The organism is Streptomyces longisporoflavus, assembly GCF_014649775.1.
Lineage (GTDB): Bacteria > Actinomycetota > Actinomycetes > Streptomycetales > Streptomycetaceae > Streptomyces > Streptomyces longisporoflavus.
Map to the genome: position 1 here is coordinate 56,244 of NZ_BMTR01000022.1, position 56,230 is coordinate 112,473.

A 56,230-nucleotide genomic window follows, 5' to 3' on the forward strand; every position below is an offset into this window, starting at 1 on the left:
CCGGGTGACCCGGCAGGTCATCGGCGAGGCGGTCGTCAACGGCCTCGTCGGCGGGGTGCTCGGCATCGCCGCAGGGCTCGGCGGCGCGTACGCGGTGACGGCGATCAGCCCCACCCTCACGGCGGAACTCGGCTCGGCGGGCGGGCAGCCGGGCGGCGGGACGGGCGGCGGGCCGGGTGGCGGCGGCCCCGGCGGCGCGCTGCGCGAGTCCGCGTCCAAGGCCCTCGACATATCGCTGACCGCGCCGGTCAGCGTCACCGCCATCGCGCTCGCCGTCGGCCTCGCCGTGACCGGTGGTCTCGTCGCGGGCGCCTTCGGCGCCCTGCGTGCCTCGCGGCTGCGGCCCGCGGACGCCCTGCGCCGCGTCGAGTAGGCGACCGCAGCGACCGCCGCCGCGCGTGAACAGACGGCTCCGGTGACCGCCGTGCGTTGAGCGGGCGGCCCCGGTGACCACCGCGCGCGAACAGGCGGCTCCGGTGACCGCCGTGCGTCGCGGGCGGTCTCGGTGACCGCCCCGCGTCGAGCAGGCCGTCTCGTCGGCCCGCCGCGCGTGAACAGGCAGCCCCGGTGACCGCCCCGCATGCACAAGCGGTCTCCCCGGCCGCCGCTTGCGCCGCCAACCCCCTTACGTATCGCAGGAGTCACACCATGTATCAGCTCAAAGGCGTCACGAAGCAGTACCGCAGGGGCAAGGAGGCCGTCGACGCGCTCGCCGGAGTCGATTTGGTCATCGGCGACGGTGACCGGCTCGTCATCCAGGGCCCGACGGGCGGCGGCAAGTCCACTCTGCTGCAAATGCTGGGCGGGCTCGACAGGCCGACGTCCGGCACCGTCGAACTCGACGGCGTCGACCTGGCCTCGCTGCCCGAGGCGCGGCTGACCAAGGTGCGCGCCGAGTCCATCGGCTTCGTCTTCCAGTCCTTCAACCTGATCCCCACGCTCAGCGCCCGGGAGAACGTCGAGACGGCGCTCGTCCCCCTCGGCATGCGCGCCGCGGACCGCCGCGAACGCGCAGCCGAAGCCCTCGCCTCCGTGGGCCTCGGCGAACGCCGCAGCCATCTGCCCGCCGAGCTCTCCGGCGGCCAGCAGCAGCGCGTGGCCATCGCCCGCGCCCTGGTCAAGCGGCCCAAGGTGCTGCTCGCCGACGAGCCGACCGGCAACCTCGACGAGTCCATGCGCGACGAGATCATGGAACTGCTCGAAGGGCTCTGGAAGGAGCACGGCCTCACGTTCGTCATGGTCACGCACGACAGCGCCATCGCGCGCAAGGCCCCGCGCCTCGCGACGATCGAGCGCGGGCAGATCAAGGTCACCGAGCGGGCCGAACGGTAACCGAAGCATCAACTCGTCACTTCTGGCTCACTATTGAGCAGATGTTCGACTCTGGGCAATACTTCCTCGTCCAGGGGCGACAGCCCCTTTGACCTCCAGGGGGAGACTTGCGCCAGAAAGTGAAGAGAGCCTACGGGGCCACGATCGCCACAGCGGCGGCCGTGGCCCTCGCCGCGGGCATGACCAGCCCGGCGTCGGCGGCGAAGCAGACGCCGGACGCCCTTGCGGCGGCCGCGCAGTCGGCGGGCCTCAAGAGCGACGGACAGACCACGCACCGCATCACCCTCGTCACCGGCGACCGCGTCACCGCCGACGCCAAGGGCCGCGTCATCGGCTTCGAGCGGGCCGAGGGGCGGGAGCGGATACCCGTACAGACCAAGCGGGTCGGCGGCCACACGCTCGCGATACCGGCCGACGCGCAGCGCCTGATAGCCGCCGGCAAGCTCGACCAGCGTCTGTTCGACATCACCGAGTTGAGCAAGAAGGACAACCGCAAGGCCCAGAAGAAGGGCCTCAAGCTGATCGTCGGCTACCGGGGCGCGGCGGCCGGAGCCAGGGCCGATGTGCGCGCCGCGGGTGACACCACGGTCCGCAGGAGCCTGAAGTCCCTGAACGCCGACGCCATCACCACCCCGCGGCAGGACGCCGCCGACCTGTGGTCCGCGCTCGTCGCCGAGAAGGGCGGCGCCACCGCGTCCGGCGTCAGCCGCGTCTGGCTGGACGGCGTCCGCAAGGCCCGCCTCGACAAGAGCGTGCCGCAGATCGGCGCCGACAAGGCGTGGGCGGCCGGCCTCGACGGCAAGGGCGTCAAGATCGCCGTCCTGGACACCGGAGTCGACGCCACGCACGCCGACCTGAAGGACCAGGTCGTCGGCGCGAAGAACTTCACTACGGCCGCCGACGCCACGGACCACTACGGGCACGGCACGCACGTCGCCTCCATCACGGCGGGCACCGGCGCGAAGTCGGGCGGCAAGCTCAAGGGGGTCGCGCCCGGCGCCAAGCTCCTGAACGGCAAGGTCCTCGACGACAGCGGCTACGGCGATGACTCCGGCATCATCGCGGGCATGGACTGGGCGGCCGAACAGGGCGCCGACATCGTCAACCTCAGCCTCGGCGGCGGCGACACCCCCGGCATCGACCCGCTCGAAGCCCAGGTCAACAAGCTCTCCGCGGACAAGGGCATCCTCTTCGCGATCGCCGCGGGCAACGACGGAATGCCCGGCAGCGTCGGTTCGCCGGGCAGCGCGGACGCGGCCCTGACCGTCGGCGCGGTCGACGACAACGACGTACTGGCCGACTTCTCCAGCCAGGGCCCGCGCGTCGGAGACGGCGCCATCAAGCCCGACGTCACCGCCCCCGGCGTCGACATCACCGCGGCCGCGGCCGACGGCAGCGTCATCGACCAGGAGGTCGGACAGGAGCCCGAGGGCTATCTGACGATCTCCGGTACGTCGATGGCGACCCCGCACGTGGCGGGCGCCGCCGCGCTGCTCAAGCAGCAGCACCCCGACTGGAAGTACGCCGAGCTCAAGGGCGCGCTGACCGCGTCCACGAAGGGCGGCAAGTACACGCCGTTCCAGCAGGGTTCGGGCCGTATCGCCGTCGACAAGGCCGTCAAGCAGTCCGTCGTCGCCGAGCCGGTGTCGCTCTCCTTCTCCCCGCAGGCGTGGCCGCACACCGACGACAAGCCGGTCACGAAGAAGGTGACGTACAAGAACCTCGGCAAGGAGGACGTCACCCTCGACCTCGCGGTCACGGGCACGAACCCCAAGGGCGCCGCGGCTCCCGCGGGCTTCTTCAAGCTCGGCGCGAAGACCGTGAAGGTCCCCGCGGGGGGCACCGCGGCGGTCGACCTGACCACCGACACGAAGCTCGGCGGCACGGTCGACGGCATGTACTCCGCGTATGTCGTGGCGACCGGTGGCGGCCAGTCCGTGCGCACCGCCGCCGCGGTCGAGCGCGAGGTCGAGTCGTACGAGCTGACGCTGAAGCACATCGGGCGCGACGGACAGGCCCCGAAGTACTACGACACCGACCTGGAGGGCATCTCGGGGCTCGCCACCGAGAAGTCCTTCAACCCGTTCGACGCCTCCGGCACCGTCAAGCTCCGCGTCCCCAAGGGCGGTTACCTGCTGAACACCGGCATGTACGCCGACCCGCGCGACTTCACCAAGGGCGCCGACTGGATCTCCCAGCCGAAGCTGAGCATCACCAAGGACACGACGGTGACGCTGGACGCCCGTACGACCAAGCCGGTCGAGATCACCGTGCCGTCGGCGGACGCCGAGCCGTACTTCGGCTCCCCGGACTGGACGGTCGACACGGACCGCGGCAGCTACTCCTTCGGCTGGTGGCTCGACGGTGGCTACACCAACTTCCGGTCCGCGCATCTGGGCCCGCAGGTCACCGACGGTTCGCTGTACCAGCAGTGGTACGGCCACTGGCTCAAGGGTGACGACGCCGAGTACGACACCGTGGCCGGCGGCAAGGTCAAGCAGCTCGCGACCGGTTACACCAAGCACTACAAGGCGTCCGACCTCGCCACGGTGAAGGTCGACATGGGGGCCGCGGCCAAGGGCAAGAAGGGCACGATCAGCGCCCTGGGCCGCCTGCCCGGCAGCTCCAGCGCGGCCTCGCTCAGCATCCCGCAGGCGATACCGAGCACCCGGACGCTGTACCTGTCCACGGCCGACAAGGTGACGTGGGGCATGAACTTCGAGCAGCAGACCGGGGTCGACGAGGAAGGCTGGCCGATCGTCGACGCGGTCTACACGCTGGGCGCCGCGCAGAAGTTCACCGGGGGCAAGAGCTACGCGAAGACGTTCAACACGGCCGTCTTCGGCCCGCGCGTCGGCGGCGACTACGGCGTCTTCCGCCAGGGCAACGAGATCACCGGGCAGCTGCCGCTGTTCGCCGACGGCAAGACGCACGCCGGCTCCTCGCTCTTCTCGTCGGTGAAGACGACCCTCCACAAGGGCGCCACCAAGATCGGCGAGAACGACGACCCGCTGCTCGGCGGCGCTTCGTTCAAGGTCCCGTCGGCCGAAGCCGAGTACAAGCTGACGACGTCGGTGAAGCGCAGCGTCAAGGTGGCGGCAGCCTCCACGCGCATCGACGCGAGCTGGACGTTCCGTTCCAAGAAGGCCGACAGCGCCAAGCTGCCGGTCTCCACGGCGCGGTTCGCCGCGGCGACCGACCTGAGCAGCAAGGCCAAGGCCGGCGAGACCCAGTCCGTGCCGGTCACGGTGCAGGGCGCGGCGGCGGGCTCGAACCTCAAGTCCCTGACCACGTACGTGTCCTACGACTACGGCCAGACCTGGAAGAAGGTCACCGTCAGCGGCGGCAAGATCAAGGTCAAGAACCCGGCCGCGGGCAAGGGCATCTCCTTCCACGCCAAGATCACGGACAAGAAGGGGAACAAGTCGACGCTGTCGATCTACAACGCGTACTACGGCAAGTAGCCCGACCGGACGCGTAGGCGAGCAGCGCCCCGAAGAGGCGCGGGGAACCGCGCGACCAGCCACGACGCGCCCGCAGGACTACGGAAGTCTCGCTTGACCGTCTCCTGCGGGCGCAGCCCCCGCGGCGCCGAAGGGACTGTCGATCACGTATCGACGGCACCCGTCGGCGCCGCGCCTCGCCATGTAGGTACGCGTACAGCGAACTGGGTTGCGCTCGCGCGGAGTTGTCGGCGAGGGTGCCGGCACCCCCACGGCAGGGAACTCGGCACCATCCGCCGCAGAGGAAGCCGACGTCACATGACCGCCCACACCGTCGAGTACATCCGCTACCGCATACCCTCCGAGCGCTCCGCGGAGTTCCTCTCCGCGTACACCCGGGCCGCCGTCCCGCTCGCCGCGGCCCCGCAGTGCGTCGACTTCGAACTCGCGCGCTGCGAAGAGGACTTCGAGCACTTCATCCTGCGCATCACCTGGACGTCCACCAAGGACCACCTGGAGGGCTTCCGGGGCTCGGAGCACTTCCGGGAGTTCTTCGCGGAGATCCGTCCGTACGTCGAGAACATCGAGGAGATGCGCCACTACACGCCCACCGCCGTCCGCGGCACGGGCGCCTCGACGCCGACCCTCTACACCTGGGCGGGCGGCGGGGAGAAGTTCGAGCGCCTGACGGAGATCTTCTACGAGAAGGCGCTCAAGGACGGCCTCCTCGCCCCGCTCTTCGCGGACCTGCCCGCGGAGCACGCCCTGCACGTCGCCCAGTGGCTCGGCGAGGTCCTCGGCGGCCCGGCCGCGTACTCGCAGGAGCACGGCGGTCACCCCCACATGGTCGGCAAGCACCTCGGCAAGGGCATCACCGAGCCGCAGCGCCGGCGCTGGGTCAACCTCATGCAGGACGCGGCGGACGACGCGGGCCTGCCCACGGACGCCGAGTTCCGCTCCGCCTTCCTCGCCTACATCGAGTGGGGCACCCGGCTCGCGGTCTACTTCTCGGGGCCGGACGCCGCCCGCCCCGCCGACCAGCCGGTGCCGCTGTGGAACTGGGGCGCGGCGCCGCCGTACCAGCCGTGACGCGTGGATACGGCGGGTGCCGTGGGTGCGGCGGGTGTCCGGAGGGCGGGCCGTTGCCGGGGGCTACTTCTCCTTGCCCGCCGCTCCGGCGCGCGCCGCGTCCGCGCCCCAGCTCGCCAGGAGCCGCAGGGCGTCGGCCGACGCCGAGTCCGGCTCCGCGTGGTACGTCACCAGTGACTGATCGTGATCGTCGGGCAGCCGCAGCGTTTCGAACGACAGGGTCATGTCGCCCACCAGGGAGTGGCGCATGCGCTTGACGCCGTGACCCTTCTCCCGCACGTCGTGCGTGGCCCACAGGTTCCGGAATTCCTCGCTCTTCACGGAGAGCTCGCCGACCAGGGCGGAGAGCCGCGGATCGTTCGGAAAACAGCCCGCCTCCATCCGCAGGAAGCTCACCATGTCCGACGCCTTCTGGTCCCAGTCCCGGAACAGGGCGCGCGACTCGGGGTGCAGGAAACAGATCCGCGCCCAGTTGCGCTCCTCGGGCGGCAGCGCGCCCCAGTCGCCGAAGAGCGCGGCGGCCATGCGGTTCCAGCCGAGGATGTCCGAACGCCGGCCGACCACATAGGCGGGCACACCGTCCATCGCGTCCATCAGCTGGAGCAGCGCCGGGCGCACGTGCTGCGGGCGGGCCGCACGCTTCTTCTTGTGCAGCTTGGGCTTGGCCAGGTGCGTCAGATGCGCGTGCTCTGCATCCGTCAGGCGCAGGGCGCGGGCGATCGCGTCGAGGACCTCGCCCGAGACGTTGCGGCCGTTGCCCTGCTCAAGACGGGTGTAGTACGCCACGGAGACCCCCGCGAGCTGCGCCAGCTCCTCGCGGCGCAGCCCCGGCACCCGCCGGTGGCGCCCGAAATTCGGCAGCCCGACGTCCTCCGGCTGCAACCGGGCCCTGCGGGTGCGCAGGAACTCGCTGAGCTCGGCGCGGCCGTCGAGGGCGGGCTCGGACCCCGGCACGGGGGCGGGGGAGTGCGCTGGCTGGTCGGCGTCCATACATTCCAGTATCCGGGGTCGTACGCACACGAGCCTGTCCCCGTCAGTAGTAGGACCACTGGACGTAGGCAGAGCTGTGACCTGGGTAGATGCCACCGAGGCTGGCACGGTTGACTGCATGACCGCACAGACCAGCACCCCCGCAAGCACCGGCACCGCAAGCACCACCACCGTTTCCGCGTACGCCGCGCCGTCCGCCAAGGCCCCCCTGGAGCGGACCACCATCCCGCGCCGCCCGGTGGGCGAGACCGACGTACTGATCGACATCAAGTACGCCGGAATCTGTCACTCGGACATCCACCAGGCGCGCGACGGCTGGGGCGAGGGCATCTTCCCGATGGTGCCGGGCCACGAGATCGCCGGTGTCGTCACCGAGGTCGGCTCCGCCGTCACCAAGTTCGCCGTCGGCGACCGCGTCGGCGTCGGCTGCATGGTCGACTCCTGCCGCGAGTGCGAGAACTGCAAGGCGGGCCTGGAGCAGTACTGCGACCAGGGCAACGTCCAGACGTACAACGCCCTCGGCAAGGACGGCGAGCCGACCTACGGCGGCTACTCCACGCACGTCGTCGTGGACGAGGCCTTCACCGTCCGCATCCCCGACGCCCTCTCCCTGGACGTCGCCGCGCCGCTCCTGTGCGCGGGCATCACCACGTACTCCCCGCTCCACCGCTGGCAGGCGGGCCCCGGCAAGAAGGTCGCCGTCGTCGGCCTCGGCGGTCTCGGCCACATGGCCGTCAAGATCGCGCACGCCATGGGCGCGGAGGTCACCGTGCTCTCCCAGTCCCTGCGCAAGAAGGACGACGGCCTGCGGCTCGGCGCCGAGCACTACTACGCGACCAGCGACGACGCCACCTTCGAGCAGCTGGCCGGCTCCTTCGACCTGATCCTCTCGACGGTCTCCGCACCGCTGCCCCTGGACAAGTACCTGGGCCTGCTGCGTCCGGAAGGCGCCTTCGTGAACGTCGGCGCCCCCGAGGAGCCCGTCTCGCTGAACCTCTTCTCCGTGATCGGCGGCGGCAAGACCCTCGCCGGCTCCATGATCGGCGGCATCCGGGAGACCCAGGAAATGCTGGACTTCTGCGCCGAGCACGGCCTGGGCTCGGAGATCGAGCTGATCAGCGCCGACCAGATCAACGAGGCGTACGAGCGCGTCCTCGCCAGCGACGTGCGCTACCGCTTCGTGATCGACGCGGCGACCATCTGAGGCACGGGTCCGCCTGCGCCCCTTCGCCGAGCCCGGCGAGGACGTCTTCACCTACATCGAGCGGTTCCAGTCGACGCTGGACCCGTTCGGCGGCCGCTTTCTGGTCCACGGCGGCCAGTTGGACGAGGTCGAAGGCTCCTGGCCGGGCTACGCGGTCGTGATCGTTTTCCCGGACCGCGCCACCGCCCACGCCTGGTACGAGTCCGACGCCTACCAGGAACTCGTGCCGCTGCGCACCCGCACCATCGAGGGCGAAGTGATCATCGTCGACGGCGTCGCGGACGACTACGACCCGGCGGGCATGACGGCCCGGATGCGCGCCGCGTGACGCGGGGGTGGCCGGAACTCGACTCGGCCCGTGGCCCTAGGCCGCATTGCGCAGCAGGTGGGGGGCCGTGTGACCGATGCGGGGCAGGCGGGCCGTGCCTAGTCTGAGGGGCGTCATTACGGGTACTACGACGCACCGGAAGAGGTCGCACGATGACCGTCGAGCTCAATCACACCATCGTCGCCGCGAAGGACCAGAAGGCCTCCGCACAGTTCCTCGCCGACATCCTGGGTCTTGAGGTGAGCCCCCAGTACGGCCCGTTCACCCCCGTCGAGATCCCCAACGGCGTCACCCTCGACTACGTGGCGGCCGGCGACGGCCCGATCACCCCCCAGCACTACGCCTTCCTGGTCTCCGAGGACGACTTCGACGACATCTTCGGCCGCATCAAGGACGCGGGGCTCACCTACTGGGCCGACCCGCACCACCGCACCGTCAACGAGATCAACACCAACGACGGCGGCCGGGGCGTGTACTGGGACGACCCGAACGGCCACAGCCTGGAAATCCTCACCAGGCCGTACGGCAGCGGCAGTTAAGCCCTCTCCTCCTTCAGGAAGCCGAGCACGAGCGGCGTCGCGACGTCCGCGAACTCCTCGAAGTACGCGTGCCGCGCACCGGGGATCAGCCGCATCCGGGCTCCCGGGACGCGCTCCGCGAGCAGGGGCGCGTTGGCGGTCGGATTGAACACGTCGTCGGTGCCGTGCACGACCAGCGTGGGCGCGGTGATGCGGGCCAGCGCGTCCCAGGCGTCGTGCCGGGCGCTCGCGCGCAGGTGGCGGCGGCGCGCGTGCGGGGGCATGGCCGGATCGCCGAGGGTGTGGAAGACGGGCCTGGCGGCGGCGCGCTCCCGCTCGGCGATCCAGCCCGGCGTGTACATCAGCTCCAGCAGGGCACGCCGCGCCGCCGCCGCGTCGGGCTGGCTGAGGGCGCCGCGCACCTCGGGCCCGCGCTCGACGCCGTGCGGCGCGCCCGGCGACGTACAACCCAGCACGAGCCGGTCGACACGCTCCGGGTGATCGGCGGCGACCCACTGGGCGACACGCCCGCCCATCGACGTGCCGTACACGTGCGCGCGGTCGATCCCCGCGTGATCGAGCACGGCGACGACGTCGCGGGCGAAACCGGGCGTGCTGTAGCTGTCCGTGTCGGGGTGCCCGCTCTCGCCGGTGCCGCGCCAGTCGAGCACGACGGTCCGATACGAGGCGGCGAAATCGTCCCGCACCGGGTCCCACCAGCGGCGACTGTTGGACTGCCCGCTGAGCAGGACGAGGGGGCGGCCGGAGCCGTGGACTTCGTAGTGCAGGGCGGTGCCGTCGGCGGCTTCAGCGAGGGGCATGGGTGAACGGTAACCACATGCCGTCATCGCTAGGGTGCCGGGATGATCGAGACCCCCGAGGACTTCGCCGCGAGCACCGTCCGGCGGGAGGGGGAGCCCGGCCGCGCATGGCTGGCCTCCCTGCCGGAACTCGCCGACGAACTGCTCGACCGCTGGGACTGCGTGCCGTCCGCGCCGGTCACGCACGGACAGGTCGGCGTCATCATTCCCGTCCTGCGCGGGTACGACCGGACGCCCGCCGTACTGAAGATCTCCTTCCCGCACCCCGGCAACGTCCACGAGCCGGACGCCTTCACCGTATGGGCCGGGCAGGGGGCGGTCCGCCTGCACGAACGGGACGATCCGCGGTTCGCGATGCTCCTGGAACAGGCCGGGCCCGGCTCGCTCGCCGATGAGCAGGACGCCGACGCGGCACTGACGGCCGCGGGCCTGCTCGCCCGGCGGCTCGCCGTACCGGCGCCCGCGGAACTGCCCCGGATCAGCGCGCGGTGCGAGGAGTGGGAGCGCGAACTCAGGGACGACGACAAGGAACTGGGCTCGCCGCTGGACTCCCGAGTGCTCGACGCCGCGATCGCCACCCTGCGGGAACTGGGGCCCGACCAACCGGACACCCTCATCCACGGCGACCTGCACGTGGGCAACGTCCTGCGGGGCGAGCGCGAACCGTGGCTCGCCATCGACCCCAAGGGCTACGCGGGCGACCCGGCGTACGACGCGATCACGCTGCTCCACCACCGCTTCGAGGAACTGCTCGCCGCCCCCGACGCGAAAGCGGCCGTCCTGCGCCGCCTCGCCGTCTTCTCGGACGCCGCCGGGGTCGACCGGGAGCGGGCCCGCAGGTGGACGCAGGCGCGTGCGGTGACGATGGCGTACTGGGGACGGCTGCACGGTGATCCGCAGTGGCGGGTCCTGGCGGCGGACGGCCTGGCGGAGGCGCTGGTGTAGGGGACCCGCTCAGGGCCGCGCTCAGGGATTTCGCCGGGGGCGGAACGCTGATCCCTTCCGGTGGGCCGGGCGGCTCATACCCTGGGAAGGTGAGCAGCCACGAGCGGAACCTTGAGGGAAATCCCGAGCCTGCGCAGCCCGGGCGGGAGGCGCGAGTCATCCCGCTGCGCCCGCGCTCGCGCCAGGCGGACACGGCCCCCGCGCACCCCGCGCTTCCTGTGCGCACAACTCCCGCTTCCCCGACGGGCAAAGAGCCCCTGTGGCGGGACGTCGTCGGTGATGTCCTGCGCCGCGAGCGCCTTGCCCAGGAGCGGACGCTGAAGGATGTCGCGGACGCGGCCCGCATCTCGATGCCGTACCTCTCCGAGGTGGAGCGCGGCCGCAAGGAGGCCTCGTCCGAGGTCCTCGCGGCCGGCGCCCGTGCGCTCGGCCTCAGCCTGGCGGACCTTCTCTCCCTGGCCCAGGGCGAGTTGACCCGCCACGCACAGGCGGCACGGCCGCGTCCGCGGCAGGGAGACATCCGCCTCGCCGCTTGAGGGTTCAGGCCGCCGCGGCGAGCATCCGCCGGCTGAGCACCTCGTCCGCGAGCCCGTACGCCACCGCGTCCTGCGCGGTGAACACCTTGTCGCGGTCCATGTCCGCGCGCAGTGTGGCGACATCGTGCCCCGAATGCCGGGAAAGGACGTCCTCCACCTGCGAGCGGATCCGCACCATCTCCTTGGCCTGCAGGGCGAGATCGGAGACCGTGCCCTGCCGTCCGCCGCTCGCGGGCTGCCCGAGCAGCACCCGGGAGTGTTCGAGCACGAAGCGCCGCCCGGGGTCGCCCCCGGCGAGCAGCACGGCGGCGGTGGAGGCGGCCTGCCCCACACAGAACGTGGAGATGGGGGCGCTGATGAAGCTCATGGTGTCGTAGATGGCCATGAGCGAAGTGAAGGAGCCGCCGGGGGAGTTGATGTAGATGGCGACTTCACGGTCGGGCTGGGACGACTCCAGGTGCAGGAGTTGCGCGATGACGACGTTGGCGACCCCGTCGTCGATCTCGGTCCCGAGGAAGATGATCCGCTCCGAGAGCAGCCGGCTGTAGACGTCGTAGGAACGCTCGCCCTGCGGGGTGCGCTCGACGACGGTGGGAATCGTGTACTGGCTCATGTCGTCAGACCCCCAGTCCCATCCGCGGCTTGGTCGCGGCGGGCCGCACGTCCGCGAGCGAATCGAGCACCCGGTCGACCATCCCGTACTCCTTGGCCTGTTCGGCGGTGAACCACCGGTCGCGGTCGCCGTCCCGCGAGATGGTCTCCTCCGACTGTCCGGTGTGCCGGGCGGTGAGCCGCTCGACGGTCTTCTTCGTGAACTCCAGGTTCTCGGCCTGGATCGCGATGTCGGCGGTGGTGCCGCCGATGCCGGCCGAGGGCTGGTGCATCATGATCCGCGCGTTGGGCAGGGCGTAGCGCTTGCCCGCGGTCCCGACGGTCAGCAGGAACTGCCCCATGCTCGCGGCGAACCCCATGGCCAGGGTCGACACGTCGTTCGGAATGAGCCGCATGGTGTCGTAGATGGCGAGCCCGGCGGTGACGGAGCCGCCGGGGCTGTTGATGTACAGACTGATGTCGGTGCGCGGGTCTTCGGCGGAGAGCAGCAGCATCTGCGCGCAGACCCGGTTCGCGGACACCTCGTCGACCTGGGTCCCCAGGAAGACGATCCGCTGGGTCAGCAGCTGCGCGGCCAGGTGATCGTCGAACCGCGTCGAGGGCGTCTCGCCCTCGGAGGCTCGTGGGGCGCTGACGATGGGTGGCATCGATCGTCCTCCAGACGGTGGGAGCGGCACGCCTGCCGGCCGCTGTCCCACCACCTTCGAACGCCCGCCCCCACCGCGTCAGCGATCTCGGCCCGCAGCAGATCTGCCGACGGCAGAGCGCCGGCGGCAGAGGGGGCTTGGCTCGGTCAGCCCTCGGAGGGCGCCGGAGCGATCCCCGTCGGGCAGGCCCGGCCCCAGTTCGTCTCCGAGGGGCTGTCCAACTGGAGGCCCGTGCCGCCGATGCCGCAGTAGCCGTCGGGGTTCTTGTCCAAGTACTGCTGGTGATATCCCTCCGCCGGCCAGAACGGGCGGGGGGCCGCCGGGAGGATCGTCGTGGTGATCGTGCCGTGGCCCGCGGCGTTCAGGACCTGCTGGTACGCGTCCAGGGAGGCCACCGCTCCCGCTTCCTGCTCGGGGGAGTGGGTGTAGATCGCCGAGCGGTACTGGGTGCCCACGTCGTTGCCCTGGCGGAAGCCCTGGGTGGGGTTGTGGGACTCCCAGAAGAGCTTCAGGAGCGCGGCGTACGAGACGCGGGTCGGGTCGAAGACCACGCGGACGACCTCCGCGTGACCGGTCAGGCCCGAGCAGACCTCCTCGTACGAGGGGTTCTCCGTGTACCCGCCCTGGTAACCGACGTACGTCGTCCAGACGCCCTCCGTCTGCCAGAACTTGCGCTCCGCGCCCCAGAAGCAGCCGAGCCCGAAGTCCGCGATCTCCAGGCCGTCGGGGTACGGGCCGAGGAGCGGGTTGCCGAGGACCGTGTGGCGGGCGGGGACCTCGAATTCGGGGGTCGCGCGGCCCTTGAGGGCCTGCTCGGGGGTGGGGAGCTCGGGCGTGCGGCCGAAGAGCATGGGGCTGTCCTCCTGGGACGCTCTGGTGGGGCGGGATTGCGGCTTCTACGTCAACGTGTGCGGGGTGAGCCGCATTCCTCGGCCGGGCGGCCCCCTCAGTGCGACAGCGTCGCCGGGCTGCCGCCGTTCGCCTCGTACCCCGCGACGGCGAGTGCGCGGTACACCGCGTAGTCCGCGGCCGGGTCGGGGGAGATCGTCCAGGGCAGGGCGCCGACGTGGCCGTCGACGTGCACCAGCTGGTGCATGGCCTCCGACCAGCGCTCGCAGCGGACCAGGAAGAAGACCAGGAGGTGCCGCACGTGCGCCAGCATCGGGTCGTCCGGGCGGGCCGAGTGCACGGCGTACAGCGCGCCCTCCACCGCCTTGGAGACGACCTCGCTCTCGTAGAAACCGCGGACCAGATTGACCTCGGGCAGGTGCTCGTACACCGCGAAGAGCGGGAGTGCGGCGAGCAGGGAGCCCTTGGGTGCGCGGGCCGCCGCGGCCTCCGCGAAGCTCTGCGCCAGATCGCGCGAGCCGTGCCACTTCTCGCACCAGTAGTGCAGGGCCGCCAGGTGGGCCCCCATGTGCGCGGGCGCGCGGTCCAGGATCTTCAGCCACAGCTGCTCGAACTCCTCGCGGGGGTACGCGAGGCCGCGGGCGATCGAGAGCTCGATGATGTACGGGACGGGGTCGCCGGGGGAGAGGAGCGCCGCCTGCGCGCAGGCCTCCTTCGCCTCCTCCAGGATGATCCGGAACTCGTCCGTCCCCGACGTCGACGACCGCCAGGCCTGCTGGACCAGGAACTCCGCGTGCACCGCCGCGCCGCCCGCGTCCTTGGGCGCCTCGGCCCGCCACACGCGCAGCCACTGCCCGCCGGGCTGGTCGCTGACCCCGCCGGGCCGCTGCCGCAACTCCAGGGAAGCCGCGCCCGCGAACGCCTGCACGCGCTGCCAGCGCACCTCCCCGTGGATCTCCGTGCCCGCGAGCAGTTGCGAGGCCGCTTTCCAGCTCTGCGACTGCTGGACCACGTCCAGGACGTCAAGGAGGTCGTGGTCAGGGCCCGGCATGCGGATGTCGAGCTCTTCCTGCCGTGCGAAGCCGTAGTCCGCGGGGTCCGCGGCGTCCGGTGAACCGGGGGCGACCTGACGGATTCCGCCGCGCCTGCGCAGCAGGACAGGGCCGAGAACCGCCCCGATCATGATCGCCGCCATCAGCACCCAGAGAATTTCCATGAGTACAAGCGAACCAGACTGCTCTGACACTTGGCGAACCAGTCTCGAACTCGTCTGCCCTCTCGCCGTCCCGGACTAGGCTCTGGCCGCATGAGTGAGACGTTCAGCAGCCAGAGTTTCGAGACCGTCGCCATCCACGCGGGCAACACCGCCGACCCGCTCACCGGCGCGGTCGTCCCGCCGATCTATCAGGTGTCGACGTACAAGCAGGACGGCGTCGGAGGGCTGCGCGGCGGCTATGAGTACAGCCGCAGCGCCAACCCCACCCGCACCGCCCTCGAAGAGAACCTGGCCGCCCTGGAGGGCGGCAGGCGCGGGCTCGCCTTCGCGTCGGGACTCGCCGCCGAGGACTGCCTGCTGCGTACGCTGCTCGGCCCCGGTGACCACGTGGTCATCCCCGATGACGCGTACGGCGGCACGTTCCGGCTCTTCGCCAAGGTCGTGTCGCGGTGGGGCGTCGAGTGGTCGGTGGCCGACACCTCCGACCCGGCGGCGGTACGGGCCGCGGTGACCGACCGTACGAAGGCGATCTGGGTGGAGACCCCGTCCAATCCGCTGCTCGGCATCACCGACATCGCCGCCGTCGCCCAGGTCGCCAAGGAGGCGGGGGTCCGCCTCGTCGTCGACAACACCTTCGCGAGTCCCTACCTCCAGCAGCCCCTCGCGCTCGGCGCGGACGTCGTCGTGCACTCGCTGACGAAGTACATGGGCGGGCACTCGGACGTGGTGGGCGGCGCGCTGGTCGTCAGTGACCCCGCTCTCGGCGAGGAGCTCGCGTTCCACCAGAACGCGATGGGCGCGGTGGCCGGGCCCTTCGACGCGTGGCTTGTCCTGCGCGGCATCAAGACGCTGGCGGTGCGGATGGACCGGCACAGCGAGAACGCGACGAAGATCGCCGAGATGCTGAGCCGGCACGCGCGCGTGACGCGTGTTCTCTACCCCGGTCTTCCGGAGCACCCCGGTCACGAGACCGCCGCCAAGCAGATGAAGGCGTTCGGCGGCATGGTGTCCTTCCAGGTCGAGGGCGGCGAGGAGGCGGCGGTCGCCGTCTGCGACCGCGCCAAGCTGTTCACCCTGGGCGAGTCGCTCGGCGGCGTGGAGTCCCTGATCGAGCACCCCGGCCGGATGACGCACGCGTCCGTGGTGGGCTCCGCCCTCGAGGTGCCCGCGGACCTGGTGCGGCTCTCGGTGGGCATCGAGAACGCGGACGACCTGCTGGCCGACCTGCAACAGGCGCTGGGCTAGAAGCGCTTCGGCGGCGCCCTACCAGTTCGTCAGCGGTGGAGTCGTCTCCGAAGGCGGCTCCACCCAGGGCTGGGCGATCGACGCCCAGACGACGAAGGCGACCGCGGCGGCGAGCAGCAGCAGCCACAGGAGCCTGCGCAGGGCCCTCCTGCGGCGCAGCATGCGGCCGCCGCGGCGGACCGCGTTCTCGTAGAGCTCGGCCGGGACCGCGGGGGGCGTGCCGTCGTCAAGGAGGCGGCGGACCGCGTCCTCCTTGCGGTCGAACTGGTTCATGACGGGGCCGCCTCCTCCACGGGCCGGGGCGGCGCGGGGCCGCGCGGTGGATGCAGGACGGTCTCCATCGCGCGGACGCAGATCGTCCCCACCCGCTCGGCGGGCAGGCCGAGCAGCGCGGCAGCCTGCTCCTCGGCGACGCCCTCGTACAGCCGCAGTACGAGAATCAGCCGCTCCTGGGGCGTGAGGCGGGCCAGGACGCCGCCGTGGCCGCGGTGCCTGCGCCAGGCGCCGCGGGCGAACCGGACGGCCAGCTGCTGGCGGGTGCGGTCGTACGGATCCTCGCCGCGCATCCGGTCCCAGGACGCGTACGAGTGCGCGAGGGAGGCGGTCAGCAGGGCACGCGCGCGTGGATTGGCGTCCGGTGGTTCGGCGGTGAGCAGCGTCGCGGCATGCAGCAGCCTGCCTGCCGCGCCCGCGACGAACGCCTCGAACTCCCGGGCCCGGCGGGCGTTCAGGAACGCCTGCCGCTCGCGCACCGCGCCTCCCGCCTGGAGGGGTCCGGCCCCCGGTCTCATATGAGGCCAGGCACCTGGCCGGGGTCAAGAGGCGGGAGGAGCCGGAGCAGGGAGCGGGAGCGAACGGCCGGAGCGGGGAGCCGGGGAGCGGGGCTCAGGAAGCGGGGGTGTCCGGGGGCGTCTGCGAGGTCTGCCGGGCGGAGAGCGCGGAATTGAAGCGCGTGAGGAGCGTGCAGAAGCTCTCGCGCTCCTGCGGGGACCAGTCGTCGGTCAGTTCGGCCATGAGGTCACGCCGTGAGGAGCGCACTTCGTTGAGACGCGCCTCACCGCGCGGCGACAGCTGCAGCACCACGGCGCGGCCGTCCTCGGGGTGCGAGGTGCGTTTGACGAGGCCCGTGTCGACCAGGGGGGCGACCTGCCGGGTGACCGTCGACGAGTCGATGCCCATGCTCGCCGCGAGCGCCTTGACGCCCATCGGCCCCTCCTTGTCGAGGCGGTTGAGCAGCAGATATGCGGCGCGGTCCATGGAGTTGCGGACCTGTCCGACGCCGCCGAGGCGTGTCTGCTCCGCACGGCGGGCGAACACGGCCACTTGGTGCTGCAGCGTGTCGAGGAGGCCGGGATCGCTGGCGGTCGTCATGTCCGGAGTTGTGGGCATGGCCGGGGGCTCACTTCATGCGAGGGCGATGGGTTGGGGGACAGGGTACGCGGCCGGGACGCGAGGCGTACCGGCGCTGCGCAAACCAGTCTCGGCACGTGGTCATCACAGGAGGACCCCGGTGTGAACTGGGAGACTGGCTGTCATGAGCTACCGCACGCCTCACTCCTTGCCGACGGTCACCCTCGACGACGTGCGCGGTGCCCAGAAGATGCTCTCGGGTGTGTCCAGGGTGACGGCGATGGAGGGCAGCAGGCACCTGTCGCAGCTGGTGGGCTCGCCGGTCCACTTCAAGTGCGAGAACCTCCAGCGGACGGGCTCCTTCAAGCTGCGCGGCGCGTACGTACGGATCGCGGGCCTGTACCCCGAGGAGCGCGCGGCCGGGGTGGTGGCCGCCAGTGCCGGAAATCACGCGCAGGGTGTGGCCCTCGCGTCCTCGCTGCTCGGTGTGCGCTCCACGGTCTTCATGCCGGTGGGCGCGCCGCTGCCCAAGGTCGCGGCGACCAGGGAGTACGGCGCCGAGGTGCGGATGCACGGGCAGGTGGTCGACGAGACGCTGGCCGCCGCGCAGGAGTACGCGCAAGAGACGGGCGCCGTCTTCATCCACCCCTTCGACCACCCCGACATCATCGCGGGGCAGGGCACGGTGGGCCTGGAGATCCTGGAGCAGTGCCCCGAGCTGCGCACCCTGGTCATCGGTGTCGGCGGCGGCGGGCTCGCCGCGGGCATCGCGGTGGCGGTCAAGACGCTGCGCCCGGACGTGAAGCTGATCGGCGTGCAGGCCGCGGGTGCCGCCGCGTACCCGCCCTCGCTCGCCGCGGGGCACCCGGTGTCGATCGAGAACCCGGCGACGATGGCCGACGGCATCAAGGTCGGGCGCCCCGGCGACGTGCCGTTCCGCATCGTCGACGAACTGCTCGACGACGTCGTGACCGTCTCCGAGGACGAGCTGTCCAGCGCGCTGCTGCTCTGCCTGGAGCGGGCCAAGATGGTCGTCGAGCCGGCGGGCGCGAGCCCCGTGGCGGCGCTTCTGAGCAGGCCGCGGGAGTTCGAGGGGCCGGTGGTCGCGCTCCTGTCGGGCGGCAATGTCGACCCGCTCCTGATGCAGCGCATCCTGCGGCACGGCATGGCGGCCGGTGGCCGCTATCTGTCGCTGCGCCTGCGTCTGACGGACCGGCCGGGGGCGCTGGCCACGCTCCTCGCGGCGTTGTCAGTGGTCGACGCCAACGTCCTGGACGTGAGCCACGTGCGGACCGATCCGCGTCTTGGACTCACGGAGGCGGAGGTGGAGTTGCACCTGGAGACCAAGGGCCCCGCGCACTGCGTCGAGGTAGGCGCGGCTCTGCGCGAGGCGGGCTACACCGTCATCGGCTGACGGTCGGCGCCGCGGGCAGCCGCGGCGAAATTCCCGTACGCGCAAGGCCGTTACCCACTATTTTGCGTTGTCCACAGGCTCCGCCCAACCCGTTGTGAAGACGCGATGTATCGCGTTATGGTGTGTCTCACGTCACTGGTCGCCGGGCGCGTGATACCCGGCAAATCTAAGATTTTTCCTAGGAACTCACCCAAACCACTGGGAGAACCCACATGCCAGGCGCCATCTACGCCGAAGGCCTCGTGAAGACCTTCGGCGACGTAAAGGCTCTGGACGGCGTCGACCTCGATGTACCGGAAGGCACCGTGCTCGGCCTCCTCGGGCCGAACGGCGCGGGCAAGACCACCGCGGTGCGTTGTCTGACGACGCTTCTGACACCGGACCGCGGCCGGGCGGTCGTCGCGGGCATCGACGTACTGAAGCACCCGAACGAAGTGCGGCGCTCGATCGGCCTCTCGGGCCAGTTCGCCGCCGTCGACGAGTACTTGACGGGCCGCGAGAACCTCCAGATGGTCGGCCAGCTCTACCAGATGAAGGCCAAGGAGGCGAAGGCCAGGGCGGGCGAACTGCTCGACCGGTTCAACCTCGCCGACGCCGCGGACCGCCCCTCCAAGACGTATTCGGGAGGCATGCGCCGCCGCCTCGACCTCGCCGCCGCGCTCGTCGTGTCGCCTCCGGTGATGTTCATGGACGAGCCGACGACGGGCCTCGATCCGCGCAACCGGCAGCAGCTCTGGGAGGTCATCCAGGAGCTTGTCTCCGGCGGCACGACCCTGCTGCTCACCACGCAGTATCTGGAAGAGGCCGACCACCTCGCGCACGACATCTGCGTCGTGGACCACGGCCGCGTCATCGCGCGCGGCACCTCCGACCAGCTCAAGGCGCAGACCGGCGGCGAACGCGTCGAGGTCGTGGTGCACGAGCGCGAGGACATCGCCCCGGCCGAGGAGATCCTGCGCGGCCTCGGCAAGGGCGAGGTCGCCGTCGAGGCCCACACCCGCAAGCTCACGGTCCCGGTCTCCGGCGGCGCCAAGCTGCTCGCCGAGGTCATCCGCGAGCTGGACACCCGCGGCGTCGAGATCGACGACATCGGGCTGCGCCGCCCGACCCTGGACGACGTGTTCATCTCACTGACCGGCCATGTGGCGGAGGCACCGTCGAACGGCGAGAACGGCGGGAACGGCGCGAGTGGCGCGGACGCCGAGGCCAAGGAGGACGCGAAGTGAGCGCCGTATCCGACACCCGACAGCTCCTGGCGCCCCGCCCCAAGGGCGGCATCGTCCAGTCGGCCAGGGACTCGCTGGTCGTGGCCCGCAGGAACCTCATCCGCATGACCAGGATCCCCGAGATGATCCTCTTCGGGGTCATCCAGCCGGTGATGTTCGTGGTCCTGTTCACGTACGTCTTCGGCGGTTCCATCAACATCCCCGGCGCACCCCCCGGCAGCGCGAGCGCGTACAAGGAATTCCTGATGGCGGGCATCTTCGCGCAGACCGTCACGTTCGCCACGGCAGGCGCCGGCGCGGGCATCGCCGACGACATGCACAAGGGCCTGATCGACCGCTTCCGGTCGCTGCCGATGGCGCGCGGCGCCGTCCTGACCGGCCGTACCCTCGCGGACCTGGTGCAGACGGCCGTGACCCTGGCCGTGCTCGCGGTGGTGGCCCTGCTCGTCGGCTGGCGCACCCACGAGAACATCGGCAAGGTCCTCGCGGGCTTCGGCCTGCTCCTCCTCCTCGGGTACGCGTTCACCTGGATCGGCGCCCTGATCGGCCTGTCCGTGCGGACCCCGGAGGCGGCGACCTCGGGCGGACTGATCTGGCTGTTTCCGCTGACGTTCATCTCGAACGCCTTCGTGCCGGTCGACGGCATGCCGAGGTTCTTGCAGTACGTCGCCGAGTGGAACCCGTTCAGTGCCACGGTGGCGGCGGCCAGGGACCTGTTCGGCAACACGATCGAGGGCGTTCCGAAGTCCGTCACCGGAGCCTGGCCGATGGAGCACCCCGTCTGGGCCTCGCTGATCTGGTCCGTCCTCATCATCCTGGCGTTCCGCACGCTCGCGGTCCGCAAGTACCGCCGCGCGGACTAGCCGACCGGCACCGGACGCGCGCAGGGCCCCCGGACACGGGCAAGACCCCGGACACGCGAAAGGCCCCCGCACATCACGTGCGGGGGCCTTCCGTGCGTCGCTGTCGCGGGCCTCAGGCCTGGTAGGGCTTCGCCTGAAGGATCTTCACCGAGGCGAGCTTGCCGTTCGGCAGTTCGTACTGCGCGTCCTCGCCGATCTTCTTGCCGTTCACACCGCTGCCCAGCGGCGACTGGGGCGAATACGTCTCGATATCGGCGCTCGCGTACTCGCGGGAGGCGAGCAGGAACGTCAGGGTGTCGTCCTCGTCGCCGTCGAAAGCGATCGTCACGACCATGCCGGGCGCGACCACGCCGTCCGCCGGCGGCGCCTCACCGACCTTGGCATGCTCCAGGAGCTGGGTCAGCTGGCGGACGCGGAGCTCCTGCTTGCCCTGCTCCTCCTTGGCCGCGTGGTACCCGCCGTTCTCGCGCAGGTCGCCCTCCTCACGTGCCGCCGCGATCTTCGTAGCGATCTCGGTGCGCGCGGGACCAGACAGGTACTCCAGCTCGGCCTTGAGCTGGTTGTACGCCTCCTGGGTCAGCCAGGTGACGTTCTCGCTGGTCTGGGTCACAGGTGCTCCTCGTAGGTACTGGGAATACAAAGCATCGCCCTACCCAGAAGGATGTTCCCTAACGGGTGGGCGAAACCACGAGCCTAACAATTCAGGCGCGTGAGGGGGAGGACATAAGCCATCAGAAATACGTCGACGCAGGTGAGCGGTGGTACGCCGGGGGCGTCGGGCAACCGGCGTGACGCGAGGGGAGAGCCCGCGTCGGTCCGCGTCACTCCGCGTCAGTCGGAGTGGCAGCCGAGGAGCTCGGCGGTCGTCCCGCGGGACTTCGTGCGCAGCGTGACGACCTTGTCGATCCGTCCCTCGTGCTGGTCGAAACGGAAGTCCGCGCGGCCCACCTCTTCGCCGTCCTCGGCCTGCGAACGCAGGGTGCAGTACCCCTTCGCGTCCGCGTCCTTGCGCACTTCGAGGTGCACCTCGACCGCGCTGTCCGAGACGACGTCGGACTTGATCACTTCGCCGCTGACCTTGGTGCCCGAGACGTAGTCGTACCCGAACCAGCCGATCATCAGGAGGAAGAGCACACCGAGGATTCCGCCGGTGATCTTCAGCTTCCGGTCCGCACGTTCGTCGGCCGTCCGCGACTGGCCGTAACGGCCGTCGGGGGCCTTCTCGCTCACGGCCGTCATGATCGTCCTCCAGGAAAAGGGATGCCGGAATTTTCCGCCCCCCGGTTCCGTCACTATAGAAGCCGCCCATTGCGCCATATTGACCGGGCGCCCAATGACTGAGGATCGAGTCTTGACTGAGCAGCTGCGACTGATGGCCGTGCACGCCCACCCCGACGACGAGTCGTCGAAGGGCGCGGCCACCATGGCCAAGTACGTGTCCGAGGGGGTGGACGTGCACGTCGTGACCTGCACGGGCGGGGAGCGCGGCGACATCCTCAACCCCAAGCTCCAGGGTGACAAGTACATCGAGGAGAACATCCACGAGGTGCGCAGGAAGGAGATGGACGAGGCGCGCGAGATCCTCGGCGTCAAGCAGGACTGGCTCGGTTTCGTCGACTCGGGTCTTCCCGAGGGCGACCCGCTGCCGCCGCTGCCCGAGGGCTGCTTCGCCCTCCAGGACGTCGACAAGGCCGCCGGTGAGCTGGTCCGGCAGATCCGCTCCTTCCGTCCGCAGGTCATCACGACGTACGACGAGAACGGCGGCTATCCGCACCCCGACCACATCATGACCCACAAGATCTCGATGGTGGCCTTCGACGGAGCGGCGGACGCGGAGAAGTACCCCGAGAGCGAGTTCGGGCCCATCTACCGCCCGCTGAAGCTCTACTACAACCAGGGTTTCAACCGGCCGCGCACCGAGGCACTGCACCAGGCGATGCTCGACAAGGGCATGGAGTCGCCCTACGGGGACTGGCTCAAGCGCTGGGACGAGTTCGAGCGGGTCGAGCGGACGCTGACCACGCACATCCCCTGCGCGGACTTCTTCGAGATCCGGGACAAGGCGCTGATCGCGCACGCCACGCAGATCGACCCCGACGGCGGCTGGTTCCGGGTGCCGATGGAGCTCCAGAAGGAGGTCTGGCCCACGGAGGAGTACGAGCTCGCGAAGTCGCTCGTCGATACATCCCTCCCCGAGGACGACCTCTTTGCGGGCATCCGCGACAATGCCTAGCGTGAACGTACATCTGGCAATGACGCATCTCGTCCCTCTCGCCAAAGAGGTCGACGATGACAAGGTGACCCCGGGTGTTCTCGGGTTCATCGTCTTCGCGGTGATGGCTGTCGCCGTCTGGGGGCTGATGAAGTCGATGAACAAGCACATGCGGAAGGTCGACTTCAAGGAACCCGCGGACTCCTCCGCCGCTGCTCCCGCCGGTGCCTCCGGCGAGGGCGAGACCTCCGTGGCCGAGCCCCGCAAGAACTAGCGGGCGCTCGTACCCGTCACTCCACCGTCACTCCCATCACCTCACGGGAGTGGCGGTTGGGCACCATGCCCAGGCTCCAGGCCTGCCAGCCGGTCTCCAGGTCGGCGCCGCGCCGCAGGAGAAGGCCGTACGCCTCCATGTAGTCGACAAGGGCCCCGTCGCGCGTCGGGTGATCGGCGCGGATCAGCTGGCTGAGCTCCTCGTGGGCGACGGCGGTGCCGATCTCCCAGCCGCCGGGCGACGCGTACGGCAGCAGGGTGCAGCGCAGGAAGCGGGCCCAGTCCCCGCCGCGCCGGTCGCCGTACGAGGCGAAGAGCGCGGCGGCCTCGTCGCACAGGGCGAGCGCCTGCTGGGGCCGGGTATTCCCCGCGTCGACGACCGCGAGCTCCAGGCACGTCCAGGCTTCGCCGTGCGCGACGCCGATGCGCTGGAAGTCGGCGCGGGCGTCCACCAGGAGCTGGCGGGCGAAGCCGGAATTGCGCAGCGAGCCCGTCTGGGCGGCGCGCTGGTCGCGCGTGACCCGGGCCGAGTGGTGCCGGGCGCAGGCCAGGCCGTACACGTCCCGCATCCGCGAGAACATCGTCCGTGAGCGCTCGAGCTCGCGCACCGCCTGATCGAGACGGCCCGCCTCCTCCAGGGCCTGGCCCAGGTAGTAGGCGCTCCACGCCTCGCCGCGCGCGTCCTCGTTCTCGCGGTGCCGGGACACCGCCTGCCGCAGGCTGTCCACGGCGGCGGACGCGTCGCCCTCCACCATGCGGGCCCGCGCGAGCTGCGTCAGGGCCCATGCCTCGCCGCGCCCGTCGCGCGTACGGCCGTAGAGGTCCAGGGCGTCACGCAGCTGCTCCTCCGCGCGCGGCACGTCGCCCATGCGCAGGTACAGCTGGCCGAGCTGGAAGTGCGCCCACGCCTCGCCGTGCAGGGAGTCGTTCTCGCGGTGCAGGGCCAGGGAGGCCTCCAGGAGCCCCAGCGCCTTGTTGAGGTTGGAGCGGTCGCGCTCCACCGCGGCGAGGGCGTGCATCGTCCAGGCGCGGTCACCGGCGAGCTCGTCGGCGGCCTGTAGTGCGAGGGCCTCGCTGAGCCGGGCCGCCGCCTCCGTCAGGTTGCCCTGGTGGTGCAGGGTGATCCCGAGGGAGCACAGGGCGAGGGCCGCGCCCGCGTCCTGGTTGGCCTCCATGTACAGGTCGACGACCGACGTCAGCGTCGTCCGCGCCTGGTCGAGCTCGCCGAGCTGCCGGGACGCGATGCCCGTGCGCCATCGCACGCTCCGGGTGAGAAGCCCCTGGTCGACGGCCTGCGCGAGCTCGCTGATCTCACCGAGGCGGTAGAGGTCGCCGCGCAGCAGGCAGTAGTCGCACAGCGCGCCCAGGAGATTGAGCACCGCCTTCTGGTCGACGCCCTGCGCATGCCGCAGCGCCGCCGTGATGAAGCTCGACTCGTCGTCCAGCCAGCGCAGGGCGGCATCGAGCGAGGGGAAGCCGTGCCGGTCGAAACGGCCCGCCTGCGTCGACATCTTGCCGTCGACCAGCCGGATCACCGCCCCCGCGAGCTCGCTGTAGCTGACGATCAGGCGCTCCTGCGCCGCCGTGCGCTCGGCGGGCTCCTCCTCGTCCAGGACGCGGGCAAGGGCGAAGGACCGTACGAGATCGTGCAGGCGGTAGCGGCTGCCGCGCACGTGGTCGACCAGGCCCGCGCGCGAGAGCGCGGTCAGCTGGCGCGCCGCCTCCTGCTCGTCGGCGCCGAGCAGGGCAGCGGCGGCGGCCGTCCCGAGCGACGCGCGGCCCGCGAGGGCGAGCCTGCGCAGGAGACGCCGGGCCGACTCGCCCTGATCGGTGTAGCGCAGCCACAGGACACGCTCGACGGGCTCCACCGGGCCGTACGCGGCGAGGTCGGCGGCGAGCCGGCTCGACGTGCGCGAACCGATCGAGGAACCGGCGATGCGCAGGGCCAGCGGAAGGCCGCCGCACAACTCCCGCACCGCGTCCTGCGACTCGGCGTCGTAGGGCCCCGAGGTGTCCCGGGCCGCCTCCCGCAGGAGCTCCTCCGCACCCGCCGCGTCCAGCGGCTCCACCGGCAGCTGATGCACCCAGGCGGGCAGGTCCGCCGGGAGTTCCAGGGGCTTGCGGGCGGTGACGATCACGAGGCTGTCGGAGCGCTCGGGCACCAGGGTGCGCACCTGCTCCGGGTCGCTCGCGTCGTCAAGTACGACGGTCACCGCGAGCCCGGTCAGATACTGGTGGTAGAGCTCGCTGAGCCGCTTGACCTGCTGCTCCTGCGTGGCACGCTCCCGGAACAGCAACTGCTCGCGCGGGGCGCCCAATCGATTCAGCAGATGCAGCAGCGCGTCCCGCGTGGACAGCGGCTGGGAGCTCTCGCCCCGCAGATCGACGACGCAGGCGCCCCGGAACTGGTCCCGCAGATCGTGCGCGGCACGCACCGCGAGCGAGGAGCGCCCGGAACCCGGCGCGCCGTGCAGCACCACCACGGTGGGCCGGGTCTCGGTGCTGGCCCGCGCGGCGTGCACCCACTGGGCGACACGGGCGAGCTCGGCACGGCGGCCCGCGAACGGGCCCTGCGGCTCGGGCAGTTGGGTGAACGACTGCTCCAGTACGGTGCGCCTGCGTGCCGCCGCGCTCTTGTCCGTGCCCCTCAGCTGGGGCGCGGCGGTCTTCTTCTTGCCCGAGGAGGCCTGGAGCACCCGCTGCTGGTCGATGAAGGGCCGGATGCCGCGCACCTCAAGAGCCGTGAGCCACTGCAACCGCAGCTGCTCGGGCCCGCCCGGCTGGCTCATCGCACCGGCGCGGCGGCTGGCCGCCGGCACATGGGACGCGGTGACCTTCAGGACGGTGGTGGCCGCGCCGACGACGCCGACGGCGGCGCCCGCGCCCAGCGCGGTCGAGGCCCCGGTGCCGAGGACGAGGTCGGCGAGACACGCGGCCACCGCCGCAACGGCGGCCACGATCAGGGCAGTTCCCGCGCCCTCCTTCGTATAGCGCTGCCCGAAGGAGAGCTGCCCGGCCTGCGCCTCGTCGACGGCGTTCGTATAGGCCGCGTACTCCTCGGCGGCGGCCTGCTCCATGGCGTCGAGCGCTCCCCTGGCCCTGGAGAGCAGCACACCCCCGTCGATGCGCCCGCCGGAGCGCCGCACCTCTTCCTCCACCGCCCGCACCAACAGCCGCTCGGCTTCGGCCCGATGGCTGTCCCGCATATGGGTCCCCCTCCGAGAGCAATAGTCGCCTGCGGTCACAAGTGTCCTGCGTACAGCGCTCCGGCGCGAGGGACTCCGCGGATCACGCGGGACAGTCCCCGGATCCGCGGGCCGGGTGAGCGAGGATGGGGGGCATGCCGAACCGACTGGCCCATGAGACGTCCCCCTACCTCCTTCAGCACGCCGACAACCCCGTCGACTGGTGGCCCTGGTCGGCGGACGCCTTCGCCGAGGCACGGGAGCGAGGCGTTCCCGTGCTGCTCAGCGTGGGGTACAGCAGCTGCCACTGGTGTCACGTCATGGCGCACGAGTCCTTCGAGGACGACGGCACGGCCGCTTTCCTCAACGAGCACTTCGTCAACATCAAGGTCGACCGCGAGGAGCGGCCCGACATCGACGCCGTCTACATGGAGGCCGTACAGGCCGCCACGGGCCAGGGCGGCTGGCCCATGACGGTCTTCCTCACCCCCGACGCCGAGCCCTTCTACTTCGGCACGTACTTCCCGCCCGAGCCCCGCCACGGCATGCCCTCCTTCCGGCAGGTGGCCGACGGGGTCCGGCGCGCCTGGACGGACCGGCGCGACGAGGTCGACGAGGTCGCCGGGAAGATCGTCCGCGACCTCGCCGAACGCCGGCTGGCCTTCGGGGCCGACGAGCTGCCCGGCGAGGAGGAGCTCGCGCAGGCACTGCTCGGCCTCACCCGCGACTACGACGCGTCGCGGGGCGGATTCGGCGGCGCGCCCAAGTTCCCGCCGTCCATGGTCATCGAGTTCCTGCTGCGGCACTACGCCCGCACCGGTGCGGAGGGCGCCCTCCAGATGGCGGCCGACACCTGCGAGCGGATGGCGCGCGGCGGGATCTACGACCAGCTGGGCGGCGGCTTCGCCCGCTACTCCGTGGACCGCGAGTGGGTCGTGCCGCACTTCGAGAAGATGCTGTACGACAACGCCCTGCTCTGCCGGGTCTACGCCCACCTGTGGCGGGCCACCGGTTCCGACCTCGCACGGCGCGTCGCCCTGGAGACCGCCGACTTCATGGTGCGCGAACTGCGCACGAACGAGGGCGGCTTCGCCTCTGCGCTCGACGCGGACAGCGAGGACGCCGCGACCGGCAAGCACGTCGAGGGCGCGTACTACGTATGGACGCCGCGGCAGCTGCGCGAGGTGCTCGGCGACGCCGACGCGGAGATCGCCGCCGCGTACTTCGGGGTGACGGAGGAAGGGACCTTCGAGGAGGGCGCCTCGGTCCTGCAGCTGCCGGCGGACGCGGGCGTGGCGGCGGATGCCGGGCGGCTGGCCTCGATCCGGGAGCGGCTGCTCGCGGCGCGGTCGCGGCGGCCGGCGCCGGGCCGCGACGACAAGGTCGTCGCCGCCTGGAACGGTCTTGCCGTCGCCGCGCTCGCGGAAGTGGGCGCGTACTTCGACCGGCCGGATCTGGTGGCGGCGGCCGTGGGTGCCGGGGACTTGCTGGTGCGCCTGCACATGGACGACCGGGCGCGGCTCTCCCGTACGTCGAGGGACGGTGTCGTGGGCGTCAACGCCGGTGTCCTCGAGGACTACGCGGATGTCGCCGAGGGGTTCCTCGCGCTGGCGTCCGTGACGGGGGAGGGGGTGTGGCTGGAGTTCGCGGGGTTCTTGCTCGACCACGTCCTCGGGCAGTTCGTGGACGCGGAGTCCGGGTCCCTCTACGACACCGCCGCGGACGCGGAGCAGCTGATCAGGCGGCCGCAGGACCCCACCGACAACGCGGTGCCGTCCGGGTGGACGGCGGCTGCGGGGGCGCTGCTTTCGTACGCGGCGCATACGGGGGCTTCGCCTCATCGTGAGGCGGCCGAGCGGGCGCTGGGGGTCGTGAAGGGGCTCGCGCCGCGGGCGCCGCGGTTCATCGGGCATGGGCTCGCGGTGGCCGAGGCGGCGCTTGACGGGCCCCGGGAGGTCGCGGTGATCGGTGCTGTGGGCGGGGAGTTGCATCGCACCGCGCTGCTGGGGGCGGCGCCGGGGGCCGTGGTGGCGGTCGGTCCGGCGGGCAGCGACGAGTTTCCGCTGCTCGCGGGGAGGGAGCTGGCTGCGGCCTATGTCTGCCGCCGTTTCGTCTGCGACGCGCCTACCGCTGACGCGGGGGAACTGGCGGCGAAGCTGTCTGGCTGAGGGCTCGGCGCGAGGGCCTTGTGCGTGCCGTCGTCACCGGCTTCGCCGAGTTCGTCCTCAAACGCCGGACAGGCTGAAATCGTTCACCCGTCCGGCGTTTGAGGACCAGGGCCCGGGGCGGAGCCCCTGCGCGGCGGAGCCGCAATCAGATGCAGCCGGGAGGGGGCGGCGGGGTCGGGGAGAATTCGGTTACCGCCCGCTCCACGATCCCCTCCAGCCGATCATGGTGCGCCCCCCGCCAGTACACCTTCCCGCACTCCCCGCACTCCGCGAACACGTCATACGTCCCCCGAGTACCCCCCTCCAGCCGCTCCGCCACGTCCTCCTTGCTCGCCGCACGCAGTGAGCCGTTGCAGGCGGTGCACCGCGTCCACGGACGCAGCGCGGGTGCGAACCGGCCCAGCACATCGCGGAGTTGTTCGTCCGGCGCGTCGCTGTAGACGTACGCGCCCGCCCACAGTTCGCGCCGCCGCAGCAACCCCCTGTCCCGGCTGAGCAGCACCCGCTGCTCGGCCGCCGAGCGCTTGGCGAGGGCGGGGTCGCCGATGTCCGTGCTCTCGTACGCCGCGTCGACGCCGAGGAGCCGCAGCCGCCGGGCCAGCGTGCCCAGGTGGACGTCCAGGAGGAAGCGGAGAGGGGCGCCGGGTACGGGCTGGGGGCGGGGGACGGCGCGGACCTGCACCGACTCGCCCGCCGCGGGGATGTGCGAGACCGGGACCTCCGCACCGTCCACGACGAGCGCGCCGACCTCCGTCAGCGGCACCCCGAGCGACTCGACGACGTGGCCGAGCGTGGACACACCGTCCGTAACGGCGCTGGCGGGGCCGCCCCTTCGCTCGTGCGGGACGAAAAGCCCCAGCTCGGGGGCGAATTGGATGAGGATCTCCGGACCGTTCATGCGGTCAGGATGGCACGGGGCACGTAGGGAGGGCCCGGGATTTACGGCGCCTCGCCGCCGGGGGCGAAGCCGGCCGCCAGCATGGTCAGGGAGCGGTCCACCAGCTCGCCCAGGTCGTCCCGGTGGTCGTGCTCCGCCCAGTACGCGGCCGTCTCCGTGAGCGCGGCGATCAGCCCCATCGCGAACACCCGGACCTCCAGCTCACCGGCGTCGCGGCCGGTGCGTTCCGCGATGACGCGGCACAGCATGCGGCCGGTGACCGACATGCTCTCCAGGAGCCGGGACCGTACGGCCGGGACCTCGATCATCAGGCGCGTACGGAGGCGCGAGACCTCCGGCTCCTCGGTGAAGCCGAGGTTCACCGCCCGGCGCAGCACGAGCCGCAGGGACTCGACGATCGGCTCGTCCGCCGGGCGCGCCCGCAGCTCCTGTTCGAGCAGCGGGTCGTACTCGTCGGTGAGGACGATGTCCTCCTTGGTCGGGAAGTAGCGAAAGACCGTCGACGCCGACACCTCCGCCGCCTCGGCGATCTGCTCGACCGTGGTGGCCTCGTACCCCTGATCCTCGATCAGCCGGTACGTGGCCTCACGGATCGCGATGCGGGTCTTGAGCTTCTTCCGCTCACGCAGCCCCGGCCGGGAGCCGGGTGCGGAAGCGGTGGTACGTGCGGCCGTCATGGCCCTCATTCTCGGGTATCGGCCGTCTGCCGTGCCATGTCGGTGTCGTCCGGCGGCGCGGGAGTCGTCCCCGGCAGCAGCGCCGCGACCAGCAGCGCCGTCACCAACGCCGCGATTCCGCTCACCAGAAGCACCGTCACCATCCCGTCCACGTACGCCCGGTCGGCGGAGTCGACGAGCCCGGCGGCCCCGAGCCGGTCGGCGACCTCATGGGCGGCCACCACCGATTCACCCGCGGCGTCCGCGGGCCCGTCCGGCAGCTTGCCGGTGTCGAGCCGGTCCGTGTACACGACGGTGAGCAGCGAGCCGAGCAGCGCGATCCCGACGGCGCCGCCCACCTGCCGCACGGTCATCATGAGCCCGGTGCCCGAGCCGGCCCGCTCCACGGGGAGCGCCCCGAGGGCCGAGTCCATGGCCGGTACGACGGCGAAGCCGAAGCCGAGCCCGGCGATGGTGAGCCACAGCGCGGTGAAGCCGTAGCCGGAGTCGACCGTCGTACGGCTGCCGAGGATCGCCGCGAAGGCGAGCACGACGAGCCCGCAGCTGATCACCGCGCGCGGGCCGAAGCGTCGTACGACGGACTCCGCGCCCTTCGCGGCGACCAGCAGACCGCCCATCATCGGCAGGAGCCGCACGCCGGTGCCGAAGGCGTCATGGCCGAGCACCACCTGCAGATACTGCGGAAGCACGAACATCAGGCCCGACAGGACGAACATGACGAGCGTCGCCGCGAGCGTGTTGAGCAGAAAGCCGCGGTTGCGGAGCAGCGACATGTCGAGCATCGGGCGGGGCACGTGTCGTTCGCGCAGGACGAGCGCGGCGATCAGGGCGACCGCGCCGCCCGCCATGCCGAGGACCAGGGGATCGCCCCAGCCTCGTACGGGCGCCTCGATGATCGCGTAGATGAGCGCGCCGAGCCCGGCCGCGGTGAGCGCGGTGGAGACGACGTCGACCTTGGGCGAGGAGGGATCGGTCGTCTCCGGGAGCAGGAAGAGGCAGGCCGTGATGCCGATCGCGACCATCGGGACGTTGATCAGGAAGATCGAGCCCCACCAGAAGTGGTCCAGGAGCCAGCCGCCGACGATCGGCCCGAGCGGCGCGCCGAGCGCGGAGGCCGCCGAGACGATGCCGACGGCCTTGGTCCGCTCGCCGGGTGCGAAGAGCGCGGGCAGTACGGCCAGGGCGAGCGGCATCACGAGTGCGCCGCCCATGCCCATGACCGCCCTGGCCGCGACGACCAGCGCCACGGAGTCGGCGAGGGCGCCGAGCAGGGAGCCCGCCAGGAAGACGCCGAGCCCGGTGACCAGCATCCTGCGGCGGCCGAACCGGTCGCCGAGCAGCCCTGCCGGCAGCATCAGGGCCGCGAAGACGACGATGTAGGCGTCCGCCATCCACTGCTGCTCGCCCGTGCTCGCGTCCAGCTGCCCGGCCATCGTCGGCAGGGCGACATTGAGGATCGTCATGTCGAAACCGAGCACCAGCATGCTCGCGACCAGGGCGGCAAGGGCCCACCAACGCCTTGGGTCCTGCCGGTGTGCGGCAGGCGAGCTTTTGACAGTGGCCATGAAATGAGAGTAGCTGTCAAAAGGTAGTGGCCGTCAAGGCCTGCTTGCGTCGTACGGGTGTCCCCGGGCACGCAAATGGCCGCGGCTCGTGAGCCGCGGCCATCGGGAGGGGAACAGGAGGGGAAGGAGAACCGGGGCCTACTGCCCGTGCTGGTACGCCACCAGCGAGATGCCCACGTAGTGCACCGTGAACGCGGCCAGTGTCAGGGAGTGGAAGACCTCGTGGAAGCCGAAGAAGCGGGGGGAGGGGTTGGGGCGCTTGATGCCGTAGATCACGCCGCCCGCGCTGTAGAGCAGTCCGCCCACGACCACGAGGACCAGTACGGCGATGCCGCCCGCCCGCATGAAGTCCGGCAGGTAGAAGACCGCGGCCCAGCCCATCGCGATGTAGCACGGGGTGTAGAGCCAGCGCGGGGCGCCGACCCAGAAGACGCGGAAGAGGATGCCGGCGACCGCCGCGCCCCATACGCCCCAGAGCAGCCACTGGCCCTTGGACTCGGGCAGGAGCAGCATCGTCAGCGGGGTGTACGTGCCCGCGATGATCAGGAAGATGTTGGCGTGGTCGAGTCTGCGCAGCACGCCGTCCGCGCGCGGACCCCAGGTGCCCCGGTGGTAGATCGCGCTCACGCCGAAGAGCAGGCAGGCCGTCAGTACGTAGATACCGCAGGCGATCCGCGCGCGCGTGGAGCCCGCGAGCGCCGTGAGCACGATTCCGGCGATCAGCACCGCGGGGAACATGCCCGCGTGCAGCCAGCCGCGCATCTTCGGCTTCAGCTCCGCGAGGTCCGGGATCTCGGGGTGCGGCAGGGCGTCGAGCGGAGACGAATCGTGGCTCTTGGCCGGGGAGTTCGTGTCCGCGTCGGGGACAGGAGCGGTCATATCGGCATCGTACCTACGCAACCGTAAGTTAGGCATCAGGCAAGTGGGAACCGAGGCGCACAAGTGGCGATGCTCACGGTGATACCCGAGCGTACAAGTGACTGATTCGCGTACGAAAGGCCACCCGGGCGAGTAGTGACGGCTACTCGGGGTAGTGGCGACGGCCGCCCGGGCGAGTGGCGATGCTCACGCCGCTCACGTGTGCGGCCCTCTGGACATATGGGCAGAAGCATCGGATGATCAAATGAGTGCGATCGGCACCGGATGAGCGCCAGAGGGATCAATACGTGAAGCGTCCGGGTCGGAGCCCCCACGGGGCAACACAAACCAAAACCCCTCGTATAGGAGCAATCGTGGCGCGCGACATCGCGGCTCCCCTTCTCGCAGCTTCCATGGGCACCGTTCCCACCGACCACCGGGAGCTCGTCTCCTGGGTGAACGAGATCGCCGAACTGACACAACCGGACAGCGTGGTCTGGTGCGACGGCTCCGAGACCGAGTACGAGCGCCTGTGCGAGGAGCTCGTGGCCAAGGGCACCTTCAAGAAGCTCGACCCGATCAAGCGCCCCAACTCGTACTACGCGGCCTCCGACCCGACCGACGTCGCGCGCGTCGAGGACCGCACCTTCATCTGCTCCGAGAAGGAGGAGGACGCGGGCCCGACCAACCACTGGAAGGACCCCGCCGAGATGCGGGAGATCTTCCGGGGCGACGAGGGCGTCTTCCGCGGCTCCATGCGCGGACGCACCATGTACGTCGTCCCGTTCTGCATGGGCCCGCTCGGCTCACCGCTCTCCGCGATCGGCGTCGAGATCACCGACTCGGCGTACGTCGCCGTCTCCATGCGCACCATGACCCGCATGGGCCAGGCCGTCCTGGACGAGCTCGGCGACGACGGCTTCTTCGTGAAGGCCGTCCACACGCTCGGCGCCCCGCTCGAAGAGGGCCAGGCGGACGTGCCGTGGCCCTGCAACTCCACGAAGTACATCTCGCACTTCCCCGAGGACCGCGAGATCTGGTCCTACGGCTCGGGCTACGGCGGCAACGCCCTGCTCGGCAAGAAGTGCTACGCCCTGCGCATCGCCTCCGTCATGGCTCGCGACGAGGGCTGGCTCGCCGAGCACATGCTGATCCTCAAGCTCACCCCGCCGCAGGGAGAGGCGAAGTACGTCGCCGCCGCGTTCCCGAGCGCCTGCGGCAAGACCAACCTCGCCATGCTGGAGCCGACGACCCGCGGCTGGACCGTGGAGACCATCGGCGACGACATCGCCTGGATGCGGTTCGGCGAGGACGGCCGGCTCTACGCGATCAACCCCGAGGCCGGTTTCTTCGGCGTCGCGCCCGGCACCGGCGAGCACACCAACGCCAACGCCATGAAGACCCTGTGGGGCAACTCGGTCTTCACGAACGTCGCGCTCACCGACGACAACGACGTCTGGTGGGAGGGCATGACGGAGGAGACCCCGGCCCACCTCACCGACTGGAAGGGCAACGACTGGACCCCCGAGTCCGGCGTCCCGGCCGCGCACCCCAACGCCCGCTTCACCACGCCCGCCTCGCAGTGCCCGATCATCGCGCCCGAGTGGGAGGACCCCAAGGGCGTGCCGATCTCGGCGATCCTCTTCGGCGGCCGTCGCGCCAGCGCGGTGCCGCTGGTCACGGAGTCCTTCAACTGGCAGCACGGCGTCTTCCTCGGCGCGAACGTGGCGAGCGAGAAGACCGCCGCGGCCGAGGGCAAGGTCGGCGAGCTGCGCCGCGACCCGTTCGCGATGCTGCCGTTCTGCGGCTACAACATGGGCGACTACATGGCCCACTGGGTCAAGGTCGGCGCGGACAAGCCCGACCAGTCCAAGCTGCCGAAGATCTACTACGTCAACTGGTTCCGGAAGAACGCCGACGGCAAGTTCGTCTGGCCCGGCTTCGGCGAGAACAGCCGCGTCCTGAAGTGGATCGTGGACCGCCTCGACGGCAAGGCGGACGGCGTCGAGACGCCCATCGGCATCCTGCCGACGGTCGACTCCCTGGACACGGACGGCCTCGACCTGGCCAAGGATGACCTGGAGTTTCTGCTCACGGTCGACAAGGAGGTCTGGCGCGACGAGGCCTCGCTGATCCCCGAGCACCTGAACACCTTCGGCGACCACACGCCCAAGGAACTGTGGGACGAGTACCGCGCCCTGGTCCAGCGTCTCGGCTGACCATACGCACATTCCGGATGGGCCCCGCACAACGGCGTGCGGGGCCCATCCGCGTATATGCGCATCTTGCATACGCTGCCTTCACATGCCCCTCACATGTTTCAATGGCCCCACACGGGGGGCCGCTGATCGTCGCGCGCCCCAATTGAGCCTGTGGGGGGCCAAGTTGAAGAAGTCTCAGCGGTTAAGACGTGTGACGGGCGCCGCACTCGCGGTGGTCCTGGGGTCGGCCGGTCTGGTCGCAGGCACCACGCCCGCCGCGTACGCCGCCACTCCGTCCGACGAAGTGGCGAAGCTGCCGATCTACTCGTTCGGCGCGATGGTGGTGGACGACGCGAACGAGCGGGTCTACGTCACCGACGGGAACAGGAGCGGCAGCGGGGCCAGCGCCGTCCTGGTCTACAACTTCGAGGGACAGCGCGTCGGTTCGCTCGCCACCGACCAGCCGGCGTCCGGCATGGCGCTCAGCGCGGACGGCGCGACCCTGCACGTGTCGCAGTCCAACCGCATCCTCGCGTTCGACACGGCGACACAGACCAGGACCGGTGCCACGGGCACGAACTACGACGTCACCTGCGGCCGGGAAGTGGCCGTCGCGGGCGGCAAGACGTGGTTCACGGAGACGCCGTACAGCGGCAGTTCGTACTGCGACAGGCCCGACAACAGCGCCCTGCTGTACCAGGTGAAGGGCGCCTCGTACGTCAACACCGGCTGGAACAGCGAGGGCAGGCTGAAGATCGAGTCGGGACCCGGGGCCCCGGACCGGCTCGTGATGGGGCAGGCGGGCACGAACAGCGCGGCCAACGCGTTCGTCGCCACCTTCGACGCGAGCGGCGACAATCTGGTGCGAGGCCCGCAGCGGCGCTTCGCGGACGCCGAGGGCAAGGGCGCGCTCGACCTCAAGGACCTCGCCCAGAGCGCGGACGGCAAGCGGATCGCCGTCGCCGACGCGGCGTACGGCACCCGGCTGCTCGACGCCTCCGACCTGGCGGACGCCCCGACCGGCTACCAGCCGCTGCCGACGGGCGCGAAGGCATCGGCGGTGGCGTTCAGCGGCGACGGGAAGTACGTGGCGCGCGGTGCGGACGCCTCGGGCAGCGTGTCCGATCTGCTGATCCAGCCCGCCGACCCGGCGGACGGCACCACTCCGATGGAGTTCGCCTTCGAGGGGGAGCTCGACGGCTCGCGGGTCGTGCCGCGCGGCCTCGACTGGTCCAAGGACGGCTCGCGGCTCTTCGCGGTGACCACGGATGGCTACAACCACTGGTTGCACGTCATCAAGCCGCCGGCCGCCCAGTACGACTCGCGCTTCTCGGGCACCCTGAGCACCACGCCGTCGAAGCCCGTGGTCGGCGAACCGCTCGGCATCCGGGGCAAGCTGGAGCTGGACGGGCCCGCGCCCGCGGAGCCGGTGAAGGTCGAGGCGGTCCGCAAGGACGCGGACGGCACGACGGAGGTGGCGCCCGCCAAGGTCGCCGCCGACGGCAGCTTCACCGTCCTGGACGTGCCTGACCGGCTCGGCGAGACGACGTACACGCTGCGGTTCCTCGGCGATGTCACGCACCGTCCCGCCGAGGACGTCACGCTCACCGTCGACGTGGCGAAGGCGGCGACGGCGATCGAGCTGACGGCGCCCGCCGAGGCGACCCGCGCGGGTGGCGTCGAGATCCCCGGCAAGCTGACCGGGCAGGGCCGCGCCCTGCCGTCCGGGATCGCCCTGAAGGTGACGCGGACCGACCGGTTCGGCACGACGGGTGAACTGACCTCGGCGTCGGTCGCCGCCGACGGCACGTTCAAGGTCAAGGACCTGCCGAACAAGCGGGGCAAGACCCTCTACGCGGTGAGCTACGAGGGCGACGACCTGCACACGGCCTCATCGGCCGAGGCGACGGTACGGGTGATCAGCTAGCGGGGTAGATGGCACCCGGTCCGAAGAACCTCAGGGCCTTCGGACCGGGGCCGTTCATGGGGCCGGGCCCCGAAGGGGCGCGGGGAACTGCGCGCCCAGCCACGACGCACCCGCAGCCGCACAGGCGGGGCCAGCGGCAGCTCAGATGGCGCCCACGAGCCGGGCCGCGCCGGCGTGTGCGTCCATACGCCGAGCGGCGAGAATCGCCGCCGCGGTGTCGGCGCGGGACGCCGCCACCACCAGAGCGCGGCCCGCGAGAGCGTGGGCACGCTGGTGCAGGGCGGTGAGGTGCGGTTCGTGGATCGCGGTCACCACGGCCGAGCGGACGGGCGCGAGGCCGCCACGCAGCCGGGCCACCTCGGACGACAGCTGCTCGGCGGCGTCGTCGAGGTCGAGCGAGGGCGCGAGGGCACGCAGCTCGTCGGTGACCGCGAGAAGCGCCGCCAGATGCGCGGCGAGCTGGATGTCCAGCTCCTCCTCGCGGGAGCGGTGCGGGAAGTCGCCGGGGTCGGCCATGGCGTGGACCGACTTGGTGCGGATCGGCTCGTACATGGGATGGCCTCCTGGCGGGTAGCTTGAAAGCCATCCTACATTAGATTCTGTCTAAAGTTGAGTCGGGCTGGTTCTGGGGATCTAGGGCTGGCTGTAACCGTCCAGGAAGTTGCCGATGCGGGTCACGGCCTCCGTCAGGTCCGTCGCCGTGGGCAGTGTGACGACCCGGAAGTGATCGGGCTCGGGCCAGTTGAAGCCGGTGCCGTGGACGACCATGATCTTCTCGGCGCGGAGCAGGTCGAGCACCATCTGGCGGTCGTCCTTGATCTTGAAGACCTTCGGGTCGAGGCGCGGGAAGAGATACAACGACCCCTTGGGCTTCACACAGCTCACGCCGGGAATCTGCGTCAGCAGGTCGTACGCCGTGTCGCGCTGCTCCACGAGCCGTCCGCCCGGCAGGACGAGGTCGTTGATGGTCTGCCGCCCGCTGAGCGCCGCGACCACGCCGTGCTGGCCGGGCATGTTCGCGCACAGGCGCATGTTGGCGAGGATCGTCAGGCCCTCGATGTACGAGGACGCGTGCGCCTTGGGCCCGGAGATCGACACCCAGCCGACGCGGTAACCGGCCACCCGGTACGCCTTCGACATGCCGTTGAAGGTGAGGGTGAGCAGGTCGGGGGCGATGGCGGCGGTGGGGGTGTGGACCGCGTCGTCGTAGAGGATCTTGTCGTAGATCTCGTCCGAGCAGACCAGGAGATTGTGGCGGCGCGCGATGTCCGTCAGGCCGCGCAGCATGTCCTCGCTGTATACGGCGCCCGTCGGGTTGTTCGGGTTGATGATCACGAGCGCCTTGGTGCGGTCGGTCACCTTGCGCTCGATGTCGGCGAGGTCCGGCATCCAGTCCGCCTGCTCGTCACAGCGGTAGTGCACGGCCGTGCCGCCGGAGAGCGAGACGGCCGCCGTCCACAGCGGATAGTCCGGCGCCGGTACGAGGACCTCGTCGCCGTCGTCGAGCAGGCCCTGCATGGCCATGACGATGAGCTCGGAGACGCCGTTGCCGATGAAGACGTGCTCGACGTCGGTCTCGATGCCCAGGGTCTGGTTGTGCATGACCACCGCGCGACGGGCCGCGAGCAGGCCCTTCGCGTCGCCGTAACCATGCGCGTCGCCGACGTTGCGGAGGATGTCCTCCAGGATCTCGGGCGGGCACTCGAACCCGAAGGCCGCGGGGTTGCCGGTGTTCAGCTTCAGGATGCGATGGCCCGCCGCTTCCAGCCGCATCGCCTCCTCGAGCACCGGGCCCCGGATCTCGTAACAGACGTTGGCGAGCTTCGTCGACTGGATGACCTGCATGTCCGCGAGCTTACGGCCGCGTAACGAGACCCGCCTCGTGTTTTGCGCCACGTCGGGGAGGGGGCCGTGCGGTGACTGCTCCGACCGGACGGTCGCCCTCGGCGCGCCGCCGGCCGGGAGTGTCCTGTCAGCGGTGAGCCATGTCCGTATGCGGTCTTGTTCTCGCGGCCGATGACCCCAACAATGCGCATGACAAAACCGAAGCAACTTCGGTCACATGGTCAACTGAGGGGACCCCCCACATGAACAAGCCTCTCGTCGCCGCGTGCTTCTCCGCCCTCCTCATCGGAGCGACGGCGGCGCCCGCGTCGGCAGTCAGTGACGAACGGCCCGCTCGGGCGAAGGCGGTCGACTTCGCGGGCACGGTCGCGCTGAGCAACTGTTCCGGCTCCGTCGTCCGCGTACCCGACTCGCAGCCCGGCGACCCGGCGCTCGTGATGTCCAACGGCCACTGCCTGGAGGCCGGTTTCCCGGCGCCCGGCGAGGTCGTCGTCGACAAGCCGTCCTCGCGCAGCTTCACGCTCCTCGACTCCAGCGGCGGCGACGCCGGAACGGTCAAGGCGAGCAAGATCGCCTACGGCACGATGACGGACACGGACCTCTCGCTCTACGAACTGACCAGCACCTACAGCGAGATCGAGAGCAAGTTCGGCATCAAGGCCCTTGAGCTGAACGCGGCGCGCCCGGAGCAGGGCAGGGCGATCACCGTCGCGTCCGGCTACTGGAAGAAGTTGTACAAGTGCAGCATCGACGGCTTCGCGTACCGCCTCAAGGAGGGGAACTGGACCTGGAAGGACTCGGTCCGCTACACCCCCGACTGCCAGACGATCGGCGGCACTTCGGGCTCACCGGTGATAGATGACGCGACCGGCAAGGTGGTCGCCGTCAACAACACCGGCAACGAGAGCGGCGAGGAGTGCACGGACAACAACCCGTGCGAGGTCGACGAGAACGGCAAGGTGACGGTCCGCAAGGGCATCAACTACGCCCAGCAGACGTACGGCATCGTGCCCTGCGTGGCGCCCGGCAACAAGATCGACCTGAGCCGCGAGGGCTGCGAGCTTCCCAAGCCGTAACGCTTTTCCGCCACGGCGGGGCCGGCCCTTCCTCCCTTCCGGGCCGGTCCCGCCGTCTCGTGCGGGACGGGACCGGTGAAATGCAAGAGTTCTCACCCCTTGTCCCCATCCGGGGCCCCCCGAAGAATGCCCATGACAACCGCACGACCACACAGGCACACAGGGCACAGCTACAAGGGGGGCTCCACTCATGAACAAGGCTCTCGCGGGCGGCTTACTCGCCCTCACCCTCGTAGGGTTCGGCTCCGCGCCGTCGGTCGCGGCGCCGGGCGCCCCGGCGTCGTCACAGGCGGCGGGGCAGGCGTCGTCGCAGGCGGCGGCGAAGGGCGTCGACTTCGCCGGGACCGTCGCGCTCAGCAATTGTTCGGGCTCCGTGGTCCGCGTACCGCAGTCGAAGCCGGACGACCCCGCGCTCGTCCTCTCCAACGGCCACTGCCTGGAGAGCGGGTTCCCGGCGGCGGGCGAGGTCATCGTCGACCAGCCGTCCACCCGCACCTTCAAGCTGCTCGACGCGAAGGGCGCCGAGAAGGCGACGCTCACGGCGAGCAAGATCTCGTACGCGACGATGACCGACACCGACATCTCGCTGTACCAACTCACCACCAGCTACGCCGACATCAAGAAGAAGTACGGCATCAAGGCGCTGGAGATCGAGGACGACCACCCGGTGAAGAAGCGGGCCATCACGGTCGTCTCCGGGTACTGGAAAGAGACGTACACCTGCAAGATCGACGGGTTCGTGTACCGCCTCAAGGAAGGCGAGTGGACCTGGAAGGACTCCGTCCGCTACACCCCCGAGTGCCAGACCATCGGCGGCACCTCCGGCTCACCGGTGATCGACCACAAGACCGGCAAGGTCACGGCCGTCAACAACACGGGGAACGAGGACGGCGAGCGCTGCACCCTCAACAATCCGTGCGAGGTCGACCGCCACGGCAACGTGACGGTCCGCAAGGGAATCAACTACGCCCAGCAGACGTACGGGATCGTCCCCTGCGTCACCCACGACAGCAAGATCGACCTCACCCGCAAGGGCTGCAAGCTCCCGCGCCCGGCCGCTGCCGGGAGGTAGCGGGCCCCTGAGGGCGTATGAGGGGGTGGATTGCAGGTAAGAACCGGACGGGCCGCCACCCGGTGACGGCGGCCCGCTCCGGTGAGACGTTGCCGCGGAACCCGCCGGACGAGCCGGCGGGGGACGAGGGGGTCACCATGACCAAGATGATCGGACACGTGGAATACGCGAACGACGAGAAAGAGGCGACCGAGCTGCTGATCGCGTACAGCGACGAGATCGGTCTGCCCTGGGGAGTCATTCCGTTGGCCAAGTGGGCCGCCTCCGTCCGCATCGCGCACACCGAAAGCGACAAGAACGGCCTTGTGGCGGCCAAGAAGACCCTCGACGACGACCTGTTCGAGCAGCGGCGCGCCGAGCGGGTGGCGGCCCGCGAGGCGGCGATCGAGGGGCAGGGCGACTCGCTGGTGAAGGCGGCCGGGGCGAAGACCCTCGCGGGGTCGCTCCTCGCCCAGTGCCAGCACCACTACGGCCAGGCCAACAACCCGAGTTTCACGTTCGGTCCGGGCATGTCGGAAGCGGACTACGCGGCCTTCCAGACCGAGTGGAGCGAACTCGGTGAACTGGCCGACGAGCGCGGTTACGACCAGTTCACGGACTTCTACGCGCTGGACATCCAGAACAAGGCGGCCCTGGGCAAGAAGCAGGTCGGGGACACGCTGGCCACGCGCGGCTGGCAGGGGAACGTGTTCGTCACCATCCTCGGCGCACGGTTCAACGCCCATATCGACATCAAGAAGAAGAAGTAGCTACGGAGTGCGGCGCACGGAACGGCCCGCGAGGACGTCCGTGCGGCGGCCGTCCTGCATCACGAACTTGCCGTCGATCAGGACGTGCGGGATGCCCGTCGGGAGTGTGCGGGGCGCGTCGAAGGTGGAGCCCGCCGCGACCGTCTGAGGGTCGAAGAGGACCAGGTCGGCGCGGTAGCCCTCGCGGACGAGGCCCCGGTCGGGGAGGCGCAGGCGGGCCGCCGGGCGTCCGGTGAGGTGGGCGACGCAGTCCTCCAGGGTGAGGACGCCGAGCTCGCGGACGTAGCGGCCGAGGTACTGGGGGAACGTGCCGTACGCGCGGGGGTGCGGCTTGAAGCCCTGGAGGATGCCGTCGCTGCCGCCCGTGTGCACGGGGTGGCGCATGATCGCCTGGACGTTCTCCTCGTGGCCGACGTGCTGGAGGATCGTGGAGCCCAGCTTGTCGTTGACGAGCAGGCGGCGGGCGGTGATCCAGGGCTCCTCGCCCCGCTCGGCGGCGGACTCGGCGACCGTCTTGCCCACGAAGGATTCGAGACCGGGGACGGAGACGCCGGAGATCTCGATCTTGTCCCACTCGATCGGTACGCCGTGACAGCCGTCGGCGCCGATAACCTCCATGTGGTGGCGGATCTTCTCGGCCGTCGCGTCGTCCTGGAGGCGCGCGAGGATCGCGTCGGGCCCGCCCTCGCTCGCCCAGCTGGGCAGCATGGCGACGAGGGTCGTGCAGCCGGGGGTGTAGGGGTACGTGTCCAGGGTGATGTCGGCGCCGTTCGCGAGCGCGTTGTCGAGGAGCGCGAGCAGGTCGGGCGCCTTGCCCTTGTTCACGCCGAAGTTCATGGTGGCGTGCGCGAGGTGGAGGGGGCAGTTCGCGGTGCGGGTGAGGTTGACCATCTCCTCGTACGCCTGGAGGGCGCCGGCGCCGTAACTGCGGTGGTGGGGGCAGTAGTAGCCGTTGAACTGGGCCACGACCTTGCAGAGCTCGGTGAGTTCGGAGTCGTCGGCGTACATGCCGGGGGTATAGGTGAGGCCCGACGACATACCGACGGCGCCCTGCTCCATGCCCTCGGCGACGAGCTGCTTCATCCGCTCGACCTCGGCGGGGGTCGCGGGGCGGTCGTCCCAGCCGACCGCGTACATACGGACGGTGCCCTGCGGGATGAGGTAGGCCGCGTTGACGGCGGTGCCGTGGCCGCCGTGGGAGCGATCCAGGCGGTCCAGGTACTCGCCGACCGTGCGCCAGTCGAAGTCGATGTCACTTCCGTCGCCGTTCCAGCCGGTGATGGCCTGGCGGACCTGGGCGAGGGTGCGGTCGTCGACGGGCGCGTAGCTGAGACCGTCCTGGCCGATGACCTCCAGGGTCACGCCCTGGGCGGCTTTCGCGCTGTGGTCCGGGTCGCGGAGGAGGGCGAGGTCGCTGTGGGCGTGCATGTCGATGAAACCGGGCGCTAGCGCTAGGCCTTGGGCGGCGACTGTGCGGGTCCCCGTGGGGCGGGGCCCCGCGTCCCCCTCGCGGTGGATCGTGGTGATCCTGCCCTCGTGTACGGCGACGTCGGCTCGGTAGGAGGCACCTCCGGTGCCGTCGATGACGCGGGCGTCTCGGATCACCAGGTCCATGTCGGGTGCCTCTTTCTTGCGTGGGCGCAGGTTGTGTGTGGTGCACCCGGCCTCCGGCCGGGTTGTCGCTCCCACCCGCACCACCCGTGCGGGTCTCGTCGCCGGGTGCGGGTGGCCCCGGCGGGGGCGGGCCGCCACCGGCGACTGCGGGTGGGCGGCCCTGCGGGCGAACCCGCGAGCCGCCGTCGGCAGCGGTCTGCGGGTGGCCCCGCCCTCCTGCCCGGGTGATGCGGGGTAATCGGGCGGGTGGGTGGGAGGCGTCCGCCGCGGAGCGGCGGTTTTGTCTGTCGCCGCCGACGCCGGCGACTGTTTGCGGGCGGTGCCCCCGCCCCTGCCCCCGCCCGGGTGATGCGGGGTAATCGGGTGGGTGGGTGGGAGACATCCGCCGCGGAGCGGCGGTTCTGTTCTGCCCCCGCAGAGACCCCACCCGCCCAAGACCCAGGGGTCAGAAAAAAGTACGGATGTAGTCCGTGACCGTTCCGTCCGCCTCGACCAGAGGAATCAACTGCCACTTGTCGAAGGACGTACAGGGGTGGGAAAGACCGAGGCCCACCCAATCGCCCACGGCGAGATCCCCCTCCGGCGTCGTACGAACCCACGCGTGCTGATCGGAGAGGCCCGTCACCGTGACGCCCGTCGCGGCCCGCTCGACGCCGCCGCGCCGGACAACCTGCGCCTCGGGCAGATCGATGTCGTACGCGGCGTCCCGCTTGCCCGCGTTCGTGAACGCCTGCTCCGGCGTCGGCCGGGAAACCACCTGCGTCCAGAGCCGGAACGCGGGATGCAGCGCGCCCTCGTCCGGGACCCGGTTGAACGGCGTCAGGTGGCGGTAGTGACCGTCGTCGTGCGAGACGTACGCCCCGGAGCGGAGCAGCTTGAGTACCGGAAGGGAGAGTTCGGGGAGCTCCGCGAAGACGTTCGCCACCGCGTCGAACCACGCGCTGCCGCCCGCGCTGACGACGACCTCGTCCAGATCCGCGAACCGGTTCGCCTTGTCGAACTCCACCAGGAGGGTGGTCAGCCGGCGCAGCCACGCCTCCACCCGCTCGGACGTCGCGTCCGGCACCTCGCCCTCGTACCCGGCGACGCCCACGAGCCGCAGGGTGTCCGCAGCCGCGACCGCGTTGGCGATCTCCACGCACTCGGCCTCGGTCCGCACCCCGGTGCGCGCGCCGTCGCCCGCGCCGAGCTCCACCACGACGTCGACGGGACGCGTCGCGCCCGCCGCGCGCAGAGCGGCGTCCATCAGGGCGACACCGGCCTCGGAGTCGACGTAGCAGATGAAGCGGAAGGAGGGATCCGCGTCCAGCTCGGCCGCGATCCAGCGCAGCGCCGCCGCGTCCACCAGCTCGTTGGCGAGGAAGATTCGCTCCACCCCGAAGGCCCGCGCCACCCGCACCTGATGCGGCACGGCGAGCGTGATGCCCCACGCGCCGTGCTCCATCTGACGCGCGAAGAGCTGCGGCGCCATGGACGTCTTGCCGTGCGGGGCGAAGGCGAGGCCGTGCCGCTCGGAGTACGACTCCATCAGCGCGAGGTTGTGTTCGAGGCGCTCGGCGGAGAGCGCGAGGACGGGGGTGGTGAAACCGTCCGTGAAGAGGTTCCGGCGCTGGGCCGCGAGCTCGCCGACCGTCAGGCCCTCCGCGTCCGGCGGGAGCCCCTTGAAGCGGTGGTCGACCCGCTCCTGCGCGAGCCGGTCGAGCTCCTGTGCCTGACGTGCTGCGGCGGAGCGGTCGGCTGCGTTGCCGGCGGCCATGGCGCCTCCTCGAAAAGGTGCGTTGCATTATGTGCAACGGTCATTGCGTATGTCGCTTACTGCTGTCTAACATCCGAGCCAACGCCGGGTCAACGGATCCGGGCAGTCGTTTGAGGGGCAGGAAGATCGTGACCGCAGAGGCCGCGCAGGCCGCGCAAGCACCGGTGGACGTCGTCGCGCTCGGCGAGTCCATGGTCACGTTCCTGCCCTCCCGCGCCGGCCGCCTCGCCGACGTACCCTCCTTCGATCGCGGAATCGGCGGCGCCGAGTCGAACGTCGCCTGCGCGCTCGCCGCGGCGGGCCACCGCGCCCGCTGGGTCAGCCGCGTCGGCGCCGACGGCTTCGGGGACCACCTCGTCGAGGCGATCGCCCGCTACGGCGTGGACACGAGCGCCGTGGGCCGCGACCCGCACCGCCCCACCGGCATCTACTTCCGCACCGCCGACGACCGCGACACCGACGCCCACGAGGTGCTCTACTACCGCGCGGGATCGGCCGCCTCCGCGATGGCGCCCCACAGCGTGGACCGCGAGGCCCTCGACGCCGGCCGTATCCTGCACCTCTCCGGCATCACCGCCGCACTGTCCGCGGAGTGCCTCGCTCTCCTGCGCGAACTGACCGCTCCCCGCGCCGGGCGCCCGCTGGTGTCCTTCGACGTCAACTACCGCCCCGGCCTGTGGAGCGGCGACGCGAGCGCGGCGGGCGAAGGTTCCCGCGTCCTGCTCGACCTGGCCCGCGGCGCCGACCTCGTCTTCGTCGGCGAGGACGAGGCCGCCGACGCCTGGGGCGTCACCGGCGGCCCCGACGCCATCCGCGCCGCGCTCCCCGAGCCCGCGACCCTGGTCGTCAAGCAGGGCAGCGCGGGCGCCACCGTCTACACCGAGGGCGAGAGCAGCGTCTTCCGGGCCGCGCTCAAGGTGGACGTCGTCGCCCCCGTCGGCGCCGGTGACGCCTTCGCCGCCGGGTTCCTCTCCGCCACCCTGCGCGGACTCCCCGCCGACCGGCGCCTCCGTCACGGACACCTGATGGCCGCCGCCGCGCTCACCGTCCCCGGCGACCTCGCCACACCCCCCGCGAGGGGTGACGCCGACCGACTCGCCGCCCTGGACACCGAAGCCTGGGGCACACTTCGTCTCGGCCCCGGCTGGACCGACGCCGTCCCCGGGAACGGCGCCCCCACGAACGACGTCCCCGTGAACACCGAGGCCAAGGAGGAGGCACGTCCATGAGTCAGACCGTCGACCGAGCCCTGTCCATCCTGCCGCTGCTCGCCGAAGGCCCCGCAGACCTCGGCCGGGTCGCCGAGCGCCTCGACGTGCACAAGTCCACCGCCCTGCGGCTCCTGCGCACGCTCCACGAACACGGCCTGGTCTACCGCCAGTCGGACCAGCGCTACCGCCTCGGCGCCCGCCTCTTCGCGCTCGCCCAGGAAGCCGTCGAGAACCTTGACGTACGCGAGATCGCCCACCCCCACCTCCTCGCCCTCAACGAGAAGTGCGGCCACACGGTCCACCTCGCGGTCTACGAGGAGCAGGAAGTCCTCTACATCGACAAGGTCGAGAGCCGCTACCCGGTGCGGATGTACTCGCGCATCGGGAAGCCGGTGGCGATCACGGTCGCCGCCGTCGCCAAACTGCTCCTGTCCGACCTTCCCGAGGCCGAGCGCCGCGCCGTCGCGGAGAAGCTCGACTACCCCACGTACACGTCCCGTTCGACGCCCAACGCCGCCGCGTTCCTCAAGGAACTGGCGACGGTGCGCGAACAGGGCTGGGCCACCGACCTCGGTGGCCACGAGGAGTCCATCAACTGCATCGGGGCCCCCATCCGCGGTGCGGACGGCCGCGTCGTCGCCGCCATGTCGGTCTCCGCGCCGAATGTCGTCGTCACCGCCGAGGAACTCCTCACACTGCTCCCGCAGGTGCGCCGCACGGCGGACGCCATCAGCCGGGAGTACTCCGGCAAGTCACCCCTGAAGGAAGCCTGAGCACGTCATGACCACCGAGAAGACGGCCCTCACCCCGGCCACGCACACCACCCCGCCCGCGAAGTTCTCCCACGGCGTCAAGAAGGGCAACATCCTCCAGGTCGCGGGTCAGGTCGGCTTCCTGCCCGCCGAGGAGGGCAAGGCCCCCACCCCCGCGGGCCCGACCCTGCGCGAGCAGACGCTCCAGACGTTCGCCAACGTCAAGGCGATCCTCGAAGAGGGCGGCGCGACCTGGGACGACGTGATGATGATGCGCGTCTACCTCACGGACGTCGACCACTTCGCCGAGATGAACGAGATCTACAACGCGTACTTCGAGGAGCAGGGCCTGAAGGCCCCCGCCTCGGCCCGCACCACGGTGTACGTGGGCCTGCCCAAGGGCCTGCTCATCGAGATCGACGCTCTCGCCGTCCTGGGCTGAGACCGACCGCGCGCTCGGCGCGCCTGCACCAAAACCCCCCGCAAACCGAAGTCTTCACGGCGCGGCGCCCAACTCCCCCCTTCGGGCGCCGCGCCGTGATCCCCCCTGCCCCGAAAGCTCCATGCACTTACGAGGTCAAAGATGTCCCCGTCCCCCTTCAACGCGCTCGCGGCCGCCGCCGAGGAGCCAGTCCACACCGGCGGAATACTCGCCCTGATCGACGGCACCGCCGGTCTCCTGACCGTCGCCGCCCTCGGCATCGTGCTTCTCCTCTTCCTGATCATCAAGGTCAGGCTGCAGCCCTTCGTGGCGCTGCTCGCGGTCTCCATAGTCGTCGGCCTCTCGGCCGGTCTCTCCGTCACCGAACTCTTCGGCACGGTCCAGAAGTCCGACGCGGTCTCCGTCATCGAGTCCGGCATGGGCGGCATCCTCGGCCATGTCGCGATCATCATCGGCCTCGGCACGATGCTCGGTGCGATCCTCGAAGTGTCGGGCGGCGCAGAAGTGCTTGCCTCCCGGCTCCTCGGTCTCTTCGGCGAGAAGCGCGCGCCACTCGCGATGGGCCTGACGGGCCTCATCTTCGGTATCCCGGTCTTCTTCGACGTCGGCATCTTCGTCCTCGCGCCGATCGTGTACGCCGCCGCCAAGCGCAGCGGCAAGTCGATCCTCCTCTACTGCCTGCCCCTGCTCGCGGGCCTCTCGATGACCCACGCGTTCCTGCCGCCGCACCCCGGCCCGGTGGCCGCGGCCGGCCTGCTCCACGTGGACCTCGGCTGGGTCATCCTGATGGGCCTGGTCTGCGGCATCCCGGCCGTCATCGCCGCCTGGGTCTACTCCGCCTGGGTCGGCAAGCGCATCTTCGTGCCCGTCCCGCAGGACATGGTCGAGGCCGCCGAGGAAGCCCGGTCGGCGGTCGTCGCCGAGCAGCGTGCGGCGGGCGTGGAGCCCGGCGAGAAGCCGGTCCCGCTCGGCATCGTCTTCACGATCATCGGAACGCCCCTGTTCCTGATCCTCCTGGCCACGTTCTCCTCGATCGCCTTCGACCCCTCGACCGCGCGCAGCGTCATCGAGTTCTTCGGCAGCCCCTTCGTCGCCCTGACGATCGCCCTGCTGATGGCGTACTACCTGCTGGGCATCCGGCGCGGCTGGTCCCGCAAGTCCCTGGAGACGGTCTCGACCTCCTCCCTGAAGCCGGTCGGCAACATCCTCCTGGTGGTCGGCGCGGGCGGCATCTTCGGCGCGGTCCTCAAGGCGAGCGGCGTGGCCGGCGCCCTCTCCGACACCTTCCAGGACGTGGGCCTGCCGATCATCGTCCTCGCGTACCTCCTCTCCCTGGTCCTGCGCGTGGCCCAGGGCTCGGCGACGGTCGCGATCGTGACGACGGCGGGCATCGTCGCTCCCCTCCTCGCGGAGGGCGACTACTCCCAGGCCTTCATCGCCCTGGTCATCATGGCGATCTCGGCGGGCTCGATCTTCGCCTCGCACGTGAACGACGGCGGCTTCTGGATGGTCGCGAAGTACTTCGGCATCTCGGAGCGGGACACGCTGAAGACGTGGACGGTCCTGGAGTCGGTGCTGTCCGTCGCCGGGTTCGCGGTGGCGGCCGTGGTGAGCCTCTTCGTGTAGCGGGACGTACGTCCATGGGGGCGCCCGGCGGATCGCCGGGCGCCCCCTGTTCGTCGTACGGGATCAACCGGCGCAGTACTGCTGCTCCTTGCCGATCGAGCGGTACATGCAGTCCGAGTTCTCCAGGAGTTGCAGGACCGCGTCGCGGTTGCGGCTCGTCTCGCGCTCGATGACCTCGTCGGGCGGGTAGAAGCCGCCGCCGCCCGCGGACGACGGGTACATCTCGAAGGTGTAGCTGAAGATCTTCTGGTTGCCCCAGAGCCAGTCGTTGATCGACCCGTCCGTGATGTAGAGGTCGCTGGACTGCTGGGGCGTGTAGCCGTTGCTCGCGGCCATCTTCCGGCCGATCGTGGCGTGCGCGTCGCGGTCGTCCTGGGTCAGGCCGGGGCCCGTGTCGCTGTACGTGTAGCCGTACGGCCACAGGACCAGTTCGCTGTACGTGTGGAAGTCGACGGAGGCCTTGATCTGCTGCTTGCCGCCGACGATGCGGCTGCGCACGAAGTTGGCGACGACCTGCGTCTCGGGGGCCGACTCGGCGCGCGGGCCGCGGTAGGTCTCGGAGCCCGTGGAGCCGGACGAGCCGCCGCAGCAGCCCCACCGGTAGGCCCAGTTGCGGTTGAGGTCGGTGCCGACGTTCGACGAACCGCTGTTGGGCTGACGGTTCTTGCGCCAGCTGCGGTAGGAGCCGGTCGCGATGTCGTACTCGCCGCCGTCCGGGTTCAGGTCCGGCACGATCCAGATCTCGCGCTCGTCGACCATCTTCTTGATCCGGGCGTCCGTGCCGTAGTCGTCGCCCAGTTCGCGCAGGAGGTAGAGCGCCATCTCGACGGTGAGGTGTTCGCGTGCGTGCTGGTGGTGGGTGAAGAGGACTTCCGGCTCCGCCTCGTCCGTACCCACGTTGTCGCTGATCTTGATGGCGATGATGTCCCGACCCGAGTAGGACTTGCCGATGACCCGCTTGCTCATCAGGGTCGGGTGGGCCGCGATGCGCTGGTTGATCTCCGCGTTCATCTCGGCGTAGTTGTGGTACCTCGCGTCGGCGGGCGGGAAGTCCTTGGCCTCCACGGGCTCCCCGTTCGTACGCTTCGGGGGTCCGGCCAGGGCCTTGAGTTCGTAGCCCGCGTCCCGGAGCCCGGCCGCCTCGCGGCCGTCGGCCGAGACGACCACCGCGCGGGCGTCGACCTCGTCGATGGCGACGCCGGTGCGGGCGAGCGCGGTGCGGGCGGCGGGGTCGTCGCCGAGGGGGATCTCGTACTGGCGCGTTTCGTTGTCGGTGGCCGCCGTGCCGCGAGCGGCGGGGGCGGCGGTGTCCGGTGCTGCGTTGGCGGTGATGGGCGCCGCCACGGCGAGGGCGAGAAGTACCGCGAGGGCGGCGGATCTTCTGCCGCGTATGCGGAGTCGCATGAAGTCTCCTGGGGGTGGGGGGGTGGTTCAGTGCGACGCGGGCGGTGCGGGTTCCTGGTGCGGGTCGCACAGCGCGCGGTGCGGGTCGCGCTTTGCGGCGTGCGGGTTGCGCGGCCCCATCGTGGGCGCGTGGCATGCTCCGGTCAACGCTGTCTTCGGCCAACCCCTTGTGCCGTGGGCCGCCATGCGGTTTCTTGATCGGCATGGCTGAAACGACAGGCAGCGGCGCTGCCACGGGAGATGCGGCTTCCCAGCCCCGCAAGTCCAGCTGGAAATACATCGGACCCGGCATCGTCGTCGCCGCCACCGGCGTCGGCGCGGGCGACCTCGTGGCCACGCTCATCGCGGGCAGCAACTTCGGCTACACCCTGCTCTGGGCCGCCGTCATCGGCTGCGTCGTGAAGATCTCGCTGGCCGAGGCGGCGGGGCGCTGGCACCTGGCGACCGGACGCACCCTCTTCGACGGCTGGGCGAGCCTCGGCCGCTGGACGACGTGGTTCTTCGTCGTCTACGTGGTGATCTGGGGTTACGTCTACGGCGCCGCCGCCATGTCGTCCTCCGGGCTGCCGCTCCAGGCGCTGTTCCCGGACGTCATGGACCTCAAATGGTGGGGCATGCTCACCGGCGTCGTCGGGCTCGTGTTCGTCTGGTTCAACAAGTACGCCGTCTTCGAGAAGGTCATGACGGTGCTGGTCGGCATCATGTTCGTCGTCACCGTCTATCTCGCCATCCGCGTCACCCCGCACCTCGGCGACGCCTTCGCGGGCCTGCTGCCGGTCCTGCCCGACGAGAAGGACTCCGTCCTCAACACGCTCGGCCTGATCGGCGGCGTCGGCGGCACGATCACCCTCGCGGCGTACGGCTACTGGGTCAACGCGAAGGGCTGGACGAACGCCGGGTGGATGAAGGTGATGCGGCTCGACAACCGCGTCGCCTACATCACCACCGGTGTGTTCGTCGTCTCCATGCTCTTCGTCGGCGCCGAGCTCCTGCACTCCGCCAACGTCGCCATCGCCAGCGGCGACAAGGGCCTGGTCCAGCTCTCCGACATCCTGGAGAAGGAGTACGGGAGCGCCACCGCCAAAATGTTCCTGATCGGCTTCTTCGCCACCTCGTTCACCTCGCTGATCGGCGTCTGGCACGGCGTGAGCCTGATGTTCGCCGACTTCGTGGAGCGCTACCGCAAGCAGCGGGCGGGCGCCGACAGCAAGACCCTCACCGGCGAGGAGGTGGCGTCCGGTGCGCGCGAGAAGTCGGTTCCCTTCCGCGCGTACCTGCTGTGGATGACGTTCCCGCCGATGATCCTGCTCTTCCAGGGGCAGCCGTTCCGCCTCATCATCATCTACGGCGTGCTCGGCGCGGCCTTCATGCCGTTCCTCGCGCTCACCCTGGTCTGGCTGCTCAACTCGTCGCGCACCCCGCGCGAGTGGCGCAACGGCATGCTCAGCAACGGCATGCTGACGGTCGCGGGCCTGCTCTTCCTGGTCCTGTGCGTCAAGCAGATCACCGACCAGGACTGGAGCAGCTTCTTCTAGCGGGTTCGCCGTGCAGCCGCAGCGCCGCCGGGGGAGCGGCGGCGCTGCGGAGCTCTCGCTTGGGGGGGGTGCAACCCGGGCCAGTGGTCGTACAAGCTGGTCCAGACCAATTGGGTTGTCAAGACCTCTGACATCACGCGGACCCCGGCAGTCCGGCCAACCTCTGTGTGAACAGTGGGAAGTTGGGTGTTGAGGTGGCGCTGACCTGGATATGGTGCTGAGGCAGAAGTGCAGGGAGACCGGGGGAAGACCGGGGGGTGTACGCATGCCGACCGCCATAGCCGTCACAGGCCCTGACCTGGTGCTGCCGTCGCCCGACCGGCACACACCGTCCGCGGCCGTCCTCCAGAGCGCCGTCCGGTCACCACGGACGTACTCCCTTGACCAGGCGCTGACCGAGATGCACACGCTCATCGAGCACCACGGCTATGTGATCGTCCTCTGTTCCGCGTCGGCGCCGCCCGCCGTCGTGCAGCGCATGCACGCGATCCGCTCCGTCCTGGAGAGCGACCGCATCGCGATCCTCCGCCCGGACCTGCCGCCGCTGGGTCTCGCGGTCCTCGCGCTCCAACTCCGCCAGCTGTCGATCTGCGACTTCAGCCCCGGAGTGCTCGCGTCGGCGGCCCGTCTCCTCTCCCACTACATCTACGCGGGCGCGCTGCTCGGCTCGGTGGCCAAACTCGACCGGGTCCCGGTCACCCTGCAATCGCACGCCAAGTCGTGGGTGCCGGGAGCCCAGTTCGCCGTACTCGCCACTCCGCGACCCGAGTTGGTCAAGATCTCGGGGGACGCGACGCTCCCCGGACCCGGCTTCGGCACGAAGATGCTGTACGCCACCGGGCAGCTGGCCCCGGCCTGGGTCACCGAGACGCTGGCTCCCGCCTGGCGGACCCAGGGCGTCTCGGAGGCGCGGCTTCCCGGGGACTCCGCGCGCTGGTGGGCGACGGGCAAGCTGGTCGAGTTCGCCGCGGCGATCCCCGACATCTCCGTGCTCTACCAACTGGTGGCCTCCGTCCGGCGGGACGGCTGCCACTGGTGCGGCCTGGAACTCATCGGCGACCGCTGCGGGTTCTGCGCGGCGACGCTCGCGTCGCCTTCGGAACGGGCGGCGCCGGCTCCCGCCGCTGCGTCTGCTTCCGCTTCCGCCGCTCCCGTACGAGCGCTGCCACGAGGCGCGACGTAAAGCCCGGCCCCTTGACGTGCACGAACCCGAACTGAACGCGCACCACGCCGATCACTGTCCGTAGCCATCCGCACCCGATCGAGGTAGTCCGGTTCATGAACTCACGCCAGCGCCGCGGCGTCATCCTGCTGGTCCTGTCGGTCCTGGCCGCGTTCGGCGCGTTCGCGGGTGTCCTCTCGGTGATCCGGGACGTGAACTCGAAGGTGGGGCCCGAGGTGGCCGCGTACAAGCTCAAGGGGGACATAGCCCCCTACAAGGAGCTCAGCGCGGATCAGTTCGAGAAGGTCGAGATGCCGGAGCGGTGGCTCTCCGACAACGCCGTCACCGACCTCCGCCAGGTGCGCGGCAAGATCGCGGTGACGGAGCTGCGGAAGGGCTCGCTGCTCCAGACGGACATGATCGTCAACCGTCCCTCGCTCGACCCTGGTCAGCAGGAGATCGCCATCATGATCGACGCGGCCACGGGCGTCGCGGGCAAGATCACGCCGGGCTCGACGGTGAACATCTACGCCACCTTCAAGGCCGAGACCGACAACGCCAAGGACCAGTCGAAGGTCATCGTCGAGTCCGCGAAGGTCATCGACGTGGGCAAGCTGACGGCCCTCGACCCGGACCAGGACGACCGCAGCAGCCGTCGTACGGCGACGGAGGCGGTGCCGATCACCTTCGCCCTGGACACGGCGGACGCGCAGCGCGTGGCGTACGCGGAATCCTTCGCCACGCACGTACGCCTCGCCCTGGTCGGCCAGGGCGAGGAGAGCAGCATCCCGCGGGGCGACCGGACGTACACACTCGACGAGGACAAGTAGGGGGCCGCGCGTATGAGGCGACGCATGTCTGAACCTCGGCGGGTGCTGCCGGGACAGCGGGCGGGTGTACGGGAAAGGCCGGTGCACCGGCGTCCCCGGCCGGGAGGCGACCCCGTATGACGACCCGCATCCTTCCCGCCATCGGGGACATGGAGGCAGCCCGGGCACTCTCGACCCTGGTCGGGCAGTTGCCGGACGCCGAGCCCGCTCTCCCCGTCGCCGATTCCACCGCGCTGCTCGACACCCTGGCGCGGCTCGCGGCCGAGTCCCTGGACGAGTTGCCCGAAGTCGTCCTCATCCACGAGCGCATCGGCCCCGTACCCGCCCTCGACCTGATCCGCGACCTCGTCCTGCGTTTCCCCGCGGTCGGCGTCGTCCTCATCACCGCCGACACCAGCCCCGGCCTCCTGACCGCCGCGATGGACTCCGGTGCGCGCGGCATCGTCGGCTTCCCGCTCGCCTTCGAGGCGCTGGCCGAGCGAGTGCACGCGGCGGCGGCCTGGTCGGCCGGGATGCGCAGGCATCTGGGCAGCGCGGGCGTGGAGCTGTACGCCGGTCCGGGGGAGAGCCCCGGCGGCGGGCACGTCGTGGCGGTGAGCGGAGCCAAGGGAGGCGTGGGGACGACCCTCGCCACCGTTCAACTCGCCCTCGCGGCCCGCGCGTCGGGCCGCAGCGTCGCCCTCCTCGACCTCGACCTGCAGTCAGGAGACGTCTCCTCCTACCTCGACGTGCAGTTCCGCCGCTCGATAGCCGACCTCGCGGCCATCACCGACATCACCCCCCGCGTCCTCCAGGACGCCGTCTACACCCACGAGACCGGCATCGGCCTCCTTCTCGCCCCCGGCGAGGGCGAGCGGGGCGAGGAGATCACCGACAGGGTGGCCCGCCAGACGCTCGGCGCCCTGCGCAGCCGCTACGACGTCGTGCTCGTCGACTGCGGTACGTACGTCACCGGGGCGAGCGCGGCCGCCATCGAACTCGCCGACCAGGCCATCCTCCTCGTCACCCCGGACGTCGTCTCCGTACGCGCGGCCAAGCGCATGGTGCGCCTGTGGGACCGCCTCCAGATCCGCAAGGCGGAGGAGACCCTCACGGTCGTCAACCGCCACGGCAAGGGCGCGGACATCCAGCCCTCCCTGGTGGAACGGGTGACGGGGACGAAGGTGGCCCGCACCGCCATCCCCGCGAACTTCAAGGAGTTGCAGGGCGCGGTCGACGCGGGCCGCATGCAGGACCTGGACAGCAAGTCCTCGGTCAAGCAGGCACTGTGGGCGCTGGCGGGCGAGCTCGGCCTGGTGGACGCTCAGGCGTCCGGCGGCGGCAAGCGGAGCGCGCTGACCCTCCGGAAACGGTCGGCCGGGAGCGACCGCGGCGCCGTCACCCTGGAGTTCGCCGGCATGTTCCCGCTCCTGCTCGCCGTGGTGGGCCTCCTGTGGCAGTGCGCGCTGTACGGCTACACGTTCTCCCTCGCGGGAAACGCGGCGGACGAGGCAGCGAGGGCCGCGACAGCCGCGTACGCGGTGGGCGAGGGCGGCGAGGCGGCGTGCACGGCCGCCGCGAAGGAGCATCTGCCCTCGGCGTGGCAGGGCGCGACGGTGTCCTGCACGGACGACGGCTCGGTGTGGAAGGCCCACGTGGACGCGGACGTCCCGCTGTTCTTCCCCGGCATCGACACGGGGTGGAGCGTGAGCGGGGAGGCGGGGGCGGCGAAGGAGGGTGAGGACGGGTGAGGGGTTGCCGCCGGTTCGCGCGCGCCGTGGATCACCGGCTCGGCGGAGTCCGACTCGTGCGCACCGCCGATCACCGGCTCCGCCGTGTCCGTCCGCAGACGCGGGACGGGCTGAACGGCCCCCGGAGACCGAGGGGGAAACGCCGCTGTGACGACCGCGGCGTATCCATGCTGGAGTTCGCCGGCTTTCTGCCCGTCCTTCTCCTCGTCGGCCTCGCCGCCATCCAGCTCGGCCTGGTCGGCTACGCCGTCAACCAGGCCGGATCCGGCGCCCGCGCCGCGGCCCGCGTCGCCTCGCAGGGCGAGGGCGGCGAAGCCGCGGGCATGGCCGCGATGGACGGCAGCCTCGACGCGCAGGTCGCCATCAGCGGCGGCGGCGCCACGACCACGGCTGACGTCACCGTCCAGGTCCCCACGCTCCTGCCCTTCGTGGACGCGGGATGGTCCGTCACGAAGTCGGCCACGATGCCCAACGACGAAGACGAAGAGGGGAGCTGAGAGAGCCGAGATGAGCCTCCGCGACCGCGTGGCGACCGCGCACGACCACGGCAAGGACAGCGGCCCGAGCCGCGACGACAGCCTCGTCGCCGTCTACCGCTCCAAGCTGCTCGAAGAGATCGACCTCGCCGAGATGTCGTCCCTCACCACGGCCGACCGCCGGGTCCGCCTGGAACGCGTCATGGGCCACATCATCAGCCGCGAGGGCCCCGTACTCTCCACCTCGGAACGCTCCCAGCTCATCCGCCGCGTCGTGGACGAGGCCCTGGGACTCGGCGTACTCGAACCGCTCCTCGCCGACGCGTCCATCACGGAGATCATGGTCAACGGCCCCGAC

Annotated in this window: 52 protein-coding genes (2 of these 52 only partly in view); 31 read left to right on the forward strand and 21 right to left on the reverse strand. The window is 70.6% G+C overall.

Annotated features, from left to right (window positions below; all coding sequences use genetic code 11):
• The 4 genes from IE226_RS33640 to IE226_RS33655 form a co-directional block, all read left to right on the forward strand.
• Positions 1-373: the final stretch of an ABC transporter permease gene (locus tag IE226_RS33640; RefSeq protein ID WP_190085232.1), read on the forward strand. It extends 1,130 nt beyond the left edge of the window; only the last 373 of its 1,503 coding nucleotides appear in the window; its start codon lies beyond the left edge, outside the window; its stop codon occupies positions 371-373.
• A gap of 275 nt (positions 374-648) precedes the next feature.
• Complete coding sequence (locus tag IE226_RS33645) at positions 649-1,332, forward strand: ABC transporter ATP-binding protein (protein WP_190085233.1); 684 nt, start codon at positions 649-651, stop codon at positions 1,330-1,332.
• A 119-nt stretch (positions 1,333-1,451) separates the two neighbouring features.
• Positions 1,452-4,796 (forward strand): S8 family peptidase, encoded by a 3,345-nt coding sequence (locus IE226_RS33650; RefSeq protein WP_229871688.1) that lies wholly within the window; start codon positions 1,452-1,454, stop codon positions 4,794-4,796.
• 297 nt (positions 4,797-5,093) lie between these two features.
• Positions 5,094-5,864, forward strand: a complete 771-nt coding sequence (locus IE226_RS33655) for a group II truncated hemoglobin (RefSeq protein WP_190085234.1) — start codon at positions 5,094-5,096, stop codon at positions 5,862-5,864.
• A gap of 63 nt (positions 5,865-5,927) precedes the next feature.
• On the opposite strand, the gene IE226_RS33660 is transcribed toward IE226_RS33655, so the two are convergent.
• Positions 5,928-6,854 carry a helix-turn-helix transcriptional regulator gene (locus tag IE226_RS33660; RefSeq protein ID WP_190085235.1) on the reverse strand — a complete coding sequence of 309 codons (927 nt, stop codon included), beginning with the start codon at positions 6,852-6,854 and terminating at the stop codon, positions 5,928-5,930.
• Between the two features lie 118 nt (positions 6,855-6,972).
• Between IE226_RS33660 and IE226_RS33665 the strand changes: the two genes are divergently transcribed.
• The 3 genes from IE226_RS33665 to IE226_RS33675 all read left to right on the forward strand — a co-directional run bounded on the left by IE226_RS33665 (position 6,973) and on the right by IE226_RS33675 (position 8,925).
• Positions 6,973-8,058: an NAD(P)-dependent alcohol dehydrogenase gene (locus tag IE226_RS33665; protein ID WP_190085236.1), complete on the forward strand. Its 1,086-nt coding sequence runs from the start codon at positions 6,973-6,975 to the stop codon at positions 8,056-8,058.
• A 13-nt stretch (positions 8,059-8,071) separates the two neighbouring features.
• Positions 8,072-8,386, forward strand: a complete 315-nt coding sequence (locus IE226_RS33670) for a DUF1330 domain-containing protein (RefSeq protein ID WP_190085289.1) — start codon at positions 8,072-8,074, stop codon at positions 8,384-8,386.
• A gap of 152 nt (positions 8,387-8,538) precedes the next feature.
• Positions 8,539-8,925 (forward strand): VOC family protein, encoded by a 387-nt coding sequence (locus IE226_RS33675; protein WP_190085237.1) that lies wholly within the window; start codon positions 8,539-8,541, stop codon positions 8,923-8,925.
• On the opposite strand, the gene IE226_RS33680 is transcribed toward IE226_RS33675, so the two are convergent.
• The gene (locus tag IE226_RS33680; protein ID WP_190085238.1) at positions 8,922-9,725 is read right to left on the reverse strand and encodes an alpha/beta fold hydrolase; all 804 of its coding nucleotides are present in this window, start codon (positions 9,723-9,725) and stop codon (positions 8,922-8,924) included. The two genes, IE226_RS33675 and IE226_RS33680, sit on opposite strands and share 4 nt — an antisense overlap.
• A 42-nt stretch (positions 9,726-9,767) precedes the next feature.
• On the opposite strand from IE226_RS33680, the gene IE226_RS33685 reads away from it, so the two are divergent.
• Together IE226_RS33685 and IE226_RS33690 are read left to right on the forward strand one after the other, a co-directional pair.
• A complete protein-coding gene (locus IE226_RS33685) occupies positions 9,768-10,670 on the forward strand; it encodes an aminoglycoside phosphotransferase family protein (RefSeq protein ID WP_190085239.1) in 903 nt (300 codons plus the stop codon).
• A gap of 89 nt (positions 10,671-10,759) precedes the next feature.
• Positions 10,760-11,206 carry a helix-turn-helix domain-containing protein gene (locus IE226_RS33690; RefSeq protein WP_229871689.1) on the forward strand — a complete coding sequence of 149 codons (447 nt, stop codon included), beginning with the start codon at positions 10,760-10,762 and terminating at the stop codon, positions 11,204-11,206.
• Between the two features lie 4 nt (positions 11,207-11,210).
• Here IE226_RS33690 and IE226_RS33695 read toward each other — a convergent pair whose 3' ends face one another.
• From IE226_RS33695 to IE226_RS33710, 4 genes are all read right to left on the reverse strand, one after another.
• On the reverse strand, positions 11,211-11,819 hold the full coding sequence (locus IE226_RS33695) for a ClpP family protease (protein ID WP_190085240.1): 609 nt from the start codon (positions 11,817-11,819) through the stop codon (positions 11,211-11,213).
• Between the two features lie 4 nt (positions 11,820-11,823).
• Positions 11,824-12,465 carry a ClpP family protease gene (locus IE226_RS33700; RefSeq protein ID WP_190085241.1) on the reverse strand — a complete coding sequence of 214 codons (642 nt, stop codon included), beginning with the start codon at positions 12,463-12,465 and terminating at the stop codon, positions 11,824-11,826.
• Between the two features lie 146 nt (positions 12,466-12,611).
• Positions 12,612-13,316 carry a peptide-methionine (S)-S-oxide reductase MsrA gene (gene msrA / locus IE226_RS33705; protein ID WP_190085242.1) on the reverse strand — a complete coding sequence of 235 codons (705 nt, stop codon included), beginning with the start codon at positions 13,314-13,316 and terminating at the stop codon, positions 12,612-12,614.
• A gap of 95 nt (positions 13,317-13,411) precedes the next feature.
• On the reverse strand, positions 13,412-14,530 hold the full coding sequence (locus tag IE226_RS33710; protein WP_190085243.1) for a hypothetical protein: 1,119 nt from the start codon (positions 14,528-14,530) through the stop codon (positions 13,412-13,414).
• A gap of 90 nt (positions 14,531-14,620) precedes the next feature.
• Between IE226_RS33710 and IE226_RS33715 the strand changes: the two genes are divergently transcribed.
• Complete coding sequence (locus IE226_RS33715) at positions 14,621-15,775, forward strand: cystathionine gamma-synthase (protein WP_190085244.1); 1,155 nt, start codon at positions 14,621-14,623, stop codon at positions 15,773-15,775.
• A gap of 18 nt (positions 15,776-15,793) precedes the next feature.
• Here the strand turns inward: IE226_RS33715 and IE226_RS44300 are convergent, their stop codons facing one another.
• From IE226_RS44300 to IE226_RS33725, 3 genes are all read right to left on the reverse strand, one after another.
• Positions 15,794-16,048: a hypothetical protein gene (locus tag IE226_RS44300; protein WP_229871690.1), complete on the reverse strand. Its 255-nt coding sequence runs from the start codon at positions 16,046-16,048 to the stop codon at positions 15,794-15,796.
• Entirely contained in the window at positions 16,045-16,527 is a 483-nt protein-coding gene (locus IE226_RS44305) for a sigma factor-like helix-turn-helix DNA-binding protein (RefSeq protein ID WP_229871691.1), read from the reverse strand. Before IE226_RS44305 ends, IE226_RS44300 begins: the two co-directional genes overlap by 4 nt.
• A 133-nt stretch (positions 16,528-16,660) precedes the next feature.
• A complete protein-coding gene (locus IE226_RS33725) occupies positions 16,661-17,164 on the reverse strand; it encodes a MarR family winged helix-turn-helix transcriptional regulator (RefSeq protein WP_190085245.1) in 504 nt (167 codons plus the stop codon).
• A gap of 145 nt (positions 17,165-17,309) precedes the next feature.
• Between IE226_RS33725 and ilvA the strand changes: the two genes are divergently transcribed.
• The 3 genes from ilvA to IE226_RS33740 all read left to right on the forward strand — a co-directional run bounded on the left by ilvA (position 17,310) and on the right by IE226_RS33740 (position 20,628).
• Positions 17,310-18,539 (forward strand): threonine ammonia-lyase, encoded by a 1,230-nt coding sequence (ilvA, locus tag IE226_RS33730; RefSeq protein ID WP_190085246.1) that lies wholly within the window; start codon positions 17,310-17,312, stop codon positions 18,537-18,539.
• 212 nt (positions 18,540-18,751) lie between these two features.
• The gene (locus tag IE226_RS33735) at positions 18,752-19,765 is read left to right on the forward strand and encodes an ATP-binding cassette domain-containing protein (protein ID WP_190085247.1); all 1,014 of its coding nucleotides are present in this window, start codon (positions 18,752-18,754) and stop codon (positions 19,763-19,765) included.
• Positions 19,762-20,628: an ABC transporter permease gene (locus IE226_RS33740; RefSeq protein WP_190085248.1), complete on the forward strand. Its 867-nt coding sequence runs from the start codon at positions 19,762-19,764 to the stop codon at positions 20,626-20,628. Before IE226_RS33735 ends, IE226_RS33740 begins: the two co-directional genes overlap by 4 nt.
• Before the next feature lie 112 nt (positions 20,629-20,740).
• Here the strand turns inward: IE226_RS33740 and greA are convergent, their stop codons facing one another.
• Both greA and IE226_RS33750 read right to left on the reverse strand, forming a co-directional pair.
• Positions 20,741-21,238, reverse strand: coding sequence for a transcription elongation factor GreA (gene greA / locus IE226_RS33745; RefSeq protein WP_190085249.1), 498 nt, complete (start codon positions 21,236-21,238; stop codon positions 20,741-20,743).
• A gap of 221 nt (positions 21,239-21,459) precedes the next feature.
• The gene (locus IE226_RS33750) at positions 21,460-21,867 is read right to left on the reverse strand and encodes a DUF4307 domain-containing protein (RefSeq protein ID WP_190085250.1); all 408 of its coding nucleotides are present in this window, start codon (positions 21,865-21,867) and stop codon (positions 21,460-21,462) included.
• A 112-nt stretch (positions 21,868-21,979) separates the two neighbouring features.
• Between IE226_RS33750 and mca the strand changes: the two genes are divergently transcribed.
• Both mca and IE226_RS33760 read left to right on the forward strand, forming a co-directional pair.
• A complete protein-coding gene (mca, locus tag IE226_RS33755; protein WP_190085251.1) occupies positions 21,980-22,861 on the forward strand; it encodes a mycothiol conjugate amidase Mca in 882 nt (293 codons plus the stop codon).
• Positions 22,862-22,880: 19 nt separating this feature from the next.
• Positions 22,881-23,114, forward strand: coding sequence for a hypothetical protein (locus IE226_RS33760; RefSeq protein WP_190085292.1), 234 nt, complete (start codon positions 22,881-22,883; stop codon positions 23,112-23,114).
• Between the two features lie 16 nt (positions 23,115-23,130).
• Here the strand turns inward: IE226_RS33760 and IE226_RS33765 are convergent, their stop codons facing one another.
• Positions 23,131-26,319: a tetratricopeptide repeat protein gene (locus IE226_RS33765; protein WP_190085252.1), complete on the reverse strand. Its 3,189-nt coding sequence runs from the start codon at positions 26,317-26,319 to the stop codon at positions 23,131-23,133.
• Between the two features lie 134 nt (positions 26,320-26,453).
• Between IE226_RS33765 and IE226_RS33770 the strand changes: the two genes are divergently transcribed.
• Complete coding sequence (locus IE226_RS33770; RefSeq protein ID WP_190085253.1) at positions 26,454-28,466, forward strand: thioredoxin domain-containing protein; 2,013 nt, start codon at positions 26,454-26,456, stop codon at positions 28,464-28,466.
• 145 nt (positions 28,467-28,611) lie between these two features.
• On the opposite strand, the gene IE226_RS33775 is transcribed toward IE226_RS33770, so the two are convergent.
• From IE226_RS33775 to trhA, 4 genes are all read right to left on the reverse strand, one after another.
• The gene (locus IE226_RS33775) at positions 28,612-29,364 is read right to left on the reverse strand and encodes a Mut7-C RNAse domain-containing protein (protein WP_190085254.1); all 753 of its coding nucleotides are present in this window, start codon (positions 29,362-29,364) and stop codon (positions 28,612-28,614) included.
• A gap of 41 nt (positions 29,365-29,405) precedes the next feature.
• Positions 29,406-30,041: a TetR/AcrR family transcriptional regulator gene (locus IE226_RS33780; RefSeq protein WP_373307087.1), complete on the reverse strand. Its 636-nt coding sequence runs from the start codon at positions 30,039-30,041 to the stop codon at positions 29,406-29,408.
• 5 nt (positions 30,042-30,046) lie between these two features.
• Entirely contained in the window at positions 30,047-31,606 is a 1,560-nt protein-coding gene (locus IE226_RS33785; RefSeq protein WP_190085256.1) for an MFS transporter, read from the reverse strand.
• Positions 31,607-31,744: 138 nt separating this feature from the next.
• Positions 31,745-32,485, reverse strand: coding sequence for a PAQR family membrane homeostasis protein TrhA (gene trhA / locus IE226_RS33790; RefSeq protein WP_190085257.1), 741 nt, complete (start codon positions 32,483-32,485; stop codon positions 31,745-31,747).
• Between the two features lie 353 nt (positions 32,486-32,838).
• Here trhA and IE226_RS33795 point away from each other — a divergent pair, with 353 nt between their 5' ends.
• Both IE226_RS33795 and IE226_RS33800 read left to right on the forward strand, forming a co-directional pair.
• Positions 32,839-34,683 (forward strand): phosphoenolpyruvate carboxykinase (GTP), encoded by a 1,845-nt coding sequence (locus IE226_RS33795; RefSeq protein ID WP_190085258.1) that lies wholly within the window; start codon positions 32,839-32,841, stop codon positions 34,681-34,683.
• Positions 34,684-34,876: 193 nt separating this feature from the next.
• Positions 34,877-36,592, forward strand: coding sequence for an Ig-like domain repeat protein (locus IE226_RS33800; protein ID WP_229871692.1), 1,716 nt, complete (start codon positions 34,877-34,879; stop codon positions 36,590-36,592).
• A 141-nt stretch (positions 36,593-36,733) separates the two neighbouring features.
• Here the strand turns inward: IE226_RS33800 and IE226_RS33805 are convergent, their stop codons facing one another.
• Complete coding sequence (locus tag IE226_RS33805; protein WP_190085259.1) at positions 36,734-37,144, reverse strand: SCO4983 family protein; 411 nt, start codon at positions 37,142-37,144, stop codon at positions 36,734-36,736.
• Positions 37,145-37,225: 81 nt separating this feature from the next.
• Positions 37,226-38,437, reverse strand: a complete 1,212-nt coding sequence (locus tag IE226_RS33810) for a pyridoxal phosphate-dependent aminotransferase (protein WP_190085260.1) — start codon at positions 38,435-38,437, stop codon at positions 37,226-37,228.
• A gap of 242 nt (positions 38,438-38,679) precedes the next feature.
• On the opposite strand from IE226_RS33810, the gene IE226_RS33815 reads away from it, so the two are divergent.
• The 3 genes from IE226_RS33815 to IE226_RS33825 all read left to right on the forward strand — a co-directional run bounded on the left by IE226_RS33815 (position 38,680) and on the right by IE226_RS33825 (position 41,334).
• Positions 38,680-39,513, forward strand: coding sequence for a trypsin-like serine peptidase (locus IE226_RS33815; RefSeq protein WP_190085261.1), 834 nt, complete (start codon positions 38,680-38,682; stop codon positions 39,511-39,513).
• Between the two features lie 190 nt (positions 39,514-39,703).
• Positions 39,704-40,585 (forward strand): trypsin-like peptidase domain-containing protein, encoded by an 882-nt coding sequence (locus tag IE226_RS33820; RefSeq protein WP_190085262.1) that lies wholly within the window; start codon positions 39,704-39,706, stop codon positions 40,583-40,585.
• A 137-nt stretch (positions 40,586-40,722) separates the two neighbouring features.
• A complete protein-coding gene (locus IE226_RS33825) occupies positions 40,723-41,334 on the forward strand; it encodes a hypothetical protein (RefSeq protein ID WP_190085263.1) in 612 nt (203 codons plus the stop codon).
• On the opposite strand, the gene IE226_RS33830 is transcribed toward IE226_RS33825, so the two are convergent.
• Both IE226_RS33830 and IE226_RS33835 read right to left on the reverse strand, forming a co-directional pair.
• A complete protein-coding gene (locus IE226_RS33830) occupies positions 41,335-42,948 on the reverse strand; it encodes an N-acyl-D-amino-acid deacylase family protein (protein WP_190085264.1) in 1,614 nt (537 codons plus the stop codon).
• A 445-nt stretch (positions 42,949-43,393) separates the two neighbouring features.
• Positions 43,394-44,704 (reverse strand): amino acid deaminase, encoded by a 1,311-nt coding sequence (locus IE226_RS33835; RefSeq protein WP_190085265.1) that lies wholly within the window; start codon positions 44,702-44,704, stop codon positions 43,394-43,396.
• A 191-nt stretch (positions 44,705-44,895) separates the two neighbouring features.
• Between IE226_RS33835 and IE226_RS33840 the strand changes: the two genes are divergently transcribed.
• The 4 genes from IE226_RS33840 (at position 44,896) to IE226_RS33855 (ending at position 48,735) form a co-directional block, all read left to right on the forward strand.
• Positions 44,896-45,933 carry a sugar kinase gene (locus tag IE226_RS33840; RefSeq protein WP_229871695.1) on the forward strand — a complete coding sequence of 346 codons (1,038 nt, stop codon included), beginning with the start codon at positions 44,896-44,898 and terminating at the stop codon, positions 45,931-45,933.
• Positions 45,930-46,688, forward strand: coding sequence for an IclR family transcriptional regulator (locus IE226_RS33845; RefSeq protein WP_190085267.1), 759 nt, complete (start codon positions 45,930-45,932; stop codon positions 46,686-46,688). The genes IE226_RS33840 and IE226_RS33845 overlap by 4 nt, the downstream gene beginning before the upstream one ends.
• Positions 46,689-46,695: 7 nt before the next feature.
• Positions 46,696-47,109, forward strand: a complete 414-nt coding sequence (locus IE226_RS33850) for a RidA family protein (protein ID WP_190085268.1) — start codon at positions 46,696-46,698, stop codon at positions 47,107-47,109.
• Positions 47,110-47,250: 141 nt separating this feature from the next.
• A complete protein-coding gene (locus IE226_RS33855) occupies positions 47,251-48,735 on the forward strand; it encodes a GntP family permease (RefSeq protein WP_190085269.1) in 1,485 nt (494 codons plus the stop codon).
• Positions 48,736-48,798: 63 nt separating this feature from the next.
• Here IE226_RS33855 and IE226_RS33860 read toward each other — a convergent pair whose 3' ends face one another.
• Entirely contained in the window at positions 48,799-50,139 is a 1,341-nt protein-coding gene (locus IE226_RS33860) for a M14 family metallopeptidase (protein WP_190085270.1), read from the reverse strand.
• Positions 50,140-50,342: 203 nt separating this feature from the next.
• Here IE226_RS33860 and IE226_RS33865 point away from each other — a divergent pair, with 203 nt between their 5' ends.
• The 6 genes from IE226_RS33865 to IE226_RS33890 form a co-directional block, all read left to right on the forward strand.
• Positions 50,343-51,674 carry an Nramp family divalent metal transporter gene (locus tag IE226_RS33865; protein WP_190085271.1) on the forward strand — a complete coding sequence of 444 codons (1,332 nt, stop codon included), beginning with the start codon at positions 50,343-50,345 and terminating at the stop codon, positions 51,672-51,674.
• A 265-nt stretch (positions 51,675-51,939) separates the two neighbouring features.
• A complete protein-coding gene (locus IE226_RS33870; RefSeq protein ID WP_190085272.1) occupies positions 51,940-52,857 on the forward strand; it encodes a hypothetical protein in 918 nt (305 codons plus the stop codon).
• 95 nt (positions 52,858-52,952) lie between these two features.
• Entirely contained in the window at positions 52,953-53,666 is a 714-nt protein-coding gene (gene cpaB / locus IE226_RS33875) for a Flp pilus assembly protein CpaB (protein WP_190085273.1), read from the forward strand.
• A 116-nt stretch (positions 53,667-53,782) separates the two neighbouring features.
• Positions 53,783-55,396, forward strand: coding sequence for a CpaE/TadZ family protein (locus IE226_RS33880; protein ID WP_190085274.1), 1,614 nt, complete (start codon positions 53,783-53,785; stop codon positions 55,394-55,396).
• 167 nt (positions 55,397-55,563) lie between these two features.
• Positions 55,564-55,893, forward strand: a complete 330-nt coding sequence (locus IE226_RS33885) for a TadE/TadG family type IV pilus assembly protein (protein ID WP_190085275.1) — start codon at positions 55,564-55,566, stop codon at positions 55,891-55,893.
• Between the two features lie 10 nt (positions 55,894-55,903).
• A protein-coding gene (locus IE226_RS33890) for a TadA family conjugal transfer-associated ATPase (protein ID WP_190085276.1) crosses the window boundary here: on the forward strand, positions 55,904-56,230 show its 5' portion. 1,032 nt of this gene lie beyond the right edge of the window; only the first 327 of its 1,359 coding nucleotides appear in the window; its start codon is at positions 55,904-55,906; its stop codon lies off the right edge, out of view.

Bases quoted from the DNA above. Each gene is read 5' to 3' on its own strand.
- IE226_RS33645 (WP_190085233.1), top strand. From the start codon at position 649: ATGTATCAGCTCAAAGGCGTCACGAAGCAGTACCGCAGGGGCAAGGAG.
- IE226_RS33655 (WP_190085234.1), top strand. From the start codon at position 5,094: ATGACCGCCCACACCGTCGAGTACATCCGCTACCGCATACCCTCCGAG.
- IE226_RS33660 (WP_190085235.1), bottom strand. From the start codon at position 6,854: ATGGACGCCGACCAGCCAGCGCACTCCCCCGCCCCCGTGCCGGGGTCC.
- IE226_RS33665 (WP_190085236.1), top strand. From the start codon at position 6,973: ATGACCGCACAGACCAGCACCCCCGCAAGCACCGGCACCGCAAGCACC.
- IE226_RS33675 (WP_190085237.1), top strand. From the start codon at position 8,539: ATGACCGTCGAGCTCAATCACACCATCGTCGCCGCGAAGGACCAGAAG.
- IE226_RS33680 (WP_190085238.1), bottom strand. From the start codon at position 9,725: ATGCCCCTCGCTGAAGCCGCCGACGGCACCGCCCTGCACTACGAAGTC.
- IE226_RS33685 (WP_190085239.1), top strand. From the start codon at position 9,768: ATGATCGAGACCCCCGAGGACTTCGCCGCGAGCACCGTCCGGCGGGAG.
- IE226_RS33695 (WP_190085240.1), bottom strand. From the start codon at position 11,819: ATGAGCCAGTACACGATTCCCACCGTCGTCGAGCGCACCCCGCAGGGC.
- IE226_RS33700 (WP_190085241.1), bottom strand. From the start codon at position 12,465: ATGCCACCCATCGTCAGCGCCCCACGAGCCTCCGAGGGCGAGACGCCC.
- msrA (WP_190085242.1), bottom strand. From the start codon at position 13,316: ATGCTCTTCGGCCGCACGCCCGAGCTCCCCACCCCCGAGCAGGCCCTC.
- IE226_RS33710 (WP_190085243.1), bottom strand. From the start codon at position 14,530: ATGGAAATTCTCTGGGTGCTGATGGCGGCGATCATGATCGGGGCGGTT.
- IE226_RS33715 (WP_190085244.1), top strand. From the start codon at position 14,621: ATGAGTGAGACGTTCAGCAGCCAGAGTTTCGAGACCGTCGCCATCCAC.
- IE226_RS44300 (WP_229871690.1), bottom strand. From the start codon at position 16,048: ATGAACCAGTTCGACCGCAAGGAGGACGCGGTCCGCCGCCTCCTTGAC.
- IE226_RS33725 (WP_190085245.1), bottom strand. From the start codon at position 17,164: ATGCCCACAACTCCGGACATGACGACCGCCAGCGATCCCGGCCTCCTC.
- ilvA (WP_190085246.1), top strand. From the start codon at position 17,310: ATGAGCTACCGCACGCCTCACTCCTTGCCGACGGTCACCCTCGACGAC.
- IE226_RS33735 (WP_190085247.1), top strand. From the start codon at position 18,752: ATGCCAGGCGCCATCTACGCCGAAGGCCTCGTGAAGACCTTCGGCGAC.
- IE226_RS33750 (WP_190085250.1), bottom strand. From the start codon at position 21,867: ATGACGGCCGTGAGCGAGAAGGCCCCCGACGGCCGTTACGGCCAGTCG.
- IE226_RS33760 (WP_190085292.1), top strand. From the start codon at position 22,881: ATGACGCATCTCGTCCCTCTCGCCAAAGAGGTCGACGATGACAAGGTG.
- IE226_RS33765 (WP_190085252.1), bottom strand. From the start codon at position 26,319: ATGCGGGACAGCCATCGGGCCGAAGCCGAGCGGCTGTTGGTGCGGGCG.
- IE226_RS33770 (WP_190085253.1), top strand. From the start codon at position 26,454: ATGCCGAACCGACTGGCCCATGAGACGTCCCCCTACCTCCTTCAGCAC.
- IE226_RS33775 (WP_190085254.1), bottom strand. From the start codon at position 29,364: ATGAACGGTCCGGAGATCCTCATCCAATTCGCCCCCGAGCTGGGGCTT.
- IE226_RS33780 (WP_373307087.1), bottom strand. From the start codon at position 30,041: ATGACGGCCGCACGTACCACCGCTTCCGCACCCGGCTCCCGGCCGGGG.
- IE226_RS33785 (WP_190085256.1), bottom strand. From the start codon at position 31,606: ATGGCCACTGTCAAAAGCTCGCCTGCCGCACACCGGCAGGACCCAAGG.
- trhA (WP_190085257.1), bottom strand. From the start codon at position 32,485: ATGACCGCTCCTGTCCCCGACGCGGACACGAACTCCCCGGCCAAGAGC.
- IE226_RS33805 (WP_190085259.1), bottom strand. From the start codon at position 37,144: ATGTACGAGCCGATCCGCACCAAGTCGGTCCACGCCATGGCCGACCCC.
- IE226_RS33810 (WP_190085260.1), bottom strand. From the start codon at position 38,437: ATGCAGGTCATCCAGTCGACGAAGCTCGCCAACGTCTGTTACGAGATC.
- IE226_RS33815 (WP_190085261.1), top strand. From the start codon at position 38,680: ATGAACAAGCCTCTCGTCGCCGCGTGCTTCTCCGCCCTCCTCATCGGA.
- IE226_RS33820 (WP_190085262.1), top strand. From the start codon at position 39,704: ATGAACAAGGCTCTCGCGGGCGGCTTACTCGCCCTCACCCTCGTAGGG.
- IE226_RS33825 (WP_190085263.1), top strand. From the start codon at position 40,723: ATGACCAAGATGATCGGACACGTGGAATACGCGAACGACGAGAAAGAG.
- IE226_RS33830 (WP_190085264.1), bottom strand. From the start codon at position 42,948: ATGGACCTGGTGATCCGAGACGCCCGCGTCATCGACGGCACCGGAGGT.
- IE226_RS33835 (WP_190085265.1), bottom strand. From the start codon at position 44,704: ATGGCCGCCGGCAACGCAGCCGACCGCTCCGCCGCAGCACGTCAGGCA.
- IE226_RS33840 (WP_229871695.1), top strand. From the start codon at position 44,896: ATGGTCACGTTCCTGCCCTCCCGCGCCGGCCGCCTCGCCGACGTACCC.
- IE226_RS33845 (WP_190085267.1), top strand. From the start codon at position 45,930: ATGAGTCAGACCGTCGACCGAGCCCTGTCCATCCTGCCGCTGCTCGCC.
- IE226_RS33850 (WP_190085268.1), top strand. From the start codon at position 46,696: ATGACCACCGAGAAGACGGCCCTCACCCCGGCCACGCACACCACCCCG.
- IE226_RS33855 (WP_190085269.1), top strand. From the start codon at position 47,251: ATGTCCCCGTCCCCCTTCAACGCGCTCGCGGCCGCCGCCGAGGAGCCA.
- IE226_RS33860 (WP_190085270.1), bottom strand. From the start codon at position 50,139: ATGCGACTCCGCATACGCGGCAGAAGATCCGCCGCCCTCGCGGTACTT.
- IE226_RS33865 (WP_190085271.1), top strand. From the start codon at position 50,343: ATGGCTGAAACGACAGGCAGCGGCGCTGCCACGGGAGATGCGGCTTCC.
- IE226_RS33870 (WP_190085272.1), top strand. From the start codon at position 51,940: ATGCCGACCGCCATAGCCGTCACAGGCCCTGACCTGGTGCTGCCGTCG.
- cpaB (WP_190085273.1), top strand. From the start codon at position 52,953: ATGAACTCACGCCAGCGCCGCGGCGTCATCCTGCTGGTCCTGTCGGTC.
- IE226_RS33880 (WP_190085274.1), top strand. From the start codon at position 53,783: ATGACGACCCGCATCCTTCCCGCCATCGGGGACATGGAGGCAGCCCGG.
- IE226_RS33885 (WP_190085275.1), top strand. From the start codon at position 55,564: ATGCTGGAGTTCGCCGGCTTTCTGCCCGTCCTTCTCCTCGTCGGCCTC.